Below are 57,168 nucleotides of genomic sequence, written 5' to 3' on the forward strand. Positions count from 1 at the left end.
TTGTTAAAGAGCTTCACTTGTTGAGCGTTCCTTTTAAGTAAGGAGCCTCTCGAAGTGGACGGCCATTCTAGCGTTTTAATTCTCAGTGTCAAACACTTATTGGGAATTAATTTCTACTTTTTAAAAGTAGGAGCGATTAAACGCTTTAAGCTAGTTGCCTTACCAATATTCTGCGCTGAAGCCTTGTGGCGTCTGCCGTGTCAGTGAGGCAGCATTATAGAGATGCAGCTCTTATTGGCAAGCATTAAATGCGTTTTTTTATTGAAAAACGAGGTTAAGCGAAGACATTTCAACCAAGGGCTTATTTATACCACTTTCAACCCAAGTTTCGAACAAATTACCCACAACACCCTGTGGATAACTACTCGCCATTATCAAAAAAGTAAGATAAACGAGCCCTAGGGTTTAGATATTCTCTAACTTGTTCCGGTAACTTACTTGGATGAACTGCATTGACAATTTTTATCTCTTTAGTAAAGAGGTCAATGATCGGGGCTTGGGTTCTTGGCACGCTAGGATCATAGATCAGTACATTCGGGTAAAGCATGTGTTTGGCATTAACTGAAATCACTATTCCAATTGATTCATTTGAAAGCTGCACGACAGTGCCCGGTGGGTACACTCCCATAAACTTGACTAACAGACTCAAGTTATCCTGACTATATAGGTGTTTGCAGTTCTTATATAAATGAGAGAGTGCTAAGTAAGGGATCTTTTGCTGGGATTGCGCTTTACTGTGGCAAAGGTTATCAAATGCATTTGCTACCGCGACTATTTTTGCAAACTCATCTATACCATCTTCAGTTAAGCCTTCTGGATAACCTGAGCCGTCATTCATTTCGTGATGCTGACCAATAACTCTCTTCGCACTATCAGGAAAACCCTCAATAGCCGTGACTATATCTACCCCATACTTAGTATGAAGTTTGAGATAATTCGCCTCTGGCACAGTCAAAGCTGCCTGCTTTCTTAGTATCGCTACGGGTATCTTTATTTTACCTATATCGTGAAACAACGCGGCAAATGAAAGGTCTTTCAACTGTTGCGTATTGTAGCCTTTTGCTTTACCAATCATTAACGCAACAACAGAGACATTTAATGTATGGAAGTAAATGTCTTCAAAGTCAGCTTTTGCATTCATGAGATGCAAGGTTACGTTATCGTCACTCACTAGCGTTTCAACAATATCATCAACAAGAGCTTTAACCTCCCCTACCGCATCTAATGGGCGATTACGGATTTTGGTCATCACAGAACGCATTCGGGCAAGCGAACGTTCGAACTCTTTCTCGCAATGACTTACCCTACGACGGTAAGAGCTTAGAGTTTCGATACGCTCATGCTTATCTTTCCACATTCTTTCCGCTTCAAGACTTACTTGTAAATCAGTATCAATGTCTTGTTCACTCACATGGTTTGCGGGTAAAGGTGATGTATCGCTTTGGTTCGGATTTATATAGACGTGCTTAATCCCAAGATGTCGAATTACTTGTACTTGAGCGTCATCTTTGATTTTAAAGCTGTTAAGTAGAAATGGGTGTTCATTCCATTTTACTGGGAGTCGTACATGTAGACCGGGCTGAATGCGATCTACGGTAATCTTTATGCTGCCCATTTTTATATATAATATTGATCAATAATCTCTATTTATAATTCTAATAAAACCGAGCAGCAATTTCACTATCCCATTTCACAGGTTCAACTTAAAGAATCACAGTGCACCATCCAACGTATGCCGAACTTATCTTCCACTTTGCCAAACCGAGCTCCCCAAAACGTATCCGCCAAAGGTGTCATTATTCGCCCACCTTGCTTCAGATTTTCAAAGATTTGCTCTTGAGTCGCGGTATCCTCAGTAACAAGCGAGAGTGCAAGGTTGTTACCTTCGAGCTCTTTCGCTTTAACACCATCAGACATCATCAGCTTCATACCAAACGCTTCAAACTCTGCATGCATAATCCAATCAGGTTGAGCTCCCTCTATTACTTGTGGCGCATCACTAAAAAGTTGTTTCGATAAAACTACACCGCCAAAACATTTATGATAAAAATCCAACGCTTCGTTACAACGGCCATCAAAAAACAAGTAAGGGGTTACTGTCAGCATATATCTCTCCTCTATTATTCCTTTAAACATAGACAATAGAAGAGAGAATGGTAGGTAACATCATGATTTAAGATGATTAATTTATTAAGGAATAGAATTGTGGAGGGAAACGGTGTGGTTTAGGAATGAAACAACAAGATCTGACTGATTAAAAAAGCGTTTCTTTCGTTAAAATAAAGGTCAGCTTTTCTGTTCTCCAGATACAACAAAGCCCCGACCATTTCTGATCAGGGCTTTATCTAAATATGGTACCGGTAGGCGGACTTGAACCGCCACGCCCGAAGGCAACGGATTTTGAATCCGTCGTGTATACCAATTTCACCATACCGGCATTATCTTGGGGCGTTGCCCTTTCGATGTCTGGCATTATACGTATGCGAACTGATGTGGCAAGTATAAAAACTTGAATTCATGTGTGTTTGCCGATAATTTCGCCACTAAGTCATAAGCTGTGCGTCATGTCTCTTTTCACGCCAAGCCTTAGACTATATTCTGACGCCTAAATTTTTGAAGAAGTAATAACACCATGACATCAACAAACACAATGCCACCAGCAGGAGTAATGCGCCGATTTGGTGCCTTGTTCTATGACGCCCTTATCGTAATCGCTATTGAGATGCTGGCGGCTGGCGTCATTGTCGCTCTGCTGCATGCGCTCATGGCACTTGGCGCTTTTAACCATAGCGGTTATGCCGATGTTAGTGACTTCTTGAGCAACCACCCTATTTGGAGCCCTGCATATACCTTTTACTTAGTTGTAGTTTGGGTGTACTTCTTTGTGTTCTTTTGGACAAGAGCAGGTCAAACGCTAGGAATGCGAGCTTGGAAATTGCGCATTCAAAACAAAGATGGCTCCGCTATTACGGTAACCCAAGCGCTGATTCGCTTAGGAACTTCAGGATTTGGATTAGCAAACTTATGTGTTCCATTCGATCCTCAGAAGCGTGGCTTTCACGACATCTGGGCGAAGACCGAAGTAGTAGTGCTACCACAAGCACGATAACGCGATTAAACTTGCTACAGTCAAGATCAAAAAAGGAAGGCGTTATGCCTTCCTTTTTCTATTTACAGTTTCCGCCTCAAGAGCATTATGGCTATTCCGAGGAATACCACGCTCGGGGCTAGCGCACCCAAGGCCGGTGGTATTTGATAAACCAAACTGACCGGACCAAAGAACTCACTGGATATATAGAAGGTAAAACCTGCAATAACCCCCGAAAGAATCCTAGCTCCCATAGTCACACTTCGTAATGGACCAAAGATAAACGACAATGCCATCAACATCATGACCGCTATCGAAATCGGCTGAGTTATCTTTCTCCATAAAGCGAGTTCATAGCGTGATGCATCTTGCTCCGAGGCTTTAAGGTAGGAAACATAATCGTACAACCCACTTAAAGACAGTTCTTCTGGTTTAACCGTTACGATCGCAAGCTTATCCGGAGCGAGTGATGTTTCCCAAGTATAAGTTGGTAAGCTTTCTTTGGTAATCTGAAGCTCATTTTCGAAAGACGTGATCTCTACATCGTTCATAGTCCAAACGTTGTTGCCAACGTAATCGACTTCTTTTGAGTATATAGCTGTTTTCAGAGCCTTATTCTCATCAAAGCGCCACATATTCATACCATATAACTTCTGATCATCGATTTTGACAATGAAAATGAAGTCATTGGCATCACGTGCCCATACCCCACTTTGGGTAGAGATAATATTACCACCAGCAATCGATATAGTTCTTAAGTCACGAGCCATCTTCTGTGCTTGAGGCGCACCCCATTGACCAAGAAGAGTCACCACGATCATTAATGGAATTGCGGTTTTGAGTACCGATAGGCCAATATCTAACTTAGAGAAACCCGCCGCCTGCATCACCACCAGCTCAGAACTCGCAGCAAGCATACCCAATCCAATCAATGCACCAAGTAATGCGGCCATTGGAAAGAACATTTCGATATCACGAGGGACACTCAATAAAACGAAATACAGTGCTTGTAGTAGATCATAGGTACCACGCCCCACTTTTCTCAGCTGCTCTACGTACTTGATGATCCCAGAGAGACCAACAAACGTCACCAATACCAGTGACGTCGTTGCGATGATGGTTCTGCCTATATATAAATCGAGAATCTTAAACACGGCTTAAGCTAACCTTTTATTCTTGAATTTTTCTTTCAAACGCCTTACTGGCACGCTGTCCATAAAGTTTGCACCAATTGCGACAAATAACAATAACGCATTAATTGGCCACATGCCGACTACCGCAGGGATACTCCCCTCTTCAATCGAAGATTTGGTTGCACTGATTGCTAAGAAATAGGTTAGGTAAATTAGAATAGCAGGCCCAATTTTAGCGAAACGACCCTGTCGAGGGTTCACCGCCGACAGTGGCACAACAAGCATGGTCAACAATGGAATACAAAGTACCAATGAAATTCGCCACTGTAATTCCGCTTTCGCACTGTTTTCTGGATTACCAATCAGTTCGAGTGTAGGAATCGCTTCCCAATCTCGACCTTTTTTCTCAACTTCACGCTGACCAATTAAGCCTTCGTACTCTTCAAAGTGCGTCACCATATAATCAAGACGTGTCGGAACCCCTTCATGACGAGTGCCGTCATACATAACGATGACTTGGCGACCATCGCTCAGTTCTTTGACATCACCCGACTTAGAGAACATCACACTAGGCAATACCGAGTCACGTGGGCGCATTTGAGCAACGAACACATTTTCTAACTTATTACCGTCGATATCATCAATGAAAACGACAGAAGAACCATCCGGCGTGCCTTCAAACTTACCTTTTGGCAGCAGATCAACACTGTTCTCTGCAGCCACTTCTTCATACATTTGCTCAACTTTGTCTTGCGACCAAGGAGATAACCAAAATGAGTTAAAAGCGGCAACTGATGCGGTTATCAAAGCCAAATAAAGCGCAGATTGGATAAGGAATTTATTACCAATACCCGTAGCGTTCATTACGACAATTTCACTTTCAGCGTAAAGACGGCCAAAAGTAAGCAAAATACCAATATAGATACTGAGTGGAAGCATCAATAAACCCATCGCTGGCATATTTAGGCCAACAATCGACAATATGAGGCTCGCAGGAATATCACCATCAGAGGCGTCCGCTAAAACACTGATGAATTTTTGGCTGAGAAACACGAGAAAGAGAACAAAAAAGATCGCAAATTGGCTCTTGATTGTCTCGCGGATCAAATATCTAACAATAATCACGCTCAAATTACCTATACAAAACTTGTTTTTTTGATTGAATCACTATAATTTCCCGTTGAACCTTTTATTTTTTTAAATTTTTAGCTAAGTGTTAGCGTTCTTCTTTAAGGTTAGTTCCATTATAGGATCCAACAAGTAAGAACCCATTATCTAACATTTAGTTCGATTTGTCTTCAGGATGTAGGAGTACGCATGGAGTTCAGTGTAAAAAGTGGCAGCCCAGAGAAACAGCGCAGCGCATGTATCGTTGTCGGTGTATTCGAACCGCGCCGCCTTTCTCCAGTAGCCGAGCAATTAGATAAGATTAGCGATGGCTACATTAGTTCACTGCTTCGTCGCGGTGATCTAGAGGGTAAACCTGGCCAGATGCTGCTACTGCATCAAGTACCTGGTGTACTTTCAGAACGCGTTCTACTGGTAGGCTGTGGTAAAGAACGTGAGCTAGGCGAACGTCAATACAAAGAAATTATCCAAAAAACCATCAGCACACTAAACGAAACAGGTTCTATGGAAGCAGTATGTTTCCTTACAGAACTTCACGTTAAAGGTCGCGACACTTACTGGAAAGTTCGTCAAGCGGTAGAAGCGACTAAAGATGGTCTTTACACATTCGACCAATTTAAGAGCAACAAACCAGAGACTCGTCGTCCATTGCGTAAATTGGTATTCAACGTACCAACTCGTCGCGAGCTAAGCCTTGGCGAAAAAGCGATTTCTCATGGTCTTGCTATTGCTTCAGGTGTGAAAGCATCTAAAGATCTTGGCAACATGCCACCAAACATCGCAAACCCTGCTTACCTAGCTTCTCAAGCTCGTCGTTTAGCTGACGATTATGAGACAGTAAAGACTAAGATCATCGGTGAAGAAGAGATGGAAAAGCTGGGTATGACTTCATACTTAGCTGTAGGCCGTGGCTCTAAGAACGAATCTATGATGTCTATCATGGAGTACAAAGGCGCTGCTGATCCAAATGCAAAACCTATCGTTCTAGTCGGTAAAGGTCTTACTTTCGATTCAGGCGGTATCTCGCTTAAGCCTGGTGAAGGCATGGATGAGATGAAGTACGACATGTGTGGTGCTGCATCTGTATTCGGCACAATGAAAGCACTGGCGAAACTTAACTTGCCAATCAACGTTGTAGGTATCCTTGCGGGTTGTGAAAACATGCCAGGTAGCAATGCGTACCGCCCAGGTGACATTCTAACAACCATGTCAGGCCAAACCGTTGAAGTATTAAATACTGATGCAGAAGGTCGCTTGGTTCTATGTGATGCCCTAACTTACGTTGAGCGCTTTGAACCAGATTGTGTTGTTGATGTTGCTACGCTAACTGGCGCATGTGTTATCGCTCTAGGTCACCACATCAGTGGCGTTCTATCTAACCACAACCCACTGTCTCATGAACTTGTTAATGCTTCAGAGCAAGCAAGTGATCGCGCATGGCGTCTACCTATGGCAGATGAGTACCATGAGCAGCTGAACAGTCCGTTTGCTGATATGGCAAACATCGGTGGCCGCCCTGGCGGTACTATCACCGCAGGTTGCTTCCTGTCTAAATTCACTAAGAAGTACCACTGGGCTCACATCGACAGTGCAGGTACTGCGTGGAAGTCAGGTGCAGCGAAAGGCTCGACAGGTCGTCCTGTCTCAATGCTAGTCCAATTCTTATTGAACCGCAGCGGCCAAGAGACTGAAGAGCAATCTTCAAAATAATGAAAAGGGCCTACGGGCCCTTTTTTAATAAGCGCTATTTGTTAGACCCTGTTAACCAAGTAATATCGATATCCACGATTTTCAGTTCAAGTTTCGAGTGTTAAGTATGCAGACTGCCACGTTTTACATTGTGCCTTCAGACAGCCCGCAAGCCTGCGAAGATGGTTTTGCTCACTATGTGCTGTTTCTTGCTCAGCACTTTGCTAAACAAGGCGCTAAACTTTATCTCAACTGCAATGACAAAGAACATGCCGAACGTATCGCTGAGGTTTTCTGGCAGGTCGAACCCAATGAATTTATTGCACATAACTTAGTTGGCGAAGGCCCAAAGTATTCAACCAACATCGAAATTGGCTATCAAGGCGTAAAACATAATTGGAATCGCCAACTGGTAATAAATCTGGCCGATAATAATACAACCTTTGCGAACGCCTTTGCTCAGGTGATAGACTTCGTTCCTTGCGAAGAAAAAGCTAAGCAACTCGCTCGAGAAAGGTATAAAATTTACCGTCAGGCTGGATATCAGCTACAAACTATCGAGATTCAACATCCATAGTCAAACCTCATAGTTAAAGCTATCTTTGGATTTAGATTCAAGAAGCTTCACTTATGAAGTTTGACCACGATTAACCATTCACAGTATCCGTTATAAGAGCACTATGGAAAAGACATACAACCCAACATCAATCGAACAAGCTCTGTATAAGACTTGGGAAGAGAAAGGCTACTTTAAGCCACACGGTGACACATCAAAAGAAGCTTACAGCATCATGATCCCGCCACCGAACGTCACTGGCAGCCTACACATGGGTCACGCGTTCCAAGATACGATCATGGATACGCTTATCCGTGCTCAACGTATGAAAGGCAAAAATACTCTTTGGCAAGTGGGTACTGACCACGCTGGTATCGCCACTCAAATGGTTGTTGAGCGTAAGATCGCCGCTGAAGAAGGCAAAACAAAACACGACTACGGCCGTGAAGCTTTCATCGACAAGATCTGGGAATGGAAAGGCGAATCAGGTGGCACGATCACTCAACAACTTCGTCGTCTTGGTGCTTCTGTAGATTGGGATCGTGAGCGATTCACTATGGATGACGGCCTATCGGCTGCGACTCAAGAAGTGTTTGTTCGTCTATACGAAGAAGACCTAATCTACCGTGGTAAGCGCCTAGTAAACTGGGATCCTAAACTGCACACTGCTATTTCTGATCTTGAAGTTGAAAACAAAGACAAAAAAGGTTTCATGTGGCACTTCCGCTATCCACTAGCGAACGGTGTTAAAACGGCTGACGGCAAAGACTACATCGTCGTTGCTACTACACGTCCAGAAACCATGCTTGGTGATACAGGCGTTGCGGTTAACCCTGAAGATCCTCGCTACAAAGATCTTATCGGTAAAGAAATCCTGCTTCCTATCGTTAATCGTCTTATCCCTATCGTAGGTGATGAGCACGCTGACATGGATAAAGGCACGGGTTGTGTGAAAATCACGCCAGCTCATGACTTTAACGATTACGAAGTGGGCAAGCGCCATAGCCTACCAATGATCAACATCCTAACGTTCAACGGTGATATCCGTGATGCGGCTGAAATCTTCACAACTAACGGTGAAGAAAGCGATGTGTACTCAACAGATCTTCCAGCTAAATACCAAGGTATGGAACGTTTTGCTGCTCGTCGTGCAACGGTTGCTGAATTTGAAGAGCTAGGTTTACTTGAAGAGATCAAAGATCACGATCTAACCGTTCCTTACGGTGACCGTGGTGGTGTAGTTATTGAACCAATGCTGACTGACCAATGGTACGTGCGTACAGCACCTCTTGCTGCGCCTGCTGTTAAAGCCGTTGAAGATGGTGAGATCCAATTCGTACCTAAGCAATATGAAAATATGTACTTCGCGTGGATGCGTGACGTGCAAGACTGGTGTATCTCTCGTCAACTTTGGTGGGGCCACCGTATCCCAGCATGGTACGACAACGATGGTAAAGTTTACGTAGGTCGCACTGAAGAAGAAGTTCGTGAAAAGAACAACCTTTCACCGGTAATTGTTCTTAAGCAAGACAACGACGTTCTTGATACTTGGTTCTCTTCTGCACTTTGGACGTTCGGCACACAAGGCTGGCCTGAAGATACTGAAGCAATGAAAACATTCCACCCATCAGAAGTACTAGTATCTGGTTTTGATATTATCTTCTTCTGGGTTGCTCGTATGATCATGATGACCATGCACTTCGTGAAAGATGAAGATGGCAAGGCTCAAGTACCTTTCAAAACCGTTTACATGACGGGTCTTATCCGTGATGAAAACGGCGACAAGATGTCTAAGTCGAAAGGTAACGTACTTGATCCAATCGATATGATTGACGGCATCGGCCTTGAAGAGCTAGTAGAGAAGCGTTGTGGCAACATGATGCAACCTAAACTGGCTGCTAAGATCGAAAAAGCAACACGTAAAACTTTCGAAGATGGTATCGAACCATACGGTACAGATGCACTGCGTTTCACTCTTGCTGCTATGGCTTCAACTGGCCGTGACATCAACTGGGACATGAAGCGTCTTGAAGGTTACCGTAACTTCTGTAACAAGCTATGGAACGCAAGCCGTTACGTACTGATGAATACAGAAGAGCACGATTGTGGCATGTCACTGTCTGTTGAAGACCGTGCAAACATGGAATTCTCTCTAGCAGATAAGTGGATTGAATCTCAGTTTGAAGTTGCAGCGAAAGAGTTTAACGCTCACCTAGACAACTACCGTCTAGACATGGCGGCAAACACGCTTTACGAATTCATCTGGAACCAATTCTGTGACTGGTACCTAGAGCTAACTAAACCTGTTCTTTGGAAGGGTACTGAAGCTCAACAGCAAGCGACTCGTTACACGCTTATCACGGTTCTAGAGAAGACTCTACGTCTTGCTCACCCTGTTCTTCCTTACATCACTGAATCTATCTGGCAAAGCGTTAAGCCGCTAGTAGACGGCGTGGAAGGCGAGACCATCATGACTCAAGCGCTTCCTCAGTTTAATGAAGCTAACTTCAATGCTGAGATCGTTGACGACATCGAATGGGTTAAAACTTTCATCACCGCTATCCGTAACCTACGTGCGGAATACGACATTGCCCCAAGCCAAGGCTTAGAAGTAATGATCAAAGTCGCTGATGAGAAAGATGCAGCACGTATCGAAGCAAATAAGATCGTTCTTACTTCTCTAGCTAAGCTAGACGATATTAAAGTTCTAGCCGACGGTGAAGCGACTCCAGCTTGTGCAACCAAACTGGTTGGCAAATCTGAGCTGATGATCCCAATGGCGGGTCTTATCGACAAAGATGCTGAGCTTGCTCGTCTAGATAAAGAAGTAGCGAAGACTCACGGTGAGATTAAGCGTATCGAAGGTAAGCTAGGTAACGAAGGTTTTGTTGCTAAAGCACCTGAAGCGGTTATCGCGAAAGAGCGTGAAAAGCTTGAAGGCTACCAAGAAACTCTTGTTAAGCTTGAAGAGCAAAAAGCGACAATCGCAGCTTTATAATCCATGCGATAGTTTTTAAGTAAGAAAAAGGGCAGATAATAATCTGCCCTTTTTATTGTCTAAAATTCGGTGGTAATTGTTTGATTAATATAAATTACAACTAGATAACAATGATTTAGGCATTAACACTAACCTTTTTCACTAAACAACTAATGTACGTCCCTCAATGATTCAATCCGTTCACCCAGTTCAGGATGAGAACTGAGCCATGTGGGTAGTTCAGCATGTCCATCAGAACCTTTTCCTAACAATTCAAACATCTCAATCATAGCTTGATTAGAACCATGCAGCTCGATCATCGAATAGGAAGCAAATGAATCAGCTTCTCGCTCTGCATCTTGTGATTGACCATTATTTGCAACAAACACACCAAGACCAGTAAGGTTATCAATGATCCCAGAGCTTTCACCAGTCAAAGCCGCCACAGTTACTGATAACAAACTTGATCGAACCAATACCTTCATTACATGCTGGTGCTGAACATGTCCTAATTCATGTAACAAGATACTGTCTAGTTGCTCTTCCGTTGTAGTCAATCTAACGAGATCATCTAATACGATGATTGTCCCAGCACTCAGCGCAAAAGCATTGGCGCCAAGCTCTGAAGAACGAAAAACCAACTGTACATCGCCTTCAATACTCATTTTTTGCAGCTGCCTTTCAAAGCGCTGTCGAATGTGGCGCTGTCGTTCTTCCGACAGAGTGGAGCTCTCAAAGAACTGTTCATCTAAAGACTCTAAAACCTGATTTTCAACCAGCCTAGGCACCGAATCAGGTAGATAAGTGACTATTTGATGAGTTAACCACGGGATCCCATGAGTGAACATAGAAATAGTAAGTAACACGAGAACAACACTACTAACTAAGATAGCCGTGATGTTCTTCTCTAATTTACCTAAGAAATTATGTTTACCTCTGTCTCTCAAATAGGCGTCCAGCTCATCACTTTCCTCCGAGATAAATTGCCATCCATCTGGGAATTTGAGCTTTGTTGGAGCGGAGCCAACGCCTCGCATAATTTCAACACGTTCAAAATATGCAGAAACAATAGAGCCATCCACACTCAGGAGTAGTTTATCAGGGTGAGAGATATCTAAAATGGCCTCGCAGCGTTCAGAACTACGAGGCGGGTGTGCAACACCAGAGATCATTTAGCCAATACCAAGATCAACATTAAACGCTTGAGCTATTTCATCAGAAATAGCCGATTCCACATCAGACGGTTGGTCGTTTGCTACTAGTAAATCTAAGTTACCTTGAACATACGTATTCTCCGACAAGTAGTTCATCGTTCTTACCATCACCCATGGTCTAGCTAACCCGAGGGTAATCACTTGAAGTAAGAAGTTAGTCAAGACTAAAAACATGTAGCTTTTTATCGTTAATGTCGAAGCAAAACTTAACGTTGAATCGGCCTCATTTTCTTTTCCTTCAAGCACTAATTCAGAGAAGGTGTAATTTCTAATTTTAACTTGAATGTAAGCAGCAATCGCAATACTCATAACAATGAAAGCAAAGTAATAAGCAACCATCATTGAAGTCAAACTTCCGTTGTTAGCGATTTCGGATAACGACTCAGGGTTGCTGATCATGTTGAAGCCAACGGCACTGAAGAGAGCCAAGACGGCAACAATAGAGACAACCAGCCATGCAATCATACTGGTTAAGTATACTTTGAAATAAAAGCCATCTTGGTAATCAGCTTTAAACTGACGATCGCCATAGCGATAACCATTAGAAAAATAATTGGCGATACCGGCAAGTAGCCAGGATTGTAAATAAACATAAGAAGGTATGGATATTAAAATGGCGATACCACCAGCAATCATGTTCATTTGCATCGTAAATATTATTGCCATGATTGCCGTAAATACGCCGACACCCACAACAAGACCACGCCCAAGAATTGCCCAGTAGGCTCCGGAAACAGTACCATGGAAAGAGAAGTGAACATTTCGAAAGCTTGTCATTGCAGAATCAAAACGAGCATTACTGCGAGATAACAATGGTAACAATGCAAAAAAAACCAGTAATAAAACCAATGCAACCTGAGGAGCAAATTGATTACTGACTCCCCAAGCGACTACACAAATCAACGCAATGATTCGCCCTTTCAATATTTGCATGGGCTTACCATGATATTCAAAGCTATCACTACCAATAAATGTATTCCCATAAAAGTAACGTTTATTTCGAACTTTCGCCCAAGCCGAATAAATACCGAGCGTGATCACTGATAGTAGAATGTTAACAATCCATATTCCAAAATACTCTTTCCCTTTTCCACTAAAGAGAACCTTAGTTTCCAACTCTTTGTTTTCCATTTTAACTCCATCTGACGTTTATCATTAAACCATGCGCATCTTGGTGCGCATTGAGAGATTGCACGCTATAGAAACACGCCGTGCTAATCAATAACCTGAATGGATAAATCAAAGGGAGTTATCATAGTTTTTACAAATAATAACAAGGAGCTAAATAAGTCTTACTAATACATTTATCACTATACAGTTACATTCAACCAGAAATTATTTTACCCCTAGAATCCTTTGATAGGTTTCATCTATCGAATTAATCTCTACTTCCCATTAGATTTAATGATAATAATTCTCAATAATAGACCTATCGAAACAACACAACGATTGAGTAATTATCATGAAAAAGACACTAACCTTTGCCGCATTACATTTTACTATCGCATTTAGTGTCGCTTACGTACTAACAGGCGACATCTTAATTGGCAGCTTAATTGCCATGATTGAGCCCTCTGTGAATACTGTGGCCTTCTATTTTCATGAAAAGGCTTGGGCTCAAGTTCCAGCGCTTAAAGCTCGTCAGTGGATGACCAAATTAAAAACAGCAAGCTTCGCTACTATCCACTTTAGTGTTGCCTTTACCGTTGTCTACTTATTGACTGGCGATGCCTTTGTTGGTGGTGTGATGGCAACGTTAGAACCCGCTTTGAATTCCGTGGCTTACTACTTCCATGAGAAAGTTTGGCTACGAAAAGCAGAAAGCCAAACAACACAGCCACAGTTTTGTTTGCACCAACACGCTTAACCTAGAGAGTTTATTGTTGACATAGTTGCGATGCGCAATTAAATTATAGTTGTACATCGCAACCATATTGAGAGGCAACATGACTTCAGCACAACTTAGAGAATTATCACGTCAGCTCGTTCGACAGCTTGGAATGCTCGACAAGGATTGTGGTGATATTGCCCTACCTCCGATTCAAGCGCATACGCTTATCGAACTAGAGCAGCAGCCATTAACCGTGAATCAATTAGCGGATAAGCTCAATATTGATAAGTCCAACGCCAGTAGAGCAGTCAATAATCTAGCGAAGAACTCGTTAATCCAAACCTCGCCACACCCCAACGATAAGCGCAGTGTTGTTGCTTCAGTAACAGAGCAAGGGATAAACACTCTTGCCAAACTTCACAATCAACAAAATCAATTTTATGACTCGGTACTTGAGCGTTTAACGGAAGCGGAAACTCAACAAGTTTCGGGGGGAATCGAGCACTACCTTAAAGCACTGCAACAAAGCCACGCTTCAAGTGATGTGGTGGTTCGTCCCCTACAACAGCAAGACAACACCGTAGTGGCCAATGTAATTCGCCAAGTCTCTTATGAGAACGGGCTAACCGAAGATAAAGGTTATGGTGTAGCAGATCCCACCTTAGAAGACATGTTTAGCGTTTATAACAATGAAAGATCTCAGTATTGGGTAATTGAACTTGATGGAAAGGTTGTCGGTGGTGGTGGATTTGCACCATTAGCAGGGATGCCAGAAGTCTGTGAACTGCAAAAGATGTACTTCTTGCCAGAAACAAGAGGCAAAGGCTTAGCTAAGAGGTTGGTTAATATGTCGATGGAGAAAGCTAAGGAACTGGGTTATCAACATATGTATCTAGAAACGACTGAATGCCTTAATGCCGCAGTAAAACTTTACGAAAAATTGGGCTTTGAACACCTTGATTCAGCTTGGGGAGAAACAGGCCATGACGCTTGTGAGGTTGTCATGGCCAAAACGCTATAATGTGTTTTGAAATAGGGTTAGCGTCGGCAGTTCATCAGATGACAAGCAAGTGAGCGAATTGATTCCTTACGTAACGGGCTAATTACATAACCGCTAACTACGCAAAAAATTACTAACGCAAGAAGCTGGATTCAAGGCGACAAAAGAGCTCTCTTCCTGCCCATCAAGTACCACTTCTAACGAGTATAAATGTTTAGGGTTAGGGTTCTCAATATCAAAAATGATCGGTGCCTCAACCTGGAAAACAACACCCGTATGTTCTGCTCGCACATCTATCGGCATCACCAATGTCATACCATTAAACTTGATTGATGCCGATATTAGCCCCGGCTTTAGCGTTTGATAGATAACATCCACTTTGAACTCACAACCACCACCGTAATGCCAGATCTGCTCTGTCACAACTTGCTCAAGCTTGACGTGACGAACGAACTGCAGATATGGCGCTTGCCAGATTCCGATACGAGAATCCGATTTAGCGACAGCCGGTGAAGAGACTGACTCATCCATATCCTCTTCAAGCAACAGGCTCTCCTCTTCTTCAAGGAAAAGGATCTCAAAACGGTTGCGACCAGACTGCATGTAAGGTCGAATATCTTTACGGTATTCGACTTGGCTGCCATCACAATCAAACACAGCCACACCATTGAGTCGAACTTCCGCAAAGTAATCAACACCTGCCATTACTAACTCAACAAACGGGCACGCCAACATCGCATCATCCACTTCGATGTCATGCATCAGGTGCCACTCTTGCTCTGCGATTTCACTTTCACTCAAGCTATCAGGAAGCTTTGAACTTAACGGAGCCGGAAAGGTAATGTCATCTTGTGGAATAGAGAGATCCGTTAGTGGCGATATTTGCCAAAGACCATCGAGAGGTAATCGCATAGCATTCCTTGAGCTAGATCAATTTTGACCGCATTATAATGAATGAATGCATATAAAGACATTTATTTTTCTGAGGATAAAAAAATGCCAGCTCAAGGCTGGCATTCTTTAAAACTGGGAAGAAATTACTCTTCGTCTTCATCATCTTCGTCAGGGTAGATAGCATCTTCACCTTCGTAGTAAGTGCCCCAACCGTCGTAGATAATGTCAAACTTCTCTGCAAGATTTACAAGCTTCTCAACTTGCTCATCAATCGCTTCTGCATTCAGAGTACACTGCATCGTTGCATCACAACAAAGTAGCTTATTGCCATCTTCGTCTTCTGTCTCTTCAGCTTCAAGCACTTCAAAGCCCATTTTGAATGCTTCAACAACGGCTTTCTCAAGTACTGCGAAATCTTCAGCAAAAAGGTGATGCTCGATATCGTATAGAGCTTCAGGATCGCTACCATCTTCGATTAGTGCTTCAATGATGTCGCGAGTCTCTCCTTTTTGAAATTCAATTAATTCCGCTACTGATAGATATTCATCTTCGTGAGACATGTGTCTGCTCCAGAGTGTTGACTATGAAAAGATCAAATTTGATTGCCACGAAATATGGCATGGATCGTCTAGAAAAGCCACCTAGATCAGGTATAGAAGAGTAAGTTTATCGCTAGATAACAAAGGGGATATCAATTAAAAAGTGAAATCAAAATCACAGAAACAAATTTTCAACATATTATTAACTATCGTGTGTTTTAGCATTTCATTTTTATTGTTACTTTTCGCCTTACTTATCTAAAACTGAGTGGTTAGTCATATCAAATGCATACTGACGATCACTTCATTGGTGCATAAGATCTCATTTAAAAGTAGATAATTGCATAAATTTTGAATGAAAAATCATGTTCACCAAGCAAAATGGATTATCGAATTACTGAAATTTGAGCATAGAACCGCAAAAAGTTTGTTCCAGCATTGAGTCTTTCAATTGGATTTTAATATCACTAATTTTTAATTAATTAGCATTAAAAACCAATAATTGAGAAATAACACAACCTTTACGCAAGTTTCAAAACTTGCATATTACGAACAAGCTTGTCATAAATAGACGCTGGATTAATAGTAAGGATGCAAAATGAGTAAGCTGTACGTTGGCTCCGAAGTCGGTCAATTAAGACGAGTTCTCCTAAATCGACCTGAAAGGGCACTCACCCACCTCACCCCTTCTAACTGTCATGAGTTACTCTTTGATGATGTACTTGCAGTAGAAGCCGCAGGTGAAGAACACGATGCCTTTGCGACGACACTTCGTAACCAAGACGTTGAAGTGTTATTACTGCATGACCTACTGGTTGAGACACTCGCCGTGGCTCAAGCTCGTGAGTGGCTACTGACGACTCAAATCTCAGACTTCCGTTACGGCCCTACATTCGCACGTGATTTAAGAGAATACCTTGCTCAAATGGACAACGAGCACTTAGCCACGATCCTACTGGGTGGTTTAGCCTACTCTGAACTTCCTATTAAATCTTCTTCAATGCTACCGAAGATGCACCGCCCGCTTGATTTCGTTATTGAGCCGCTACCCAACCATCTATTTACCCGCGATACTTCTTGTTGGGTTTATGGAGGTGTCTCTCTTAACCCGATGATGATGCCTGCTCGTCAACGAGAAACGAATCACTTGCGAGCAATTTACCGCTGGCACCCTGTATTCGCAGGCCAAGATTTCATTAAGCACTTTGGTGATGAAGATCTTCACTATGACAACGCGAATATTGAAGGTGGAGATGTTTTGGTTATCGGTAAAGGTGCCGTGCTTATCGGTATTTCAGAGCGTACTAAGCCACAAGGTGTTGAAAACCTAGCCGCTAGTTTATTCAAATCCGGTCAAGCAACCGAAGTGATTGCGATTGATTTACCAAAGCACCGCTCTTGTATGCACCTTGATACGGTAATGACACACATGGATATCGACACATTCTCAGTCTATCCAGAGATCGTTCGTAAAGACCTAGATACTTGGCGCTTAACGCCGAAAGAAAATGGCGAAATGCGAGTAGAGAAAGCTGAAAACTACCTAACAGCGATTGAAGGCGCACTGGATCTCGATCAACTGAAGATCATCACAACCGGTGGTGATAACTACGAAGCTGAACGTGAACAGTGGAATGACGCTAACAACGTACTGACGGTGAAACCGGGTACGGTTATCGGTTATGAGCGTAATGTTTACACCAATGAAAAATACGACAAAGCAGGTATCGAAGTTCTGACGATTCCGGGCAATGAGCTAGGTCGTGGCCGAGGTGGCGCTCGCTGTATGAGTTGTCCTATCGAAAGAGACGGTATCTAATCTAAGCCACAAAACTCAATAAAGCGAACACACTAACTTATCTAGGCCAGTACCATTGTACTGGCCTTTTTTATTAAATTAATAAAATAAATATTCACAAATATAGCATTTTTATGTTTAACTGAGTTCTTCATTGATTCTATATACGCAAGGAGCGAGAGATGGCCTTTAATCTTCGCAATCGTAACTTTCTAAAACTTCTCGACTTTACTCCTAAAGAGATTCAGTTTTTACTCGACCTGTCTGCCGACCTTAAAAAAGCTAAGTATGCAGGTACAGAGCAGAAAAAGCTTAACGGTAAAAACATCGCTTTGATCTTTGAAAAAGCATCCACTCGAACTCGATGTGCCTTTGAGGTAGCTGCTTTTGATCAAGGCGCTCAAGTCTCTTATTTAGGCCCTTCTGGTTCTCAGATTGGTCAGAAAGAATCAATGAAAGATACGGCGCGTGTATTAGGTCGCATGTACGATGGCATTGAATACCGAGGGTTTGGCCAAAGCATTGTCGAAGACCTAGGCGCTTATGCCGGTGTACCGGTTTGGAATGGCTTAACCGATGAGTTCCACCCTACTCAGATCTTGGCTGATTTCCTCACTATGCTTGAGCATGGTCGCGGTAAGCATCTTCACCAAATCAGCTTTGCTTACCTTGGTGATGCACGTAATAACATGGGTAACTCTCTGTTAGTGGGCGCCGCGAAAATGGGCATGGATATTCGCCTTGTCGCGCCAAAAGCATTTTGGCCAGAAGAGCACCTTGTCGAAGAGTGCCAAGCTATCGCGCAAAGTACAGGTGCAAAAATCACGCTGACAGAAGACGTTGCCGAAGGTGTGAAAGGCTGTGATTTCCTTTATACCGATGTTTGGGTTTCTATGGGTGAAGCGCCAGAAGCTTGGGACGAACGTGTTGCTGTAATGACACCTTACCAAGTGAATATGGATGTCATTAAGCTCACAGGTAACCCTCAAGTGAAATTCATGCATTGCCTACCCGCTTTCCACAACAATGAAACCGTGATCGGCCAGCAAGTTGCAGACAAATATGGAATGAACGGCTTAGAAGTCACTGACGAAGTCTTTGAATCGGATTACTCAATTGTATTTGATGAAGCAGAGAATCGCATGCATACCATCAAAGCGGTAATGGTTGCGACTCTGGGCCAATAGCGAATACTGAAAGTAAACAAAAGCTTGATGTAATCGCTTGCGCTCACAAATTGAAAGCGTATAATTCTCGGCAATTTGTCTGAGAGTAGTGAAAATGACGCCAAGCAATGTTGTGATAAAACATAATGATATTGTGAAAACACATAATAAAATTGTGAAAACACATAATAAAATTGTGAAAACACCAAATATTGCTCGCAAGCTAGCATGCTTGCCAGGCCGTCTATTCTGCTTTTCAGCACTTTTTTAAAGCCTCCCATTATGGGGGGCTTTTTTATGGCCAATACATTATTGTGGGGAAGAAGATCATGGCGAATTCGCTCTATCAAAAGCACATCATCTCAATTCCAGAGCTTTCTCGTGAAGAGCTAGAATTAATTGTTCAAACGGCAGGTCAGCTAAAGGCTGAACCAAACCCAGAACTCATCAAGAACAAAGTTGTTGCCAGCTGCTTCTTCGAACCTTCAACGCGAACTCGTCTCTCTTTTGAAACGGCTATTCAACGCATCGGTGGTGATGTGATTGGTTTCGACAGTGGTGGTAACACCTCACTGGCGAAGAAAGGCGAAACGCTAGCGGACTCGGTACAGGTTATCTCTTCATACGTTGATGCTTACGTAATGCGTCATCCTCAAGAAGGTGCTGCGCGTCTGGCTTCTGAGTTTTCTAACGGTGTACCGGTTATTAACGCAGGTGACGGCGCAAACCAACACCCAACACAAACGCTATTAGACCTATTCTCTATCGCTGAGACACAAGGCCGCCTAGACAACCTCAACGTTGCATTCGTTGGTGACCTTAAGTACGGCCGTACGGTTCACTCGTTGACTCAAGCGCTAGCGAAGTTCGATAACATCTGTTTCTACTTCGTAGCACCTGAAGCACTGGCGATGCCAGACTACATTTGCGAAGAACTTGATGAAGCGGGTATCAAGTATCAACTGCTGACAGACATGGAAGATGTCATTCCAGAACTTGATGTCTTGTACATGACTCGAGTTCAAAAAGAGCGCTTCGATGAATCGGAATACGCGCATATCAAATCAGCGTACATCCTGACTGCTCCGATGCTGGAAAATGCACGTGATAACCTAAAGGTTCTTCACCCTCTTCCTCGTGTTGATGAAATTACTGTCGATGTCGATAAAACACCTTACGCTTACTACTTCCAGCAAGCAGAGAACGGTGTTTACGCACGTGAAGCACTGCTAGCCCTTGTTCTTAACGAAACGCTGTAGAGGAGAGATATCATGTCTAAAGAGACTCAATTAAAAGTTGAAGCAATCAAGAACGGAACGGTTATCGACCATATCCCAGCCAACATCGGGATCAAGGTACTCAAACTGTTCGACATGCATAACTCAAATCAGCGAGTAACGATTGGCCTAAACCTGCCATCTTCTGCTCTAGGCGGCAAAGACTTACTCAAGATAGAGAATGTGTTTATCACTGAAGAGCAGGCGAGCAAGTTAGCACTTTACGCACCTCACGCAACGGTAAACCAAATCGAAGATTACGAAGTGGTTAAGAAGCTACCACTAGAACTTCCTGAGCAAATCAACGATGTGTTTGAGTGTCCAAACACCAACTGTATTACTCACAATGAGCCCGTAGAAAGCAGCTTTAAGATCTTTGAAAAGAAAGAAGATATTCGATTGAAGTGTAAGTACTGCGAAAAAGTATTCTCTCGTGAGATCGTGACAGAAAGATAACGTCATACGGCAACGCCGATCGAACGCAAAAACTATTCAATACCTCGCCTGTGCGGGGTATTTTGCTCTTTACCTATCCTGAGTTTGAAGGCACACTAAAAATTGCTTTTTATCCAATAACTGACGGAATAACCAATGACTAAAGTACTTCACACAGAATCTGCTCCAGCTGCAATCGGCCCATACGTACAAGGTGTTGACCTTGGCAATATGGTTCTGACTTCTGGTCAAATCCCAGTAAACCCAGCAACTGGTGAAGTATCTGCTGATATCGCAGAGCAAGCTCGCCAATCTCTAGACAACGTTCAAGCAGTTGTTGAAGCTTCTGGCCTGACTGTAAAAGACATCGTAAAATTAACGGTATTCGTTAAAGACCTAAACGACTTCGGCACAGTAAACGAAGTTTACGGTAAGTTCTTTGATGAGCACGGCGTTGCAAATTACCCTGCACGTTCATGTGTTGAAGTAGCTCGTCTACCAAAAGATGTAGGTATCGAGATCGAAGCTATTGCGGTTCGCAAATAGTTTTTTACCTATAGAATAAACGGTTTCTAGTAAACAAGTTGGCATAACGCTGAGCGTTTATCAGATACAAAAAAGGTTGCCAAATTGGCAACCTTTTTTATTGTTCATCATTTCACTTAGATGATTACTTCTTATTAAGCTCAATCACTTCTTTGTCTAACTCTTCAAGCTTAGCAGCCATCTGCTCACGGGCTAAGTTAGCCAGTTGACGAACATTAGACTTATCGTAATCTTCAGTGCTGATTGGTGGTAGCATTTCAACAATCACATGACCATTGTTCCAACGGTTCAGCTTCACGCCACCAGTTGAGCTACACACGATAGGGATAATAGGTAAGCCAGCGCCAATCGCAGCATGGAAAGCACCCGTTTTGAATGGCAACAAACCACGACCACGAGAACGAGTCCCCTCAGGGAACATCCAAACCGAAACATCACTCTCTTTTAGACTAGTAACCACTTGATCGATCGTACCTACCGCTTTGCTACGGTTAGCTCGGTCAATTAGGATATTACCCGTCAACCAGTATAGCTGACCAAAAAGAGGCATCCACGCTAGGCTTTTCTTGCCTACTGTCACAACTTTAGGTGTTACCGCTGATGAAATCGTGAATAGATCCCAGCTGTTTTGGTGGTTTGCAACGTAAACATGTTGGCCACGAGAGTAAGCATCTTCCGGGATGCGAAGCTCTAACTTCATACCAAAGATTTTTGACATGCGACCGAAATAACGGCCAAAGGTAAATACGTGTTTCGGGTTACGTGGGCTTAATAGACAATAGCCACAACCAAATACAAACATAAGAATCGCAAATATCGCCACTGCGAAAATACGTAATATTGCTATCATTTTGCTCCTCACAACCGCCAAGTTGATTCATCTATTCACACAAAATAGGCAATAGATTCACTTGCGGTAAATACAACTATAAAAAAGCCGAAACCAAGGTTCCGACTTTTATGTTTTCATCTTACTGATTCATGAATCCACTAACCTAAGTTAGTTCGACTCGCTAAATCGTGTAATGTTTGCGCCTAAAGCTGAAAGTTTATCTTCAATCTTATCGTAGCCACGATCGATGTGATAAATACGGTCAACGATAGTTTCGCCTTGGGCAATACAACCAGCAATAACTAGACTCGCAGATGCACGAAGATCCGTTGCCATTACTTGAGCGCCGCTTAACTTCTCAGTTTCACCACAGATAGCCGTGTTGCCTTCGATTTCCGCTTTTGCGCCCATTCGCTGTAATTCAGGAATGTGCATAAAGCGGTTTTCAAAGATAGTCTCAGTGATAACGCCACTGCCCTTCGCCATCATATTGAGCAGAGTAAACTGTGCTTGCATGTCGGTAGGGAAACCTGGGTGAGGTGCTGTTACGATTTTCACCGCTTTCAGCTCACGATCTGTCATATCAAGGCTGATCCAGTCTTCGCCCGTTTCAACCTTCGCACCCGCTTCTTCAAGCTTCGCTAATGCAGCTTCAAGAAGATGAGCGTTGGTGTTGCGACAAACCACTTTACCGCCAGAAACAGCAGCAGCAACAAGGAACGTACCCGTTTCGATACGGTCAGCAACCACAGAGTGATGACCACCACCAAGACGTTCAACGCCTTCGATAGTAATCGTGTCTGTACCTGCGCCAGAAATCTTAGCACCTAGTTTGTTTAGGAAATCAGCCGTATCAACAATCTCAGGCTCACGCGCTGAGTTATCTAATACAGTTGTACCTTCCGCTAGCGTTGCTGCACACATGATAGTAATGGTGGCACCCACACTTACTTTATCCATCACGATGTGCGCGCCTTTCAAACGGCCGTCAACACTTGCTTTTACATAACCATCTTCCAACTTAATGGTCGCACCTAGTTGCTCTAGGCCATGGATATGTAAATCAACAGGTCGAGCGCCAATTGCACAACCACCAGGAAGTGACACTTGGCCTTCACCAAAACGAGCGACTAGAGGACCTAAAGCCCAAATAGAAGCACGCATTGTTTTTACTAAATCATAAGGCGCACAAAATTCATTAATCTCGCTGCCATCAACATGAACACTACCGTTACGTGATACTTTTGCGCCTAAACGCTTAAGTAGTTCCATCGTAGTATCGATGTCACGTAGGTGAGGAACATTACTCACTTCAACCGGCTCTTCAGCAAGGATTGAGGCGAATAAAATAGGTAGCGCTGCATTTTTTGCGCCTGAGATCGTCACTTCACCGCTTAACGGCTTATCCGATCCAATAACTCGAAACTTTTCCATCATAAACCTTAAAGTGACATCAGTTTCTTATCACGTTCCCACTCTTCTGGCGTGAAAGCCTTAATAGAAAGAGCATGGATGTCATTGCGTTGAATGTATTCCATTAGTGGGCCGTAGATTAGTTGCTGCTTCTTAACTCGATTCATGCCGTCAAAACATGCATCAACCGCAACAACTTCATAATGACTGCCTTCACCCTTCACGAAAATTTCCTGAAGGTTCAGTGCCGCTGCTAATAATTCTTGTACTTTTGTGCTGTCCACAAATAGCTCCTGCCTAATTTTTTATGTGTTCTGCCATCATTGGCTGGATATTGCTCAATTGGAACAACGTTCGTAATTGTTCTGGCACGAAACTGAGCATTATATGACAGTTTTGATTTTTTGCATGCTCTAATAAGTGAATTAGCATCACCATTCCTGCTGAATCGACTCGATTTATATGGCTAAGGTCAATTTCAACGCTCGATTCCGTCGTTTGCCACTTTTCCAATATACGCCAGATTGCAGGGACACTGTCTCGGTCTATATCACCGAGCAGCTGATACTCTTTAGAGCTTAGTTCTTGCCATTGAGAGTGGCTCATTATTTATTACTCTCAAAACGAATCGGTTGTGCTGCAAGTTTCTCTAATTCATCGGCAACTTGTAAGATGCCTTCTTGACGAATTTTAGTATTCCACTCTGATTGCTTGCTCGATAATAGGCTAATACCTTCAGCAACCATATCAAACGCCTTCCACTCGCCCGACTTCTTGTCTTTGCGTAACTTAAATTCAAGCTTAATGTTTGGTCGCGGCGTATCTATGATACTAACCTTAATACTGGTAATACGGCTATCTGCTTTGATTTTTGGTTCTGGACCAAATTCAATCGTCTGATCTGTGTACTGAGTCAGTACTTGAGCGTAAGAAGAAACAAGGTATTTACGGAACGCATCGATAAACACGCCCACGTCTTTTCTATCCGCGCCTTTCAAGTTTGGACCTAGCAGTTTAAGAGCTGCATATTGAGCATTAACATAGGGCATCAACTCTTCTTCCACAATGACCTTCAATAACTCAGGATCTTGCTGGATATTCTCTTGCTCACTCTTCAAACGATCAAATGCCACTTCAGCAACTTGCGTCATCATCTGATAAGGCTGAGTGCGATCAATCGATTCTTCAGCAAGAACTTGAGTCGACATCAGCAAAGCAACCGCAGTTATAAACCATTTTTTCAATAGGCTATTCGTCTTTAACATGAGACTACTCCTTAGCTTCATTATCATCAGAACCGCCAACGCTATACAGCACCTGGCCTATCAAATCTTCGAGCACTAATGCTGATTTGGTGTCTTCAATCGAGTCACCATCAACCAACATCTCTTCATCTTCAAAAATGAAGCCAGGAACAAGACTGATGTATTGCTCACCAATTAAGCCAGACGTTAAGATTTGAGCACTAGAGGTATCTGGAAATTGTGAGTACTTCGCATCAATAGATAATTCAACGACAGGAAGGTAACTCTCGGTATCAAGCTCAATACTTTTAACTCGACCGACAACGACGCCACCCACCTTCACTGGAGAGCGAACTTTTAGGCTACCAATGTTGTCAAAAGTCGCTTTTAGATTGTAAGTATGGTTCGAACCTAAGCCTTTTACGTCAGCGACTTGAAAGATCATGATTAAGATTGCGCAAATTCCGACAATAACAAAGGTGCCGACCCATAATTCTAATTTTCGAGTTTGTTGCATGATTAATTCCCAAACATCAATGCGGTAAGAACAAAATCTAGCCCTAATACCGCTAGAGAAGAGTGCACTACAGTGCGTGTGGTTGCCTGACTAATACCTTCTGAGGTCGGTACCGCATCATAACCATTAAAAAGTGCGATCCAAGTTACTGTGATAGCAAAGACCATACATTTGATCGTGCTGTTACCAATATCTCGACCTAGCTCAACGGAAGACTGCATCGCTGACCAGAAACTGCCGTGGTCAATGCCCTTCCAATCAACACCAACTAACTGAGCCCCCCAAATCCCGACCGCCATAAAGATCATAGCGAGCAGTGGCATTGAGATAAGCCCGGCCCAAAGGCGTGGCGCAATAATGCGTTTGAGAGGATCGACGGCCATCATTTCAAGGCTAGAGATCTGTTCGGTTGCTTTCATTAAGCCGATCTCAGCCGTTAATGCTGAACCTGCGCGGCCTGCAAACAATAACGCAGTCACCACTGGGCCCAACTCACGTAACAGTGAAAGCGCGACCATTTGACCAAGGTTACCTTCAGCACCGTAGTCGATTAACACGACATAGCCTTGCAGGCTGAGCACCATGCCAATAAACAAACCCGAAACTAAAATGATAGCTAATGACTGAACACCAACGCTATAAAGTTGTTTAACGAATAAAGGGAAATTCTTTAGTCTCGGGATGCCAAACAAAGCCCCAAATAACATCAGGCTTGCTCGACCAAATGACTCACAGATCGCAAGTGTTCGCTTACCGACACCCGCAATAGCTTTAACAATCATATTAAAACAAATCCTCTTTTAAGCTCTTCGCAGGAAATCTAAACGGCACAGGGCCATCCGCGTCACCTTGCAAAAATTGCTGCACTCTCGGATCGCTGTTGTTGTACAACTCATCAGGCGCACCAGCAGCAATGATTTTTCCATCAGCCATCAGATAAACCCAATCGGCAATACTCATCACCTCAGGCACATCGTGAGAAACGACAATAGAGGTTAAGCCCAAAGCTTGATTGAGATTACGGATCAGCTCAACCAAGACGCCCATAGTGATCGGGTCTTGGCCAACAAATGGTTCATCGTACATGATGAGTTCTGGATCCAATGCGATCGCACGAGCCAACGCGGCACGTCTCGCCATCCCACCAGACAATTCACTCGGCATCAATTGCGCAGCACCTCGTAACCCTACCGCTTCAAGCTTAAGTAATACGATGGTACGAATGAATTTTTCATTAAGTTCAGTGTGCTCTCGCAGCGGAAACGCCACATTATCAAAGACATTAAGATCAGTAAAAAGTGCACCCGATTGGAAAAGCATGCTCATTTTCTTGCGGGCTTGATATAGCTTACGACGTGATAATGCAGGGATACTGTCGCCATCAAACCAAATTTCGCCCTCATCTGGCGGTAATTGTCCGCCAATCAAACGCAGCAAGGTCGTTTTACCGATCCCTGACGGGCCCATGATTGCGGTTATTTTGCCTTGAGGCACCTCTAAACTGATGTCATCAAAGATAACGCGCTCACCGCGTGAGAAGCTGAGGTTCTTAACTTTCACAAGCTCAGTGTTCAACATATTTTTGTTGTTTCCTTGCTTTAAAATACGCCAATTATGGCTGCAATAATAATGAGTCTACTTTAGAATTAAAAGCACTGTTCAATTAATTCATATTAAACTGGAATCTATGCAGGGATTTGAAAGCATTAGAAAATTATCTATTGAGCTCTCTTTCTTGCCTGCTAACTGGTAATTAATTTGCCGAGTGACTTCCCTTTTATCTAGCAACAGGTCAAAATTAGCGGTTAATTCTCCGTTTTTTATTAATTTTTTAGGAATCATCATGCTTGAAGCGATTGCGTTTCTTATTATCGGTCTAGGTTTTTTGGTGTGGAGTGCAGATAAGCTGGTTTACGGCGCCGCTGCTCTTGCTCGCAACTTTGGTATCTCACCATTAGTTATCGGTATGACGATTCTAGCAATGGGGTCTTCGGCTCCTGAAATGATGGTTTCAGCAACAGCTGCTCTTGATGGAAAAACAGATACGGCTGTAGGTAACGTTCTCGGTTCAAACATCGCCAACATCGCACTGATTTTGGGTATTACAGCGCTTATCAAACCGCTATCAATTAGCTCTGGTGTGATTCGCCGTGAACTACCATTGATGATTGGTGTCACTCTACTAGCGGGCGCTTTGCTGTGGGACAACCATTTAGGGTTCTACGAAGGCGTATTATTGTTTGTTCTTTTTGCCGCATTCTTATTCGCGATGCTGCAAATCAGCCGCAGTGAGAAAAAGAACGGCGATGCCTTCCTTGAAGAACAAGAATCTGAAGTTCCTGAAGGTGTGAGCAACCCTAAAGCCGCAATGTGGGTGGTAGTTGGTCTGATAATACTGCCTCTAGCTGCCAACATGTTGGTTGATAACGCCGTTGTTATCGCGAAGTTATTTGGCATGAGCGACCTTGTGATTGGTTTAACCATTATTGCCGTTGGTACAAGCCTGCCTGAGCTAGCAGCATCACTTGCTGGCGTAATGAAGGGGGAGGATGATATGGCCGTGGGTAATATCATTGGCTCGAACGTATTCAACATCCTTGCTGTTATGGGTATCCCTGGCATCCTAAACCCTTCAGTCTTGAGCGAGTTTGCGATGGGTCGTGATTTCTGGGTAATGCTAGGTGTATCGCTACTGCTTGTCGTCATGGCGCTAGGTAAATCACGTAGTGTGAATCGTATTGAAGGCGGTGTGTTAATAGTGACATTCGTGGCCTACCAAGCTTACCTACTTATGAACATGTCAGCTTAATTATTGATTTAACTTCCCGTACTTGGAGTATTTAATGTCTCAGTCATTCGATTATCGCAGTGTTGCAAAGCAAGTTTTGGAAACCGAAGTTGCAGGTCTTACTCAATTGGACCAATATTTTAATGATGACTTTTGCAAAGCTTGCGACCTTATCCTGAACAACAAAGGAAAAGTGGTTGTGATGGGCATGGGGAAATCTGGCCACATCGGAAAAAAAATAGCAGCAACACTAGCAAGTACTGGGACATCCGCTTTCTTCGTACACCCAGGGGAGGCTGCGCACGGTGACTTAGGAATGATCGGGGCTGGCGATGTTGTGATAGCAATATCCAACTCTGGCGAATCAGGTGAAATCCTAAGCTTATTCCCGGTATTGAAGCGTTTGAACATCAAGATTATCAGCATGACAGGTAAGCCAGCATCAAACATGGCGACTTTGTCTGATATTCATTTACAAATATCAGTGCCAGAAGAAGCGTGCCCATTAGGGCTTGCACCAACAACCAGCACCACGGCAACCTTGGTGATGGGTGATGCATTAGCCGTCGCACTGTTACAAGCCAGAGGCTTTACTGCGCAAGATTTTGCTTTGTCCCACCCTGGCGGCGCTTTGGGTCGACAACTATTATTGAAGCTTGAAGATATCATGCATACGGGCGATGCACTTCCAGTGGTAGCACCGGAAGCATTGGTACGAGACGCTCTTTTGGAGATATCTCAAAAAGGCTTGGGGATGACGGCAGTCGTGGGTGAAGACGGTCTAATGGCCGGTATTTTTACTGATGGTGATTTGCGCCGTATCCTAGACAAGCGCATCGATATCCATGATACGCAGATCGGCGACGTGATGACGCTAAATCCGACGGTAGCAGAACCAAACATGCTCGCGGTTGAGGGTTTGAACTTGATGCAAGCTAAGAGCATCAATGGCCTAATGCTGTGCCATGAAGGCAAACTAGTCGGAGCGTTAAACATGCATGACTTACTGAAAGCAGGAGTAATGTAATGACACAGACAGTCGAAACTCTATACGGCACGGTAGATTCAGAAGTGTTTGCCGTAGCAAAAGAGATCAAATTGCTTATTTGCGATGTCGATGGCGTATTCTCAGATGGTCGCATCTACATGGGCAACAACGGTGAAGAACTGAAAACCTTCCACACTCGTGATGGCTATGGCATTAAGTCACTGATGAACGCTGGTATCGAAATCGCGATCATCACTGGCCGTAAATCTCAAATTGTTGAGAATCGAATGACCGCTCTCGGTATTAAGCTTATTTACCAAGGTCAGGATGATAAAGTTAAGGCATACCAAGATATTTGCGATAAGCTTTCTGTAAATCCTGAAAATACGGGCTACATCGGAGACGATCTGATCGACTGGCCTGTGATGGAAAAAGTTGGCTTGAAAGTATGTGTTGCAGATGGTCATCCACTACTTGCAAAGCGTGCAAATTACGTGACAACCATTAACGGTGGTCACGGTGCGGTACGTGAAATTTGCGACCTTATTTTACAAGCAAGAAATGAACTCGACGTGCATAAAGGTTTAAGCATATGAGTTTTACTCGTATTATCTATTTAATACTCATATTTATTGCCTCTTGGTCGACCTATTACTTGTACGACAAAGAGCAAACATCAACGATACAAGTGGCTCCAAATTTGGAGCTGCCCGCGTTTAGTGGCAAAAGTCTAAACAACATTAGCTATGACGAAAGCGGTATTCGTAGCTATCAGGTTGAATCGACGTATTTAGAGCACTACTCAGTGGTTGGCGATACGCACTTTCAAAACCCGGTTCTTTCGGTATTCCGAGAAGGGCACACGATTGAATGGCAAGTCACCGCTGATCGCGCGATTATGGATGAGAATCAAGTTGTCACGTTTTATGACAACGTCGTGGCAAAGAACCTGTTGCCAGAAGCCAGCTTCGATACAATGACCACAGATAAAATGGTTGTTGAGCTGCCTAGCCGAGATTTTTATTCAGAGACTCCGGTCCATATGATCGGTACATTTTTTGAAACTGAGGGACAAGCAATGAAAGGTAACTTCGGTACCAACAATGCAACCCTCTTTAATTCTGTTCAAGGTAGATATGAAACTCTTACACCTTAGTTTATTCGCTTTGACCCTTGCGGCGCCTAATGTCTATGCCCTTTCTTCGGATAGCGAGCAACCTGTCTACATTGACTCAGACAGCCAGCAATTGGATATGAAAAGTAACCAAGTGACTTTCCTTGGTGATGTAAACCTTAAGCAAGGCAGCATCAATATCAATGCCGATAAGGTTATTGTTACCCGCAACGCCGTAAACGGTGAGATTGAAGAAATTCAAGGCTTCGGTAAGCCAGCGACCTTCTCTCAACTGACTGACGACGGGAAGACACTCTACGGTGAAGCTGATGACTTACATTACCAGCTTGTTGCCGACAAATTGATCATGACTAAGAATGCAATGCTATCTCAAGATGGCAGCATCATTCGTGGCTCTAAGATCACCTACCAGATCGGCTCTCAAAAATTAGTCGCTGACAGTGGTGAAAACAAACGAGTGTCAACGGTTTTACAACCAACGGAAGTGAATAAGTAACGATGGCTGTTCTTAAAGCAAAAAACCTAGCGAAAACCTACAGCAAGCGCAAAGTTGTTACCGATGTAAGCTTGCAGGTAGAGTCAGGCCAGATCGTTGGTCTGCTTGGCCCTAACGGTGCGGGGAAAACGACCTCTTTCTATATGATAGTAGGCCTGGTTGCGCGTGATGAAGGAACTATCAGCATTGACGACCGTGACATCAGTATCTTGCCAATGCACAGTCGTTCTCGTCTTGGTATCGGTTACCTACCGCAAGAAGCATCGATTTTCCGTAAATTGTCTGTTGAGAACAACATCATGGCCGTTTTACAAACCCGTGATGAGATGACTAACGAACAGCGCCAAGATAAGCTGGAAGACCTTCTAGAAGAGTTCCACATCCAACATATCCGCACCAGTAATGGTATGGCTCTGTCAGGTGGTGAGCGTCGTCGTGTGGAGATTGCTCGAGCTCTAGCAGCAAACCCGCAATTCATTCTGCTGGATGAACCGTTTGCCGGTGTTGACCCGATCTCAGTTATCGATATCAAGAAAATCATTGTTCACCTACGTGATCGCGGCTTGGGCGTTTTGATTACCGATCACAACGTTCGTGAAACATTAGATGTGTGTGAAAAAGCTTACATCGTAAGCCAAGGACACCTGATCGCTGAGGGTACTCCTGAAGATGTTCTCAATAACGAACAAGTTAAACAAGTTTATCTAGGCGAACAATTCCGTCTATGATTATATAGAGAGTATCGAGAGTTCTAAGAATAATAACTAGGTAAGTCACACTGAATGAAACCCTCATTACAACTTAAGCTAGGCCAACAGTTAGCAATGACTCCTCAATTGCAGCAAGCGATTCGTTTGTTGCAATTGTCTACTTTAGATTTGCAGCAAGAGATTCAAGAAGCACTTGAATCTAATCCACTACTCGATGTCGAAGAAGGCAATGAAGATACGCCTACATCGGAAGAGAAACCTAGCAGTGACGAGAAAGAAACAGTTGAAGCCACAGAGCAAGATTTACCTGATAGTTCAGACTTAATCGAAAAATCAGAAATTGGCAACGAACTAGAAATCGACACAACTTGGGAAGACGTCTACAGCGCCAACACAGGTAACACGGGTATTGCGATTGATGACGACATGCCTGTTTATCAAGGCGAAACGACTCAAAGCCTACACGATTACCTACTTTGGCAACTCGACCTAACACCATTCTCTGAAACTGACCGAAGCATTGCTTTCGCGCTGATTGATGCCATTGATGACTATGGCTACCTCACCGTATCTTGTGAAGATATCCTTGAAAACTTCGATAGCGAAGAAGTAGAGCTTGATGAGATTGAAGCCGTCCGCAAACGAGTTCAGCAGTTTGACCCGCTGGGTGTCGGTTCAGTGAACCTACAAGATTGCTTGTTACTGCAACTGGCAACCTTTCCCCAGGATACCCCTTGGCTTAACGAAGCTAAGTTAGTACTTACTAGCCACATCGACCAACTCGGTAACCGCGATTACAAATTAGTCATCAAAGAAACCAAGCTGAAAGAAGCGGAACTACGTGAGGTTCTGCAGCTGATTCAGCAACTGGATCCTCGACCTGGCAGTAAGATTACACCGGACGAAACTGAATATGTGGTTCCAGACGTAACGGTGTTCAAAGATCTTGGAAAGTGGTTAGTCACCATTAACCCTGATAGTGTCCCTAAGCTGAAAGTAAATCAGCAATATGCCGCTCTTGGTAGCAAGGGCAGCAGCGCAGACAACCAATTCATTCGCTCAAATTTGCAAGAAGCAAAATGGCTAATCAAAAGCTTGGAAAGCCGAAATGAGACGCTACTCAAAGTTGCGCGATGCATTGTTGAACATCAGCGTGATTTCTTCGAACATGGCGAAGAAGCGATGAAGCCAATGGTTCTGAATGATGTTGCGTTAGCCGTTGATATGCACGAATCCACGATCTCTCGTGTGACGACTCAAAAATTCATGCACACGCCACGTGGCATCTTCGAACTCAAATACTTTTTCTCAAGCCATGTCAGCACTGACAATGGCGGTGAATGTTCATCTACAGCAATTCGCGCACTGATTAAGAAGCTTGTCGCAGCGGAAAATACCGCGAAGCCTCTCAGTGACAGTAAGATTGCTGCTTTACTGGCTGACCAAGGAATTCAGGTAGCTAGACGTACCATAGCGAAATACCGTGAGTCTCTGGGCATTGCCCCATCGAGTCAGCGTAAACGCCTGCTATAAGCTAATTTAGTTAGCTATTAATTTAGTTATAACCTGGCAACCAACTGAAAAGGAAAGTCTATGCAAATCAATATTCAAGGCCATCACGTTGATCTTACCGATTCAATGCAAGACTATGTTCGCACTAAATTCGACAAACTTGAGCGCTTCTTTGATCATATCAATAGCGTTCAGGTTGTTTTAAAAGTTGAGAAAATCAATCAAATCGCGGAAGCTACCCTGCATATAAATCAGGGGGAAATCCATGCGACAGCAACTGATGAAAGCATGTATGCCGCGATTGATTCATTGGTTGATAAACTCGTCCGCCAACTCAACAAGCACAAAGAAAAGCTAAGTAGTCACTAACATGCAATTAAGCGAAGTACTTTCATTGGACTGCACCAAAAGTGCAGTCCAATGCACAAGCAAAAAAAGAGCCCTTGAGCTCATCAGTCAGATCGCTGCAGAAAGCTGTGGTCAAGATTCAACAGAACTGTTTGAGTGCATGTTGAGCCGTGAAAAAATGGGCAGTACTGGTATTGGTAATGGCATCGCTATTCCTCATGCTCGTATGAATGTCAGTGATAAAGCGATAGCTGTATTACTACAATGCCAAGACCCAATCGAATTTGATGCGATTGATAATCGTCCTGTCGACCTACTATTTGCTCTGCTTGTTCCTAGTGAACAATGTAAAGAACATCTAAAAACCCTTTCATGTATGGCAGAACGACTTAACGACAAGCAGACTCTTAAAAAGTTGCGTAATGCTCAAAGCGATCAAGAGCTTTACGACATCATGATCCAAGTGCCAACTTGCGAGCAATAACATGCGATTAATCGTTGTGAGTGGCCAATCTGGGGCCGGTAAAAGTGTTGCGTTACGAGTCCTTGAAGACTTGGGGTATTACTGTGTGGATAATCTTCCAGTAAACCTGCTAAGCGACTTCGTCGAATCGGTACGCGAGATCAATCAAAACGTCGCTGTTAGCATTGATATTCGCAATCTACCGAAAGAACCGCAGTTAGTTACAGAGACACTAGAACAACTAGAAGCCGCCACTGATATTGATGTGAACGTTTTGTTCCTAGACGCAAGTAAGCAAACGCTACTCAAACGCTACAGCGAAACACGCAGAATCCACCCTTTATCGATCGGTCAGGAAAAGTTATCTCTTGAGCAAGCGATTGATTTAGAAAAGACACTCCTAACACCTCTCGCAGAGCAAGCCAGCATTGTGATTGACAGCAGTGATTGCAACCTCTACGAATTGAGCGAAAAGGTTCGATTTAAAGTTGAAGGCAAAGAGAAGCAAGAGCTGATCATTGTCTTTCAATCTTTCGGTTTCAAATACGGCCTACCAAGTGATGCCGACTATGTGTTTGATGTTCGCTTTTTGCCGAATCCTCACTGGGAACCCGCACTACGACCATTAACGGGTCTTGATGCACCCATTCACTCTTTTCTTGAAAAACACTCAGAAGTTCTTGAACTCAAGCAGCAAATTCAAGGCTTTGTTGAGCAGTGGTTGCCAATGTTAGAGAAGAATAATCGCAGCTATCTAACGGTCGCGATTGGTTGTACTGGCGGTAAACACCGCTCGGTTTACCTAACTCAGAAAATTGGTGAATACTTCGAACAACTTGGCCATCAAGTTCAAATCAGACACGCCTCCCTAGAGAAGCACCAACAGGGCTAACCATGGAATTAACTCGAACTGTACTGATCCAAAATCGCTTGGGTCTTCACGCTAGAGCAGCCGTAAAATTGGTTGAGCTTGCACAAAGCTTTGATGCAACCATCACCATCCATAGTGAAGAAGATAAAACAGCAACAGCAGACAGTGTAATGGGGCTACTTATGCTGGAGTCGGCGCAAGGGCAACACATCACCATCCAAGCCGCAGGCACCGATTCACAGCAAGCGCTTGATGCCGTTTGTCACCTAATTGAAGACCGGTTTGATGAGGGCGAGTAGCAAAAAACGCTTCACTCACAACATCTAAAACTCAAACCACGCATCAACCAATATTAATTCTTAGTTCTACCTAAGTTAATGATTTAAATAAGCCCCAGAATTAAGTTACTATTCCAAGCATTGTTAGAATAATGAGATAGGAGGAAAATATGGCAGAGCAATTAGAATTCGACCAAGCTCACCAAACCCTCCAAGAAGTCAGCGAAGCCCTAGAAAACGGCCGATTTGTTCACGTACGCCGACAACTTCAGGATATGGAACCTGAGGATATTGCACACCTTTTAGAAGCCTCCCCTCGCAAAAGTCGTGACGTACTCTGGCAACTCACCGATCCTGAAGACTACGGTGAAATTCTTGATGAACTAAACGAAGACGTCAAAGATGCTCTTGTGTCGAAAATGGCACCAGAGACCTTGGCAGAAGCAACAGAAGGCATGGAAACCGATGACGTCGCGTACGTACTTCGAAGCCTACCTGACGATGTTTCTCGAGAAGTCCTTTCCCAAATGGACTCCGTTGATCGTGCATTAGTAGAAACAGCCCTTTCGTACCCTGAAGATTCAGCGGGTGCGTTAATGAACACCGACGTAATCACGATCCGTGGTGATGTCGATGTTGAGGTCGTACTGCGTTATTTACGTATGCGTGGTGAATTACCTGACGCTACCGATGCATTATATGTTATCGATGACGACGAACGCCTCATTGGTAACCTATCGCTCAGCACACTGATTACGACTCAGCCTGATGTGTCTGTTTCAGAAGTGATGGAAGATGCAGACGAAGCGATCGCAGTCGAAACTAGCGCCTCTGATATCGCTAGCCTATTCGAACGTCGTAATTGGGTGTCTGCTCCTGTTGTCGATGTAAATCAACACCTTGTCGGTCGTATCACGATCGATGATGTGGTTGATGTTATCCGTGAAGATGCCGAACACTCAATGATGAGTATGGCGGGTATGGACGATGACGAAGATACCTTCGCACCGGTCGTCAAATCTGCTCGTCGTCGTAGTGTATGGCTAGGCGCAAACGTTTTGGCAGCACTCGCGGCAGCGTCTGTGTCGAATATGTTTGAGGCCACACTGAATGAGATGGCCGCGATTGCTGTTTTGATGACCATCGTACCTTCCATGGGTGGTGTTGCAGGTAACCAAACCGTCGCTCTAGTGATTCGTGGTTTAGCGCTTGGTCACATTGGTGACAGTAACAAACGCGAACTGCTACTCAAAGAAGCTTCTATCGGCTTCCTTAACGGCATTCTATGGGCCGTTATCATTGGCGGCATAGTGGTTGCTTGGAAAGGCAATTGGATCTTGGGAGGCATCATCTCAGCAGCGATGATGACAAACTTGATTGTCGCGGGTATTGCCGGTGTAACCATTCCTGTGATGCTGAAGAAGATGAATATCGACCCTGCTCTTGCAGGCGGTATGGCTCTGACCACAGTGACTGATGTGATTGGCCTATCGGTGTTCTTAGGCTTAGCCACCATTCTTATCTAACTCATGCTTATCTAGTGTGAATAAACAGATAGCCTATTCTAAGACGAGATGCTGAATACAAAAAGGGAGCCAGAGGCTCCCTTTTTAATAGGTCAGATTTACGCTTCAGGTTTGAGCTGCAGATTTAAACTAAAGCAAATTAAGCAAATTACTCACCCGCGACTTTCATCGATTCAAGTAAGATAGAACCGGTTTGAATTTGTGAACGCGTTTCAACGTCGTTACCTACCGCTACAATCTGAGTGAACATATCTTTTAGATTGCCCGCGATCGTCACTTCCGATACTGGGTATTGGATCTCTCCGTTCTCAACCCAGAAACCTGCAGCACCACGAGAATAATCTCCTGTCACGGTATTAACGCCTTGACCCATCACTTCAGTCACAAGGAAGCCTGTGCCTAACTCTTTTAGCATTTGCTCAAAGTTTTGACCAGTCGATTTAACGAACCAGTTATGAATACCACCCGCATGACCTGTTGGCGTCATATCCATTTTACGTGCGGCGTAGCTCGTTAGCAGGTAAGTTGCTAACACACCGTCGGTGATGATTTCACGATCTTGAGTGAACACACCTTCGCTATCGAATGGGCTTGAAGCCAAACCACGTAAGATATGGGGACGCTCAGAGATATTGAACCAATCTGGCAAGATTTTCTGACCTAGATGATCCAGTAAGAACGAAGACTTACGGTAAAGGTTACCACCGCTAATTGCCATCACAAGGTGGCCAATTAGACCTGTAGCGACATCGTTCGCGAACATAATTGGATATTGGCCTGTTGGTAGCTTTTTAGCATCCAAACGGCTGATGGTTTTTTCTGCGGCTTCTTGACCAACACGCTCAGGCGCCCATAGCTCATCACGATGACGTGCAACGGTGTAGCTGTAGTCACGTTCCATTTCACCATTAGCGCCTTGTCCAATCACACAGCAGCTCGTGCTATGGCGACTTGAGGCGTAGCTTGCTAGTAAACCATGGCTGTTACCATAAACCTTAACACCATAGTGACTGTCGTAGCTTGCACCATCACTTTGCTTGATCTTGTCGCTATAAGCTAGCGCCTGCTTCTCAGCGGCAATCGCAATCTCAGCGGCATAGTCGGGGTTTGGTTCATCAGGGTGGAAAAGATCCAAATCTGGGATTTCTTTTACCATGTATTCTTTTGCGGCAGGACCTGCAAATGGGTCTTCAGAAGTGTACTGAGCGATATCAAGCGCAGCCGCTACTGTTTGAGCAATTGCCTTTTCACTCAGATCAGATGTAGATGCGCTGCCTTTTTTCTGGCCGCGGTAAACAGTAATACCTAGAGCACCATCACTATTAAATTCAACGTTTTCCACTTCACACATACGTGTTGAAACACTTAAACCCGTTGACTTAGTAATAGCGACCTCAGCTGCGTCTGCACTCACTGATGCCATATCCAACGCTTTAGCTACTGCGGCTTCTAGCTCAACTCTTTGCTGGGCGACTTGCTGTTTTACATCCATATCTATTCTAATTTTTTAGGTCAATATTACGTAGGATAACAAGAATTTCGCTTTCTCCCCAAGATTCTTGCTAAAATAGGCAATATATTCGTTTGAGATAGTGACATAGGCAGAAAAGATGGCTCGCAAAAACCAAAAAGCCCCATGGGAACCAGAAGAAGAAATCATCTGGGTAAGTAAGACAGAAATGAAAACGGACATGGATGCCCTGCAAAAGCTGGGAGAAGAGCTTGTTGAACTAAAGCCTTCTATTCTTGATAAGTTCCCTTTGTCTGAAGACCTGGCACAAGCGATTAAAGATGCACAACGCTTTAAAAATGAAGCAAAGCGCCGTCAGCTTCAATACATTGGTAAAGTAATGCGTAATGTAGATCCAGAGCCAATTCAAGCGGCTTTAGATAAAATTCGCAACAAACACTCTCAAGCAACAGTTGAACTGCACAAACTAGAACAACTGCGTGACCGCGTTGTTGCAGAAGGTGATGCTGCCATTTCTGACGTTATGGAAATGTACCCTGAAGCAGACCGTCAACGTCTTCGTCAGCTAGCTCGCCAAGCTAACAAAGAGAAATCAGCAAACAAGCCAGCGAAGTCTTCTCGCGAGATCTTCCAAATCTTAAAAGAGCTAAAGCAAGGCGAATAACCTTCGTCTCCTTTTACTCAGAAAGATAATAAAAGACCTAGCACATGCTAGGTCTTTTTGTTTTCGACTTGCTCAATATCAAAAGCCATCAAGACCAATACTCAGTCGTCACTCACCCGCTTTAACAAACGAGCTTAATTCTTGCTGTGGATGAGTAGCTGTCAGTACTTCTATCGAGTCTTCAACCAACACCTTACCTAGCGCCACAAAAATAAACTTATTCGCGATACTGCGTGCATCACCTAAATGGTGCGTCACCATCAATACCGTAATATTTCGTTCTGCCGCTAATCGCTTCACTAAGCTAAGCATCTCCTCGCGCAGCAAAGGATCAAGCGCAGAGAAAGGTTCATCAAGCAACCAGATATCATGAGGCTGAACAAAACAGCGGGCTAACGCGACACGCTGGCGCTGGCCACCCGATAAATGCTCAGGCAATCTATCTAAATACTCTGCAACACCTACTTGTGCGGCTGCTTGCTCAACTTTGAGCTTTTGGGTTGCGGTAAGCTTTAATCCTGGATGCAGCCCTAAACCAATATTTTCACGTACGGTGAGATGGGCAAAAAGATTGTGTTCTTGGAACAGCATAGCCAATGGGCGTTGATGTGCCTCTTTACCAATAAGCGATTGTCCTGCCACTGATATCTCACCCGATGTAGGCTCTATGAATCCCGCGACTAGCGCCAACAACGTTGATTTACCAGCGCCACTCGGCCCCATCAACGCGACAATGTCGCCCTGCTCAGCTTGGAAATCAAAGCGAAACAACTCTCGGTGATAGTGGTAGTCCACCTCTTTCATCACTAACATCATCGGTTCCTTAACTCTTTAGCATTAGGGTTTGAACTTCGAGTAAATAAAAATTCTATTAAGCTAAAACTGCCCACACTCAGCAGCAGTAAACTCACAGAAACCACCGCGGCAGCTTCCATTTGATAGCTGCCTAACAATTGGAATAGATACAAAGGCAGCGTTCTAAAATCTTGGCTACCAAACAAGGCAATGGCACTCAAGTCCCCCATCGCCAGCATAAAGCTAATAGAAAAGGCTTGCGCCATTGGTTTACGTAGTGCGCGCCACTCCACCAGCCTAAAACGTGTGAAACCTGTCATTCCCAAGCTTGCACACACGTATTGATACTGTTGAGATAAGTGCAACATAGGTTGGGCTAAGGTTTTAATCACATAAGGCAGTGCCATTAAGCTATTCACGGCAATCACAATAAAGAAAGCTAAGCTAAATACATCGGTAAATGAACGCAGTAACAAGAAGAGTCCCGTACTGATCACTAATCCTGGTGTCACTAAGATAATGGTACCAATCAGCTCGATTTTATCGGCTCTAAAGTTCTTGTTTTGCAAACGCCATGCACGACTGGTCAGCAGTATCGCAATACCAATACCGACAGCAATAACACTTGCTAAGGACGCAACTTTAACTGAGGTCATTAGTGCAGCCCAAAACGGTTCGCTGCTGAGTACCGTCAATGCTTGTGAATTAATACCACTAAAGATAACCATGGCTAATGGCGGCAATACCAGCATTGAGACTACTATGATCCAAAAGCTATCCCAAGCTTTTGACCACCAGCTGTCCTTAACCAAATATTTCTCTTCCGACAGCTGACTGGCTGTCACGGAGATAGGCTTAGACAAGCGCTGAATACTCACAGCTAATACACCACATAGCAGCATTTGCCATATCGCGAGTAACGCACCAGCCTGTAGGTCAAAATCGAACTTAATCGCTTGATAGATTGCCAACTCGATAGTGGTCGATTTAGGACCTCCACCTAGCGCCATCACGGTAGCAAAGCTGGTGAAGCACAGCATGAAGACTAGGCCACACACATGAGGCAGTTGCTGTCTCAATCGCGGCCATTCGACCCATTTAAATTTATTCCAATGACTCATACCCAAATGAGCACACAGCTTATGTTGCTCGGCAGGCACGGTATCTAAAGCTTGTAAAAGTAAACGACTGGCATAGGGCAGATTAAAGAAGACATGTGCGAGTAAAATGCCATTCAATCCATAGATGGAGAATGGTAATTCAATATCGAAGTTCGCCAGAAATTTAGCTAACCAACCACTGTTGCCATAAATAGCAAGCAAACCAAACACACCGACTAACACAGGCAGAACCAAGGTCGACGCGAACAGCCTTAACAACAGAGCTCGCCCAAAAAATTGCCTGCGACACAAAGCATGAGCAATAGGTATAGCAAAGCCAACACTCAGCACAGTTGAGAGTGTCGCTTGATAAAAACTGAATTTCGTTACATGCCAATAGTAAGGATCGGACCATACTTGGCTGATATCAAGAGAAGGGGCATTGCTAAGCAATGCCCCAACTGCTGAAACCACAAAGGCGGTAATGAGTATCGCAACCCAGATCCCGACCTTAGGTGTTTTCTTTATCATAAATTGATTTTTTACCGTAAGTGGTTCACTCAGTTAATATCGAACGAACCTTTAAATACAGAAAGTTAGAAAGCTGAATTTTAGGAAACTCATCGTTAGAAAGTTAAGCTAGAAAGCTAATCTTTTAAAAAGTAAGTGCACTCTGCCATTCGCGGATCCAAGGCTTACGCTTAGCTGCAATTTCTTCAGGCGTAAAGCTCAGAGCTTTCTGTGGTACCGTTAACTGCTCAAATCCTTTTGGTAGCTCGATATCCGTCACTGGGTACATCCAGTTGCCCGTTGGCATCGCCGATTGGAATTCATCACTTAAGATAAACGCCATAAACTCATCGGCAAGCTTTTCATTTTTGCTGCCTTTAACTTTCGCTGCCACTTCCACTTGAGTGTAATGACCTTCTTCAAAGCTTGCTGCTGCGTACTTAGAATCACTTTCTGCAATGATGTGGTAAGCCGGAGAAGTCGTGTAAGACAAGACTAAGTCCGACTCACCCTTTAAGAACATAGAGTAAGCTTCAGACCAACCTTTAGTCACAGTAACCGTTTTCTGAGCGAGCTTCTTCCAAGCTGCTGTCGCTTCATCACCGTATACTGACTTCACCCATAGCATCATGCCTTGACCCGGCGTTGATGTACGTGGGTCTTGGTAGATAACCTTGAGATCATCACGCTGCTCAACCAGTTCTTTCAAGCTCTTAGGTGGGTTTGCTAGTTTCTCTTTGTTATAGATAAACGCAAAGTAGCCAAAGTCATAAGGGACAAAAGTACTGTCACTCCAACCATTAGGAAGCGTTACTGATGACGTATCAACACTGTGCTTAGCTAATAAGCCCGTCGCTTTCGCTTCAGCCATCAGATTGTTATCTAGGCCTAACACGATATCAGCTTTGCTGTTCCCACCTTCAAGACGCAAGCGGTTCAGAATAGATACGCCATCTTCTAGCGCGACAAAGTTCACATCGCAGCCACACTTTTCTTCAAATGCTTTTTCAACGGCAGGACGAGGTCCCCAATCCGCAGCAAAAGAGTCATAGGTATAAACCGTTAGGGTATTATCTGCAGCAAAGGCAGAAAAAGAGATGGCTGTAGTAACAGCAAGAGTTGTTAATGTGAATTTCACTGGACGCTCTCCATGGTCTGAGCGGCACAGGTTTGAGGGAGGAGAACGGTAGAAGTTGTTCCTAACTCAATTCCTACGCCAGCATTATCTGGTTCAGGTTTACGGGTCCCAAGCACTTGCTTGATCTCAGCTCGCATTCATTATTTGAATGGTTCGCTCCCCGATGAGTGTTCAGAATTGTAATTCGAATTTTAACAATAAGCTATCAAGTTTGGATCAATTACGTTGATCGTAACCCCAACGTGGCACTAAACCTTGCTCGATGCCAAGATGATCCAAAATGCGCGCCACCATAAAATCGACCAGATCTTCAATCGACTGAGGTTGATGATAAAAACCCGGAGCGGCAGGCATGATCGTCACGCCCATAGTCGATAGCTTATGCATGTTCTCTAAGTGCAGCGTCGAGAATGGCGTCTCACGAACCACCAACAACAGTTGGCCTCGTTCTTTCATGACCACATCTGCAGCACGCTCAATCAGATTATCTGACAGGCCATGAGCAATTGAAGCCAAGCTTCCCGCTGAACATGGGCAAACGACCATCTGCTTCGGCGCTGCAGAACCAGAGGCAACCGGTGAGAACCAATCATCTTTGCCACACACCACTAGCTTTTCTGGGTCACAGCCTAAAAGCTTAACCAAAGCTTGTTTCGCGGCATCGGGCCCTGTAGGTAACTTAAGTTCATGCTCGGTCGCCAACACCACTCGCGCAGCCGACGATATCAGTAAATAGACCTGATAATCCGCCGCCAAAAGGCATTCAAGTAAACGCAGGCCATAAGGCGCACCTGATGCGCCAGTGAAAGCGAGGGTTATAGCTTTATCGTGTTTTGTCATGTTCTCAATTACTTCAAAATATAAGGTCGTGGATGCCGTTAGCCTTTGAGTGCCAACGCATCCAACAATTTCTGGTGAATACCACCAAAGCCACCATTACTCATTACTAAGATTTGGTCGCCCGCTTGTGCCTCTGAGACAATTCTAGCAACGAATGCATCCATGTCATCACTTACATGTGCGGGTTGATGGCACGCATCGGCAACATCTTGTACAGACCAATCAATGTTATCCGGTTGGAATAAGTAGGTAGAATCCGCCTGTTTGAGCGAATCAGCCAAGGTTTCTTTATGCACACCACGCTTCATGGTGGCAGAACGAGGCTCTAAAACAGCAATGATTTTTTTCGTATCGACCTTATTACGTAAGCCACCCAGAGTAAGTTCAATCGCTGTAGGATGATGAGCAAAATCGTCATAGACAGAAACACCTGCCACTTCGCCTTTAAACTCTAAGCGACGCTTGGTATTAATGAAAGTCGCCAGTGATTCACATCCTAAGTCGGGTGTCACACCGACATGTCTTGCCGCCGCAATCGCCATCAAGGCATTACTTACGTTATGATCGCCAACCAAATCCCAGTCTACGGTTCCAACACATTTGTCTTGGAAATAGACCTCAAATTTAGAGCCATCTTTAACCAGTTTCTTGGCATCCCAATCGCCAAGTTCGCCGCTCGATTCAGTCTCACTCCAACACCCACGAGATAGAACATCTTCAATAGCCGTATCTTGCTTCGGTGAGAAAATACGACCATTACTTGGCACAGTGCGAACCAAATGATGGAACTGTCGCTTGATCGCTTCAAGATCGTCAAAGATATCCGCATGATCGAACTCTAGGTTATTCATGACCAAGGTTCTTGGGTGGTAATGAACGAACTTAGATCGTTTATCGAAAAAAGCACTGTCGTATTCGTCGGCTTCTACAACGAAGAACATGCTTTCACCAAGGCGAGCAGATATACCAAAGTTACCCAACACACCGCCAACTAAGAAGCCCGGTGCATAGCCACAGTCTTCCAAGATCCAAGCCAACATGCTTGATGTAGTAGTCTTGCCATGCGTTCCCGAGACCGCAAGAACCCAACGGTCATGCAGTAGAAATTCTTGCAACCATTGCGGGCCTGATGTGTATCTAAGGTTATTATCCAATACATACTCAACACACGGGTTACCACGGCTCATCGCATTACCGATAACCACGAGATCAGGCCTTGGCTCTAATTGACTAGGGTCGAACCCTTCAATAATTTCAATCCCTTGTGATTCCAACAAAGTGCTCATTGGAGGGTAAACATTCGCGTCACTACCCGTAACCTTGTGACCTAATTGACGAGCCAATACCGCGGCACCACCCATGAAGGTGCCACAAATTCCTAAGATGTGAATATGCATATATTGCTTCCAAACGCTTGGCTAAATGAGCCATGTCTAAATCAAACTACTTGCACTCATTATCATTAAATGGCGATTAAAAGCGAGCAGCAATGCAAAACAAATTTAGTCGACATAGTAAGTGAGATCTGTGTCGCTTAGTTCATTACCATTAAAAAGATCTAACCTTTAGAATTTAGGTAAGCGTCTAGATGAATAAAGCCCACTCAAGAGGCCTAATCTACAGTGCTCAAATCCCCCCTAATATTGAGAGAAGTTTAAGGAAATAACATGTCTGAGATGCGCACCCTTGGTGAGTTCATTGTTGCAAAACAAAGTGACTTTCCCCATGCAAGTGGTGATCTATCATCCCTTTTGTCATCAATTCGTCTTGCTGCGAAAATTGTTAACCGTGAAATCAACAAAGCAGGTCTTGTCGACATTACTGGCGCTGTTGGTACAGACAACGTTCAAGGTGAAGAGCAACAAAAGCTAGACCTTTACGCGAACGACAAATTTAAAGCGGCTCTAGAAGCTCGTGACCAAGTTTGTGGCGTTGCAAGTGAAGAAGAAGACGAAGCTGTTGCCTTCAATAAAGAGCTCAACAAAAACGCAAAATACGTTGTTCTGATGGATCCACTTGATGGTTCTTCAAACATCGATGTGAATGTATCGGTTGGTACGATTTTCTCTATCTACCGCCGAGTGTCACCGATTGGTACCCCACCAACACAAGAAGATTTCCTACAACCTGGACACAAACAAGTTGCCGCGGGTTATGTAATTTACGGTTCTTCAACCATGCTTGTTTACACAACAGGCGCTGGCGTCAATGGTTTCACCTACGACCCATCACTGGGTACCTTCTGTCTATCTCATGAAAACATGATGATCCCTGATGAAGGTAAGATCTACTCGATCAACGAAGGTAACTACTTCCGCTTCCCTACGGGTGTTAAAAAGTACATCAAGTACTGCCAAGAAGATGAGCCAAGTGATAACCGCCCTTACACTTCTCGTTACATTGGTTCTCTAGTATCAGATTTCCACCGTAACCTGCTGAAAGGCGGCATCTACTTATACCCAAGCACACAAAGCCACCCTCAAGGTAAACTACGTTTGCTTTACGAGTGCAACCCAATTGCTTTCCTTATGGAACAAGCGGGTGGTATCGCTTCAGACGGTGCTCAACGTATCATGGACATCAAACCAACTGAGTTACACCAACGTGTACCTTTCTTTGTTGGCTCAACAGACATGGTTCGCAAAGTAGAAGAGTTTCTTGAGCTTAACCGAGACTAATTCTCTCGTTTATTTCTCAAAATAACGTCATTAAAAAAGCCAGCATTTGAACTGACCCCCAATAGTTGGACACCAATTATTGGGGGGTCTTTTTATGTCCAAATATAGCCGAGAGCTAAAATGTATCATTGCTAAGCAATACTTAGATGGCACGTCATCTCTCTACTTAGCAAAACAATATTCAATTTCTTCAAGGCAGATACGGTATTGGGCTCAAGTCTTTGCCATCCATGGTACTGATTCATTTTTATCAACTAAGCATGCCGAGACTGCTCAAACAAAACGAAAAGCATTGAATTTAATGTGGACGAATGAATGGTCTCTCACGCACACTAGCGCAGTATTAAACCTCTCATCCCCTGGGATACTCTCTGTCTGGCTCAAAAGATTTAATGAGCTCGGTATCAAAGGGCTCAAAATGCGCCAGAAAGGAAGACCCTCAATGAAACAGCAACCTCAACGTACCACTAAGCCTGATAATGAAATGACACTTGAGGAGCTAAAAGAGGAGTTGGTTTACTTACGAACCGAGAATGCCGTTCTAAAAAAGTTGGAAGAGTTGGAGCAGGAAAAAAACCGTCGAACAAAGAAAAAGCGGTCATAGCTCTAACTCTTAAAGGCAAGTACCCGTTAAAGCACTTACTGCACACTCTACAGCTGGCAAAAAGTGTCTTTTATTATCAGGCTCAAACGAGCAAGCGCCCAAATAGCTACGAACGTGAGCTGCGGTTGATAAAGTCAATTTATCATGAACATAAGGGGCGATACGGCTACCGCCGTATTCACTTGGAACTAAAAAATCAGGGGTTCGTGCTTAATCACAAAACGGTTCAAAGGCTTATGGCTCAACTCAACCTTAAATCGACGGTCAGGATTAAAAAGTATCGTTCATACCGAGGAGAGTCAGGAAAAGCTGCTCCCAACGTTCTTGAAAGAGATTTTAGTGCGACTCAACCCGATGAAAAGTGGGTAACTGATGTCACGGAGTTCAAAGTCAAAGAGCAGAAAGTATACTTGTCTCCCGTTGTCGACTTGTTTACTCAGGAGGTGGTTGCTTATAGAGTGGCCAAAAATGCCTGCTTGCCGCTTGTCACGGATATGCTGACGGAAGCTATATCAACGCTTAAACCCAACTCAAAGCCAATTATACATAGCGATCAAGGTTGGCAATATCGCCATCGACAGTATCAGAAAAAGGTAGCGGAGAGTGGGTTAACGCAAAGCATGTCGAGAAAAGGCAACTGCTTGGATAATGCTGTTGCTGAAAACTTATTTGCTTTACTCAAAACCGAGATGTATCACAACCAAAGCTTTGAAGATGCAGATGCTCTGATAGAGCAAATTAAAGAATACATCGAGTACTACAATACCAAACGTATAAAAGTGAAACTAAAAGGCCTGACTCCGATAGAATATCGAACTCAGGCCTTGAAAGCCGCTTAACAGAAATGTCCAACTTTACGGGGTCACTTCAATTTATATGCTGGCTTTTTGTTTGATAACTCAAGGATATATAGCGGCTAACAGTTGTCCCGCTTACACCAGTCACCCGAAAGTATTTCTTTATTAGCTTTTAGATCAAGCTGATACAAATATACCCATGCTAATCCAAATATAGTCTCTATTTGCTCGCGACGATACTCAACAGGAACATCTTCTAGCCGATCGAGCGACTCCAAAATTTCGTCGTTAATGATATAGACCTCGCCAGCGACACTTTTCTTTCCTAAAATCATCGCCGGATACGCAACTAAATCAAAAAGTGCGTATTCCTCAGGTGTGTCAAACCTTCCTAAACACTCACACTGTTTTAAATAGTGGTGGTTCGACTGGTCTTTTCTCAATGTCCCATAAACAAAAACGAGGTGCTGCATACTCACTCCCTAGCATTCGTCCTCCGCTAATCAATCACCGCTCAAAGTGTTACTCAAATTCAAATTGATAGAGAAGATCCACAGCACTGTCTAGACCCGATACTGCCTCAACGTAGAGATCCTGCATCAATCGATAACGAACGGTAAACTCGCCTAACGAGTTAAAGATACCCACACCATATTTCACCTGTAAACCTGGGAGAATATAGCCGCTTACCGTGACCTGAGAGTCATCCCCAGAGCCTGCTGTATCCAGTTGTAAATCTTGTACACCAAAGGCTTCGCCGATTTCGCCAACAACCTTACCACTCTTCGCTAAACTCAAACCGATCAAGGTTGTTGTCATCGAACCGCTCGACTCACCATCGATATCTTGGCCACGCAGAATATAAGACAGCGCGTTCGCTTGTGGCATCGCTGGATCAGAGTAAATCTCGATGGTCGGCTCGGTCGCAGGACCTGTAACTCGAATACCTGCGGTCACATCATCCTGAGTATTATCAGGGTTACGAATCGCATTGATGGCTACATATGGTTGATCCGGTGGACCATTCATTAGAATTTTACCCTCTTCGATCAAGAGGTCTTGCCCGAATGATTGGTAAGTACCATCGACGATATTCACTTCACCAGTGATGAATGGACCTTGGTCTTTTTGAGCTACATTAAGCTTACCAACCAACTCGCCTTCAAGACCGAAGGCAGACAATTTAAAGTCATCACCAATGGAGATATTAATATTGGTCATCACATTGAATGGGATCGTATCTTCACTTTCAGGCTCAAGATCTTTGTTCAATATCACCTGATCGGAAGACACACCAACCGCTGACGGTGGTAAGTCTTCTACCACAATTCGTCCCCATGGTAGTGCTATGTCACCGGTAATTTTTGCCAGCTCGGGCGTGACATCAATAGTCATATCAGGTACGACCTTAACCTTGACCATCGGCGGGATATCAACCATCAACTCATCGGCAAAAACTCTAACGTTAGAGTGCCATGCTTTAAGATCTTGCCAGTCCCCGGTTCCCTCAATATCAAGGTGACCGTCAGGCGTTTCTACATTCGCATCCAGTTTTGCACTATAACCATCAAAGTCGAGATCGACACGGCCATCTTTCACATCAACAGGCGTAACGTCGCCTTTGACTTGAATACCATCAACCGAGAACTGACCAAAAACTTGAGGGTGCATCAAAGATCCTTTAACTTGAAGATCACTCTCAAGGTCGGCTTTCAATAGGCTGTACTCACCTAGGATTGGTTGCAAGAAATCGAGGTGGAACGTGGTCAGCTTAATTGCAGCATCGACCATTTTGTCTTCGGCAAGAATATCCGGTAACGACACCGTACCAGACAGGTCACCATTGTCGGAAACATCCAGCTTAAAATCGGCATCCAGTTTGTTGTCTTTCAACTGGGCATTCAATGCAACGCTTTCCCAACCCAGTGTGATTGGCTCACCAACTTGTTGAACAACCTGACCTTTCGGCATATCAACGCTTACCGTAACCTCAGGCTCACCTTGTTCAGACCACTTAGCATGGGCAGTCGCATTGACTAAGCCCTGTAATTGCGTCTCTTTAGGTACAAAGGCTTTAATCTGCTCGAAATCAAATTGATTGATGGCCACCTTGGCCTCACCCGATTTTCCGACACGAACATCTTCATCCAAACACACACTCGAACCAGATTGTTTCCAACAGTGCGCTTGAACATCGGCAAACTGTTTATCGACATCCGCCTTTATCGCGACAGGTTGATCTAATTCCCAAGGACCTTGCTGAGTGGTTATTTTGACGCGATCTAACGACCCATCCCAAATAATAGAAGGCTTTTGAATCAACTCTCCAGAGATCGCCAAACTTGTCGACACGATGTCGGATATCACATCAAGTGTCACTGTGTGTTTCTTCTCACCACCACTCACCGTGAGATCAATACTTTCCACGTTTTGATCTTGATAGGCTAAGTTCTTAGCTTTGAGTACAAGATCGGCTTGGGCTTCAGGTAATGGCAGAGGAACCAAAGAGCCATTAAGCGACAAGGATTCGAGTGTTGCTTCGTTATTCCAATCGACCTTATCAACATTTAAAGCAAGATCGACTTCAGGCTCTTTCGTTGGGCCGCTAAGTTGGATGCTACCGATCACTCTACCTTTCAGCTCAGGACTACTTTTTGCAAGCTCAGGGAAGAAGATCTCAACGCCCATGTCCCATTGCTTATCAAGTTGCCCCTGTGCCTTAATCGAGTTAACACCATGAGCCAAGCTCAAACCGCTGGTTTTCAGCTTTGGTTCACCGCTCGCGCTGCGATCCGACGCTGACAACTGACCTTCGATATCGAGAGGATATTCTCGTAAGATCCCTTCAATATCCAGTTTAGGCAATTCAATCGCCCAGCCGCCCGCTTCCGTCAACTCACCCGAGGTGACGATGCTTCCGCTAATGTTACCCTCGGCTTCTGGCCATTGCAGGCCCGGTTGAATATCTTTGAGTGTCACGTCAGCTTGCCAGTTAACTAGACTCTTCCAGTTCGCTTTAACGACACCGTTAAGTTCACCGCCTAGAGTGTTCAGTTTTAGACGCTCGAGCTCAATCTGTTCCGTCGTGCCTTTACCCTGCAGATCGATGGCTAACTCAGGGATTTCCTTACCATCGGCCCCACCTTTAAGTAGAACATTGAAACCATCTAGTGAGCCATTAGCTTTGAATTTCTCAATTGTCGCTTGGTAATCGCTTTTTCCGGTAAGAGGCCACTGCGCTTGTCCGCCCTCTAAAAGAAGGTCAAATGGTAGAGTTGGCTCTAAGGGTTGAATATCCCCAGACAGCTTTGCCTCAATCAATTCAGAAAACTCGGAATCTAGGTTTAGTTTAGCTACGCTACCTTGCGCTTTCAGGGATAGCTTCTGCCCAGCAAGGTCGGTTTCTTTCACTAACGCATCCAAAGACAGCTCTAACGGGTAATCACCTTTAAGCTCAACCTTCGTCGTTAGGTTCGCGCTGGCTTGTGGCATATCGAGTTCGAGAGTTGAAACATCAACCGTGTGTTTACCCGCGCGTGCCTCTAGTCCAAGGTGATTAACAACGATTGGTGTTTCTTGTTCTAAGGTGAAACGGTTAAGATCAAAACGCTCCAACACAACCTGTAAAGGAATCCAGACTTCCGGCAATTCGATAGCAGTTTTAACGGCAACTTCTGGCTCAACCTTTTCTGCTTGCGGTTCTTCTGTCGACTCCGCGAGTTTAACCTTAAGATCATTGAATAAGGTTGGCGATACCGTCAGCTTTTCGCCCTGCATACTCAAAGCCGTAGAGAACAGACTCCATTCAATTTCATGACCCAAGATATTCAGCTTGATATCAGATAAAGCGATACGGTTGATCACGATTGGTAATGGTGTTTTCACTGATGTTAGGGGCGGAGTCGGTTCTACTTCTTCTGTAGAGGGAGGAGGCAGTTCAGTAAATGCGAAGTCCAACCCTTGAATCGCTAAACGATCAACACACAGCTTAGGATCAAGCAAACAACGAGGGTTAATAGCCAAGTTCAGCTTTTGAACCTTGGTGTCGATATGCAGGCTGTCATCTTTAAACTGAACATTATTAAGCATAAAGCTTGGGAACAGGGCTCCTTTAGTACTTTCCACTTTAAGTTGTGGCAATGCTTTTTCAGCGCCCCACAACACGGTGTTCAACCCTGCATTGGTGAACAAAACAAAACCGAGCAGGGCTATCAACAATAGCAAAATAGACGTCAATGAGATCGACGTCCACTTGATGCACTTGCCCATCACTTTGATCATAATTCAGGTCCTAAACTAAAGTGCAGTTGGAACTCATCGCCTTTCTTCGCATCGAGGCCCCAAGCAAAATCTAGACTCACTGGACCAACGGGGGACGCCCAACGCACCCCGACACCGGTGCCGTGCTTCCACTCTGGCTTGTCATTAAATGCATCACCAATATCGTAGAATGCAGCGCCCCACCAGTTTCCAACCAAGCGGTATTGGTATTCAAACGAACTGGTTGCGATAAATTTTGCACCCGTTAGAGCGCCACTTTCATCGCGCGGAGAGATCGACTCATAGCCATAACCACGAATACTGTTATCACCACCGGCAAAGAATCTTAGGGAAGGAGACAGCTTCTCAAACTCGTCGGCAAAGTTACCGCCAAATTGAAGCCGAGTTAGGCCTCGGTGGTTATCGCCAATGCTTCTAATCCAAGCGGTTTGGCCTTGAAAACGAACAACCTTAGTTTCGGATAACAAGGTATCATCGGCCGCTTCAAACATAATGGTTTGTTTATCGCCCCACATCGGCATCGAACCACCTCGCGTTCGAGTTCGTGAGAAAGAGAAACCCGGCAAAACAAACTGTGCCAAGTCATCTTGTAAACCTTGTTCATAGTTTTCGACCAAGTATCGAATGAACACCGTGCGTTGCCAGCCATTGTCCAGACGCCAATATCTTTCTAAGGCAAGGTTTGATTCCAAACTCTTGGTATCACGATTATCCAAATTTTTCATACCGTACTTAACTTGGTAGTAGTCATTAAGTACGTCATCCAATGGGATTTTATAAGCTGCCGTGATCGTCTGCTCAGGCTTGGAGATCGACAAGCTACTATTGAAGCTATGGCCTCTGTCATTAACCCAAGGTTTTTTCCATTTAAGAGTGCCTTTCACACCAAGGTCTGTTGATACACCGATACCCGTTTCGATTTGGTTACGAGCTTGGGGAGCAAGGCTGACCTTCATCGGGATTTCGCGACCTTCGCCTAATTGACTTAAATCTGGCTCAACAAATACGGAAGAGAACCAATCTGTATTCGACAAGTTTTGGTTGTACTCGCCGACTTTGGTAATTGAATAAGGTTCGCCATCTTCAAACGGCTTAAGAGATTGCACTTTGTCATCTTGAATTTGACTGCCCGTCACTGTAGTTGTGCCAAAGTGGTAGCGTATACCACTGTTATAATGAAGGCGGACATAAGCTCGGTTTAATTCAGGAGCGACTTCTAGCTTGCTAAGATCATAAGACCCATCGAAGTAGCCTTTCGCTAATCCAAGGTTGCGGATCGATGATTTCAAAGAATCATAATTGCCATGATTCAGAATCGAACCTTTAGACAGCTTACTCCTAGCTATCAAAGCCAAAAAGTCAGGATCATCTTTGGCTTCACCAGTCAGAACGATATCTGAGGTATAAATAACAACAGGCTCTCCCGGCTCAACCGTAACGGTCATTTCGGTATCATCTTCGGAGTGAGAAAATGTGATATTAGGGTGGTAGTAACCTAACGCATTCAGGGCTTCTTTTATCATAGACTCCAAGCGAGATTGGAACCTTAATGAAACCGAGTACTCTTCTTCAGGAATCGCGCTCAGATAAGCATCAACATTATCCTCAAGCGCTCCATTAAGCCCTTTAATTTCAAGGGAAACATCAGCGAAAGCGAGCGTCGATGACAATAGAGTGCCAATCAGAACTGGTAAAGTTTTTCTTATCATGCTTAATTGGTGAAGAAGTTATCAATACGTTAATAAATGAAAAGAAATAATACCGCTAAAAAGACATTGAGTCTGTAATAAATCTTGGAATAACACGGTCTAATTTAAAGACTTAATCAATATGAACCAGCCGTTAATATTAACCTGGATCTAATGTTAACTTACGCGGTAAACGTATGCGAAAAGGAATATAACATGCTAAGCAAACAACAACTGGTTTCCGCAGCAACCGCATTACCGGGAAATGCAGACCCAATCCGAATCACTGAGCGCCATTTTGTCAATCAAACTGACTTGCTCGATGCTCCTATGGGTTCCCAACAAGAAGTCCTACTTGGTATGGGATGCTTTTGGGGAGCTGAGCGTTTGTTTTGGCAACTTGATGGTGTTATTTCCACATCCGTTGGCTACGCTGGTGGATACACACTCAATCCCACTTATGAGCAGGTATGCAGCGGACAAACCGGTCATACCGAAGTCGTTCGTGTCATTTTTGATAGCGGACAAACATCTTTAGCTCGAATACTTGAGACCTTTTGGGAGCGCCATAATCCCACCCAAGGGATGCGCCAAGGCAACGACTTAGGGACTCAATACCGTTCCGCGATTTACACCTTCAGTGAAGAGCAACAGTCCATCGCTGAGCACTCTAAACGAGAATATCAACGAGCAATGACTGAATCTTTAGGCAACGAGATCACGACGGAAGTTCTGCCTGCTGGAAAATATTTTTTCGCAGAAACCTACCACCAACAATACCTAGCCAAAAATCCTAACGGTTACTGTGGGTTGGGCGGTACGGGTGTGTGCTTCCCTCCGCAATAATGTGTGTTAGGCATACAAACTAGAACAACACCCATTAAAAAAGGGCTTCCGCTAGGAAGCCCTTTTTCATTGGAAATCTATTTGACGCAATGCAAATCTATAACAGTCAGTTACACCGGCAGCGCAGCAATGGTGCCGTTAACTTCTTTAAAAATAGTGAGCTTTTGTTTGTCTGAAACTTCAGGAAGAAGCACTTTGCCTTGGTCGAAGCGAAACTCTCCGATACCCTCAATAGCAAACTGGCCTTTGAACAGGACTTTAACGAAACGCGCCACCTGATGTGGACGGTAAGTAGAAAATTTTCTTAACATAATACAACCTCAATTCCATTTGAGTACTACAGTCACGTACCTGAACACCACCGTATTCAAAGCACATTCAATCGCTAATTCCTTTAGCAAACAGCAAGATAATCTATTGTTCATCTCGATATTGATGCATTATACCTTTTGGTAACAAGCCTGCAACTTATTTCTACGTCGTACGATAAAAAAGTTAAAGAGGCATTTTTCAAATTTCATATTATACTTCCAGAGCAAACCAATAAGCGGAACAAAAATATAATGAAAAACAAAACTCTACTGGCTTTTTTAGCCGCAGCCTCTCCACTCTTCGCCAATGCTCACAACCTATCTGTAGGTACAACTCTGCCTGCTGTCGATGTTAGCAACTATGGTGAAATCGTACTAAACGACGGAAATACCGGATATCAAGCTTGGGCAACCAATGATCTTCTAGGTAAAGTTCGCGTCGTTCAAGCTATCGCTGGCCGTAGTAGCTCGAAAGAGCTCAACGCACCACTGATGGCAGCCATTACAGCATCGAAATTCGCAGAAGACAGCTACCAAACCACTACTATCATCAACCAAGATGATGCGATTTGGGGTACTGGGTCTTTTGTTAAATCATCAGCCGAAAGCAGCAAAGAAGAATTTCCATGGTCTTCTATGGTGCTAGATGAAGACGGCACGGTAGCGTCATCATGGGCTTTAAAAGAAGAAAGCTCTGCGATTATCGTTCAAGACAAGCAAGGTAAAATATTGTTTGTTAAAGAAGGGGCATTAAACGAATCAGAAGTCACTCAAGTCATTGAGTTGATTAAAGCGAGCCTTTAATAAGATATTCGCGTCTTTTTCGAGACCTGACCAAAGGATATTGTTATATTATAACAGTATCCTTTTTTAATTTCTGTGGTTAATCATACTCATGTGGCAAAACACACCTAACAATGTGAAACGTAAAACAGGCTTCTTGCTTGGGCTGATGCTTATGTTAAGCGTGTTAGCCGCGACACACATCGTGGATATCTCACCAGAACACCACACTTCGCATCACTGTGAGCTGTTTTCGATAAATCAGTTCATTACTGCGCACTCACTGCCACAAGTTCCAGAGTTCCATTCAGAATTTACAGCCACTATTACAGAGTCAGTAGTTTCGTTACAGCGCCTGTATTTCGCTTATTTAGCACGTTCACCTCCTGTAAATATCGCTTAATTACCACTACTTTTTAATTAACCTTTATTCAGGAAAAAAACATGAAACCTACTATTTTAGCCGTTGTTATCGGCATGACTGTCTCAACGAATGTTCTAGCTAACGAAGAATTCCGCTCTCACGAAGCACACGTGCACGGTAAAGTTGAAGTGAACATCGCTCAAGATGGGCAAGAGCTGCTTGTTGAAGTAACAGCTCCCGGCGCTGATGTGGTTGGCTTTGAACATGCTCCAGAAACTGCCGAGCAAAAGAAAGTGTTTGAACAAGCGATTGCGCAACTGAACAAGCCAGAAGAACTATTTGGTTTCAACAATGCAAGCTGTACTTTGAAGTTCAAGTCAGTGACGAACACCCTAGAAGACGATCATGATGACCATGAAGGCCATGACCATGCTGAAGGCGAACATGACGACCACGAAGGTCATTACCACGCTGAGCACGATCATGACGACCACAAAGGCCATGACCACGCGGAACACGATCATGACGACCACAAAGGCCATGACCATGCGGAACACGGTCACGATGACCACGAAGGCCATGACCATGCGGAACACGGTCATGATGACCACGAAGGCCATGACCACTCAGAAGGCGGCCACGGTGAGTTCACTGTCGAGTACCACTACCAATGTTCTGACATTGAAAAACTGGATACCGTGAATACTCAGTGGTTCTCTAAGTTCAGCAACACAAAATCAATGACTGTGAACCTGCTAACTGACAGTGCTCAAATTCAAGAAGTACTTAACGCAGATCGTATTAGTTTTCGATTCTAATTAGCATTAGATTGAATTAAACGTAGATAAGCAGCCAAGTAAGTATTCACTTACTTGGCTGTACAAATCGGTGTGATCTGGGAATTTATTATTCTAATAACTGTCCAGTAGAGACACCGCTTTAATTATTGGAGCTAATATGTCTTTTGACAGTTCATCACTTGTGGTCAAACTCGAAAATATCAGCTTTCGTTGGAAGCCTGAATTGCCCCCAACGCTAGAGATCCCCTCACTGCATATCCAAGCCCAAGAGCACCTTTTCATCAAAGGGCCTAGTGGTTGCGGGAAATCAACATTGTTAGGGTTACTGACCGGAATCAACCAAGCTGAACAAGGCGAAGTATCTATCCTTGGCCAAGATCTCACACAGCTAACACCTCGCCAGAGAGACAAATTCAGAGCCGATCATATTGGTTATATATTCCAACAATTTAACCTGCTTCCTTACTTGTCAGTCATCGACAACGTGACGCTTCCTTGTCAGTTTTCTAAGATTCGTAAGCAGCAAGTCACTGAAAGTCAGAACAGCCTGCAAGCAACCGCTCAAGAGTTGTTGCTCAGATTAAAGCTACCTCAAGCTCTAATGGACAAGCCCGTTACCGAGTTGAGTATTGGTCAACAGCAACGTGTTGCTGCCGCTCGTGCTTTGATCGGCCAACCCAAAATCATTATTGCCGACGAACCGACATCGGCTCTGGATCATGACAACCGAGAAGCCTTTATCGAACTGTTACTAGAACAAGCCAATCAGGCGGGTTCTACCCTGATCTTTGTCAGTCACGATCCAACATTAGAAAAACTGTTCACTCGAACCATAGATTTAAAAACCGTTAACCAAGCTAAGGTTGTCGTATGAAAGTAATTACTCACTTAGCCTTAAAAAGCGTACTCAACCGTAAAGCCACAGCCATTCTGACTATTCTCACCGTGGCGGTGTCAGTCATTCTATTACTCGGTGTGGAACGTGTAAGAACCGAAGCTAAGAGCAGCTTTGCGAATACGATTTCAGGTACTGACCTTATCGTCGGTGGCCGCTCTGGTCAGGTAAACCTGCTGCTTTATTCCGTATTTAGAATCGGTAATGCGAC

The 57,168-nt window shown here is 44.0% G+C and carries 59 protein-coding genes, 1 tRNA gene and 1 riboswitch (1 of these 61 only partly in view); of the genes, 33 read left to right on the forward strand and 27 right to left on the reverse strand.

The genetic code is table 11. The features are described 5' to 3' along the window. Positions 1-361 precede the first annotated feature (361 nt). The 3 genes from AACR09_RS09145 to AACR09_RS09155 form a co-directional block, all read right to left on the reverse strand. Positions 362-1,615 carry an HD-GYP domain-containing protein gene (locus AACR09_RS09145; protein ID WP_102453395.1) on the reverse strand — a complete coding sequence of 418 codons (1,254 nt, stop codon included), beginning with the start codon at positions 1,613-1,615 and terminating at the stop codon, positions 362-364. 83 nt (positions 1,616-1,698) lie between these two features. Next, positions 1,699-2,106: a VOC family protein gene (locus AACR09_RS09150; protein WP_004735357.1), complete on the reverse strand. Its 408-nt coding sequence runs from the start codon at positions 2,104-2,106 to the stop codon at positions 1,699-1,701. 246 nt (positions 2,107-2,352) lie between these two features. Next, positions 2,353-2,437: transfer RNA gene (locus AACR09_RS09155), tRNA-Leu, on the reverse strand. Between the two features lie 195 nt (positions 2,438-2,632). Here AACR09_RS09155 and AACR09_RS09160 point away from each other — a divergent pair. After that, the gene (locus tag AACR09_RS09160; protein WP_193834375.1) at positions 2,633-3,109 is read left to right on the forward strand and encodes an RDD family protein; all 477 of its coding nucleotides are present in this window, start codon (positions 2,633-2,635) and stop codon (positions 3,107-3,109) included. A gap of 62 nt (positions 3,110-3,171) precedes the next feature. On the opposite strand, the gene lptG is transcribed toward AACR09_RS09160, so the two are convergent. Next, positions 3,172-4,242, reverse strand: coding sequence for an LPS export ABC transporter permease LptG (gene lptG / locus AACR09_RS09165; RefSeq protein WP_076646292.1), 1,071 nt, complete (start codon positions 4,240-4,242; stop codon positions 3,172-3,174). 3 nt (positions 4,243-4,245) lie between these two features. Beyond that, entirely contained in the window at positions 4,246-5,346 is a 1,101-nt protein-coding gene (lptF, locus tag AACR09_RS09170) for an LPS export ABC transporter permease LptF (RefSeq protein WP_004735336.1), read from the reverse strand. A gap of 192 nt (positions 5,347-5,538) precedes the next feature. Between lptF and pepA the strand changes: the two genes are divergently transcribed. The 3 genes from pepA (at position 5,539) to AACR09_RS09185 (ending at position 10,592) form a co-directional block, all read left to right on the forward strand. Next, complete coding sequence (pepA, locus tag AACR09_RS09175; protein ID WP_004735335.1) at positions 5,539-7,059, forward strand: leucyl aminopeptidase; 1,521 nt, start codon at positions 5,539-5,541, stop codon at positions 7,057-7,059. 106 nt (positions 7,060-7,165) lie between these two features. Further along, a complete protein-coding gene (locus AACR09_RS09180; RefSeq protein ID WP_017078776.1) occupies positions 7,166-7,615 on the forward strand; it encodes a DNA polymerase III subunit chi in 450 nt (149 codons plus the stop codon). A 103-nt stretch (positions 7,616-7,718) separates the two neighbouring features. Continuing rightward, positions 7,719-10,592 carry a valine--tRNA ligase gene (locus AACR09_RS09185; protein WP_012604855.1) on the forward strand — a complete coding sequence of 958 codons (2,874 nt, stop codon included), beginning with the start codon at positions 7,719-7,721 and terminating at the stop codon, positions 10,590-10,592. A 149-nt stretch (positions 10,593-10,741) separates the two neighbouring features. Here AACR09_RS09185 and AACR09_RS09190 read toward each other — a convergent pair whose 3' ends face one another. Then, a complete protein-coding gene (locus AACR09_RS09190; protein ID WP_102444458.1) occupies positions 10,742-11,743 on the reverse strand; it encodes a M48 family metallopeptidase in 1,002 nt (333 codons plus the stop codon). Then, positions 11,744-12,916 carry a YjgN family protein gene (locus AACR09_RS09195; RefSeq protein WP_017083742.1) on the reverse strand — a complete coding sequence of 391 codons (1,173 nt, stop codon included), beginning with the start codon at positions 12,914-12,916 and terminating at the stop codon, positions 11,744-11,746. 331 nt (positions 12,917-13,247) lie between these two features. Here AACR09_RS09195 and AACR09_RS09200 point away from each other — a divergent pair, with 331 nt between their 5' ends. Both AACR09_RS09200 and AACR09_RS09205 read left to right on the forward strand, forming a co-directional pair. After that, on the forward strand, positions 13,248-13,652 hold the full coding sequence (locus AACR09_RS09200) for a DUF2061 domain-containing protein (RefSeq protein WP_017089966.1): 405 nt from the start codon (positions 13,248-13,250) through the stop codon (positions 13,650-13,652). A gap of 79 nt (positions 13,653-13,731) precedes the next feature. Beyond that, positions 13,732-14,637: a bifunctional helix-turn-helix transcriptional regulator/GNAT family N-acetyltransferase gene (locus tag AACR09_RS09205; RefSeq protein ID WP_017078781.1), complete on the forward strand. Its 906-nt coding sequence runs from the start codon at positions 13,732-13,734 to the stop codon at positions 14,635-14,637. Positions 14,638-14,730: 93 nt separating this feature from the next. On the opposite strand, the gene AACR09_RS09210 is transcribed toward AACR09_RS09205, so the two are convergent. Continuing rightward, positions 14,731-15,528, reverse strand: a complete 798-nt coding sequence (locus AACR09_RS09210) for a glycosyl hydrolase 2 galactose-binding domain-containing protein (RefSeq protein WP_017078782.1) — start codon at positions 15,526-15,528, stop codon at positions 14,731-14,733. A 125-nt stretch (positions 15,529-15,653) separates the two neighbouring features. Continuing rightward, positions 15,654-16,070: a ribonuclease E inhibitor RraB gene (gene rraB, locus AACR09_RS09215; RefSeq protein ID WP_004735324.1), complete on the reverse strand. Its 417-nt coding sequence runs from the start codon at positions 16,068-16,070 to the stop codon at positions 15,654-15,656. A gap of 577 nt (positions 16,071-16,647) precedes the next feature. Here rraB and arcA point away from each other — a divergent pair. The 5 genes from arcA to AACR09_RS09240 all read left to right on the forward strand — a co-directional run bounded on the left by arcA (position 16,648) and on the right by AACR09_RS09240 (position 21,271). Beyond that, entirely contained in the window at positions 16,648-17,868 is a 1,221-nt protein-coding gene (gene arcA / locus AACR09_RS09220) for an arginine deiminase (RefSeq protein WP_017110564.1), read from the forward strand. A 161-nt stretch (positions 17,869-18,029) separates the two neighbouring features. Then, on the forward strand, positions 18,030-19,034 hold the full coding sequence (locus AACR09_RS09225) for an ornithine carbamoyltransferase (protein WP_004735322.1): 1,005 nt from the start codon (positions 18,030-18,032) through the stop codon (positions 19,032-19,034). A gap of 308 nt (positions 19,035-19,342) precedes the next feature. Then, on the forward strand, positions 19,343-20,272 hold the full coding sequence (gene pyrB / locus AACR09_RS09230) for an aspartate carbamoyltransferase (protein WP_004735321.1): 930 nt from the start codon (positions 19,343-19,345) through the stop codon (positions 20,270-20,272). Between the two features lie 12 nt (positions 20,273-20,284). Continuing rightward, positions 20,285-20,746, forward strand: a complete 462-nt coding sequence (gene pyrI, locus AACR09_RS09235) for an aspartate carbamoyltransferase regulatory subunit (protein WP_004735320.1) — start codon at positions 20,285-20,287, stop codon at positions 20,744-20,746. 135 nt (positions 20,747-20,881) lie between these two features. Next, complete coding sequence (locus AACR09_RS09240) at positions 20,882-21,271, forward strand: RidA family protein (protein WP_004735319.1); 390 nt, start codon at positions 20,882-20,884, stop codon at positions 21,269-21,271. Positions 21,272-21,395: 124 nt separating this feature from the next. Here AACR09_RS09240 and AACR09_RS09245 read toward each other — a convergent pair whose 3' ends face one another. The 8 genes from AACR09_RS09245 to mlaF all read right to left on the reverse strand — a co-directional run bounded on the left by AACR09_RS09245 (position 21,396) and on the right by mlaF (position 26,855). Next, positions 21,396-22,121, reverse strand: a complete 726-nt coding sequence (locus AACR09_RS09245; protein ID WP_029222177.1) for a 1-acylglycerol-3-phosphate O-acyltransferase — start codon at positions 22,119-22,121, stop codon at positions 21,396-21,398. 150 nt (positions 22,122-22,271) lie between these two features. Then, positions 22,272-23,537 (reverse strand): UDP-N-acetylglucosamine 1-carboxyvinyltransferase, encoded by a 1,266-nt coding sequence (murA, locus tag AACR09_RS09250; protein ID WP_004735317.1) that lies wholly within the window; start codon positions 23,535-23,537, stop codon positions 22,272-22,274. A gap of 8 nt (positions 23,538-23,545) precedes the next feature. After that, on the reverse strand, positions 23,546-23,800 hold the full coding sequence (gene ibaG, locus AACR09_RS09255; RefSeq protein ID WP_004735316.1) for a BolA family iron metabolism protein IbaG: 255 nt from the start codon (positions 23,798-23,800) through the stop codon (positions 23,546-23,548). Positions 23,801-23,813: 13 nt separating this feature from the next. Continuing rightward, entirely contained in the window at positions 23,814-24,122 is a 309-nt protein-coding gene (locus tag AACR09_RS09260; RefSeq protein WP_193834376.1) for an STAS domain-containing protein, read from the reverse strand. Next, positions 24,122-24,724 (reverse strand): MlaC/ttg2D family ABC transporter substrate-binding protein, encoded by a 603-nt coding sequence (locus AACR09_RS09265; RefSeq protein WP_133146420.1) that lies wholly within the window; start codon positions 24,722-24,724, stop codon positions 24,122-24,124. The genes AACR09_RS09260 and AACR09_RS09265 overlap by 1 nt, the downstream gene beginning before the upstream one ends. Positions 24,725-24,785: 61 nt before the next feature. Beyond that, positions 24,786-25,277: an outer membrane lipid asymmetry maintenance protein MlaD gene (gene mlaD / locus AACR09_RS09270; RefSeq protein ID WP_017096060.1), complete on the reverse strand. Its 492-nt coding sequence runs from the start codon at positions 25,275-25,277 to the stop codon at positions 24,786-24,788. 2 nt (positions 25,278-25,279) lie between these two features. Further along, entirely contained in the window at positions 25,280-26,059 is a 780-nt protein-coding gene (gene mlaE, locus AACR09_RS09275) for a lipid asymmetry maintenance ABC transporter permease subunit MlaE (RefSeq protein WP_004735312.1), read from the reverse strand. 1 nt (position 26,060) lies between these two features. Further along, positions 26,061-26,855 carry a phospholipid ABC transporter ATP-binding protein MlaF gene (gene mlaF / locus AACR09_RS09280; protein WP_193834377.1) on the reverse strand — a complete coding sequence of 265 codons (795 nt, stop codon included), beginning with the start codon at positions 26,853-26,855 and terminating at the stop codon, positions 26,061-26,063. A gap of 265 nt (positions 26,856-27,120) precedes the next feature. On the opposite strand from mlaF, the gene AACR09_RS09285 reads away from it, so the two are divergent. The 12 genes from AACR09_RS09285 to mgtE all read left to right on the forward strand — a co-directional run bounded on the left by AACR09_RS09285 (position 27,121) and on the right by mgtE (position 36,392). Continuing rightward, a complete protein-coding gene (locus AACR09_RS09285; protein ID WP_193834378.1) occupies positions 27,121-28,086 on the forward strand; it encodes a calcium/sodium antiporter in 966 nt (321 codons plus the stop codon). Positions 28,087-28,120: 34 nt separating this feature from the next. Next, the gene (locus tag AACR09_RS09290; RefSeq protein WP_017080888.1) at positions 28,121-29,092 is read left to right on the forward strand and encodes a KpsF/GutQ family sugar-phosphate isomerase; all 972 of its coding nucleotides are present in this window, start codon (positions 28,121-28,123) and stop codon (positions 29,090-29,092) included. Next, a complete protein-coding gene (gene kdsC, locus AACR09_RS09295; RefSeq protein ID WP_193834379.1) occupies positions 29,092-29,649 on the forward strand; it encodes a 3-deoxy-manno-octulosonate-8-phosphatase KdsC in 558 nt (185 codons plus the stop codon). The genes AACR09_RS09290 and kdsC overlap by 1 nt, the downstream gene beginning before the upstream one ends. Next, complete coding sequence (gene lptC, locus AACR09_RS09300; RefSeq protein ID WP_004735306.1) at positions 29,646-30,209, forward strand: LPS export ABC transporter periplasmic protein LptC; 564 nt, start codon at positions 29,646-29,648, stop codon at positions 30,207-30,209. Before kdsC ends, lptC begins: the two co-directional genes overlap by 4 nt. After that, complete coding sequence (gene lptA, locus AACR09_RS09305) at positions 30,190-30,684, forward strand: lipopolysaccharide transport periplasmic protein LptA (RefSeq protein WP_004735305.1); 495 nt, start codon at positions 30,190-30,192, stop codon at positions 30,682-30,684. Before lptC ends, lptA begins: the two co-directional genes overlap by 20 nt. A gap of 2 nt (positions 30,685-30,686) precedes the next feature. Continuing rightward, positions 30,687-31,412: an LPS export ABC transporter ATP-binding protein gene (lptB, locus tag AACR09_RS09310; RefSeq protein ID WP_004735304.1), complete on the forward strand. Its 726-nt coding sequence runs from the start codon at positions 30,687-30,689 to the stop codon at positions 31,410-31,412. Positions 31,413-31,466: 54 nt separating this feature from the next. Next, positions 31,467-32,927 carry an RNA polymerase factor sigma-54 gene (locus AACR09_RS09315; protein WP_004735303.1) on the forward strand — a complete coding sequence of 487 codons (1,461 nt, stop codon included), beginning with the start codon at positions 31,467-31,469 and terminating at the stop codon, positions 32,925-32,927. 60 nt (positions 32,928-32,987) lie between these two features. After that, positions 32,988-33,275, forward strand: a complete 288-nt coding sequence (gene hpf, locus AACR09_RS09320; protein ID WP_004735302.1) for a ribosome hibernation promoting factor — start codon at positions 32,988-32,990, stop codon at positions 33,273-33,275. A 1-nt stretch (position 33,276) separates the two neighbouring features. Further along, positions 33,277-33,738, forward strand: coding sequence for a PTS IIA-like nitrogen regulatory protein PtsN (gene ptsN / locus AACR09_RS09325; RefSeq protein WP_004735301.1), 462 nt, complete (start codon positions 33,277-33,279; stop codon positions 33,736-33,738). A gap of 1 nt (position 33,739) precedes the next feature. Further along, on the forward strand, positions 33,740-34,609 hold the full coding sequence (gene rapZ, locus AACR09_RS09330) for an RNase adapter RapZ (protein ID WP_004735300.1): 870 nt from the start codon (positions 33,740-33,742) through the stop codon (positions 34,607-34,609). Between the two features lie 2 nt (positions 34,610-34,611). Beyond that, positions 34,612-34,887 carry an HPr family phosphocarrier protein gene (locus AACR09_RS09335; protein WP_004735299.1) on the forward strand — a complete coding sequence of 92 codons (276 nt, stop codon included), beginning with the start codon at positions 34,612-34,614 and terminating at the stop codon, positions 34,885-34,887. Between the two features lie 149 nt (positions 34,888-35,036). Next, on the forward strand, positions 35,037-36,392 hold the full coding sequence (mgtE, locus tag AACR09_RS09340; protein ID WP_004735298.1) for a magnesium transporter: 1,356 nt from the start codon (positions 35,037-35,039) through the stop codon (positions 36,390-36,392). 148 nt (positions 36,393-36,540) lie between these two features. Here the strand turns inward: mgtE and pmbA are convergent, their stop codons facing one another. Then, complete coding sequence (gene pmbA, locus AACR09_RS09345) at positions 36,541-37,884, reverse strand: metalloprotease PmbA (RefSeq protein ID WP_017086694.1); 1,344 nt, start codon at positions 37,882-37,884, stop codon at positions 36,541-36,543. Between the two features lie 118 nt (positions 37,885-38,002). Between pmbA and yjgA the strand changes: the two genes are divergently transcribed. Beyond that, a complete protein-coding gene (yjgA, locus tag AACR09_RS09350; RefSeq protein WP_004735296.1) occupies positions 38,003-38,527 on the forward strand; it encodes a ribosome biogenesis factor YjgA in 525 nt (174 codons plus the stop codon). A gap of 108 nt (positions 38,528-38,635) precedes the next feature. Here the strand turns inward: yjgA and thiQ are convergent, their stop codons facing one another. The 5 genes from thiQ to mpl form a co-directional block, all read right to left on the reverse strand. Then, positions 38,636-39,340 carry a thiamine ABC transporter ATP-binding protein gene (gene thiQ, locus AACR09_RS09355; protein ID WP_020477151.1) on the reverse strand — a complete coding sequence of 235 codons (705 nt, stop codon included), beginning with the start codon at positions 39,338-39,340 and terminating at the stop codon, positions 38,636-38,638. Beyond that, positions 39,340-40,953, reverse strand: a complete 1,614-nt coding sequence (thiP, locus tag AACR09_RS09360; protein WP_193834380.1) for a thiamine/thiamine pyrophosphate ABC transporter permease ThiP — start codon at positions 40,951-40,953, stop codon at positions 39,340-39,342. Before thiP ends, thiQ begins: the two co-directional genes overlap by 1 nt. 124 nt (positions 40,954-41,077) lie before the next feature. Continuing rightward, positions 41,078-42,070 carry a thiamine ABC transporter substrate binding subunit gene (gene thiB, locus AACR09_RS09365; protein ID WP_193834381.1) on the reverse strand — a complete coding sequence of 331 codons (993 nt, stop codon included), beginning with the start codon at positions 42,068-42,070 and terminating at the stop codon, positions 41,078-41,080. A gap of 53 nt (positions 42,071-42,123) precedes the next feature. Next, positions 42,124-42,243, reverse strand: a riboswitch (TPP riboswitch). Positions 42,244-42,286: 43 nt separating this feature from the next. Next, on the reverse strand, positions 42,287-42,910 hold the full coding sequence (locus AACR09_RS09370; protein WP_193834382.1) for a flavin prenyltransferase UbiX: 624 nt from the start codon (positions 42,908-42,910) through the stop codon (positions 42,287-42,289). 38 nt (positions 42,911-42,948) lie between these two features. Beyond that, the gene (gene mpl / locus AACR09_RS09375; protein WP_193834383.1) at positions 42,949-44,307 is read right to left on the reverse strand and encodes a UDP-N-acetylmuramate:L-alanyl-gamma-D-glutamyl-meso-diaminopimelate ligase; all 1,359 of its coding nucleotides are present in this window, start codon (positions 44,305-44,307) and stop codon (positions 42,949-42,951) included. A 270-nt stretch (positions 44,308-44,577) separates the two neighbouring features. On the opposite strand from mpl, the gene fbp reads away from it, so the two are divergent. The 3 genes from fbp to AACR09_RS09390 all read left to right on the forward strand — a co-directional run bounded on the left by fbp (position 44,578) and on the right by AACR09_RS09390 (position 47,031). Continuing rightward, positions 44,578-45,588, forward strand: coding sequence for a class 1 fructose-bisphosphatase (fbp, locus tag AACR09_RS09380; RefSeq protein ID WP_004735289.1), 1,011 nt, complete (start codon positions 44,578-44,580; stop codon positions 45,586-45,588). Positions 45,589-45,682: 94 nt separating this feature from the next. Continuing rightward, a complete protein-coding gene (locus AACR09_RS09385; RefSeq protein ID WP_102448114.1) occupies positions 45,683-46,192 on the forward strand; it encodes a helix-turn-helix domain-containing protein in 510 nt (169 codons plus the stop codon). Further along, entirely contained in the window at positions 46,189-47,031 is an 843-nt protein-coding gene (locus AACR09_RS09390; RefSeq protein WP_322621704.1) for an IS3 family transposase, read from the forward strand. Before AACR09_RS09385 ends, AACR09_RS09390 begins: the two co-directional genes overlap by 4 nt. A gap of 77 nt (positions 47,032-47,108) precedes the next feature. On the opposite strand, the gene AACR09_RS09395 is transcribed toward AACR09_RS09390, so the two are convergent. From AACR09_RS09395 to tamA, 3 genes are read right to left on the reverse strand one after another with little or no spacing between them, the layout of a single operon-like run. Continuing rightward, positions 47,109-47,462, reverse strand: coding sequence for a gamma-glutamylcyclotransferase family protein (locus AACR09_RS09395; RefSeq protein WP_193834384.1), 354 nt, complete (start codon positions 47,460-47,462; stop codon positions 47,109-47,111). Between the two features lie 49 nt (positions 47,463-47,511). Continuing rightward, positions 47,512-51,270 carry an autotransporter assembly complex protein TamB gene (gene tamB / locus AACR09_RS09400; RefSeq protein WP_193834385.1) on the reverse strand — a complete coding sequence of 1,253 codons (3,759 nt, stop codon included), beginning with the start codon at positions 51,268-51,270 and terminating at the stop codon, positions 47,512-47,514. Then, a complete protein-coding gene (gene tamA, locus AACR09_RS09405; RefSeq protein ID WP_108194743.1) occupies positions 51,267-52,979 on the reverse strand; it encodes an autotransporter assembly complex protein TamA in 1,713 nt (570 codons plus the stop codon). Before tamA ends, tamB begins: the two co-directional genes overlap by 4 nt. Before the next feature lie 195 nt (positions 52,980-53,174). Here tamA and msrA point away from each other — a divergent pair, with 195 nt between their 5' ends. Continuing rightward, positions 53,175-53,804, forward strand: coding sequence for a peptide-methionine (S)-S-oxide reductase MsrA (gene msrA, locus AACR09_RS09410; RefSeq protein ID WP_193834386.1), 630 nt, complete (start codon positions 53,175-53,177; stop codon positions 53,802-53,804). Positions 53,805-53,914: 110 nt separating this feature from the next. On the opposite strand, the gene AACR09_RS09415 is transcribed toward msrA, so the two are convergent. Continuing rightward, a complete protein-coding gene (locus AACR09_RS09415) occupies positions 53,915-54,115 on the reverse strand; it encodes a DUF1107 family protein (protein WP_004735283.1) in 201 nt (66 codons plus the stop codon). A 252-nt stretch (positions 54,116-54,367) separates the two neighbouring features. On the opposite strand from AACR09_RS09415, the gene AACR09_RS09420 reads away from it, so the two are divergent. From AACR09_RS09420 to AACR09_RS09440, 5 genes are all read left to right on the forward strand, one after another. Next, complete coding sequence (locus AACR09_RS09420; protein ID WP_017086687.1) at positions 54,368-54,919, forward strand: YtfJ family protein; 552 nt, start codon at positions 54,368-54,370, stop codon at positions 54,917-54,919. 91 nt (positions 54,920-55,010) lie between these two features. Further along, positions 55,011-55,301 carry a DUF2607 family protein gene (locus AACR09_RS09425; protein ID WP_193834387.1) on the forward strand — a complete coding sequence of 97 codons (291 nt, stop codon included), beginning with the start codon at positions 55,011-55,013 and terminating at the stop codon, positions 55,299-55,301. Between the two features lie 41 nt (positions 55,302-55,342). Continuing rightward, a complete protein-coding gene (gene zrgA, locus AACR09_RS09430; RefSeq protein WP_193834388.1) occupies positions 55,343-56,080 on the forward strand; it encodes a zinc uptake protein ZrgA in 738 nt (245 codons plus the stop codon). A gap of 139 nt (positions 56,081-56,219) precedes the next feature. Continuing rightward, complete coding sequence (locus AACR09_RS09435; protein ID WP_004735279.1) at positions 56,220-56,936, forward strand: ABC transporter ATP-binding protein; 717 nt, start codon at positions 56,220-56,222, stop codon at positions 56,934-56,936. Beyond that, positions 56,933-57,168 carry the 5' end (the start) of an ABC transporter permease gene (locus AACR09_RS09440; protein ID WP_004735278.1) on the forward strand. 1,024 nt of this gene lie beyond the right edge of the window, so 236 of the gene's 1,260 nt are visible here — the first part of the coding sequence; the start codon lies at positions 56,933-56,935; its stop codon lies beyond the right edge, outside the window. The genes AACR09_RS09435 and AACR09_RS09440 overlap by 4 nt, the downstream gene beginning before the upstream one ends.

The organism is Vibrio sp. OPT20, from assembly GCF_963889365.1.
GTDB lineage: Bacteria > Pseudomonadota > Gammaproteobacteria > Enterobacterales > Vibrionaceae > Vibrio > Vibrio splendidus.

Bases quoted from the DNA above. Each gene is read 5' to 3' on its own strand.
- mgtE (WP_004735298.1), top strand. From the start codon at position 35,037: ATGGCAGAGCAATTAGAATTCGACCAAGCTCACCAAACCCTCCAAGAA.
- AACR09_RS09245 (WP_029222177.1), bottom strand. From the start codon at position 22,121: ATGATAGCAATATTACGTATTTTCGCAGTGGCGATATTTGCGATTCTT.
- AACR09_RS09385 (WP_102448114.1), top strand. From the start codon at position 45,683: ATGTCCAAATATAGCCGAGAGCTAAAATGTATCATTGCTAAGCAATAC.
- AACR09_RS09190 (WP_102444458.1), bottom strand. From the start codon at position 11,743: ATGATCTCTGGTGTTGCACACCCGCCTCGTAGTTCTGAACGCTGCGAG.
- pyrB (WP_004735321.1), top strand. From the start codon at position 19,343: ATGGCGAATTCGCTCTATCAAAAGCACATCATCTCAATTCCAGAGCTT.
- zrgA (WP_193834388.1), top strand. From the start codon at position 55,343: ATGAAACCTACTATTTTAGCCGTTGTTATCGGCATGACTGTCTCAACG.
- AACR09_RS09240 (WP_004735319.1), top strand. From the start codon at position 20,882: ATGACTAAAGTACTTCACACAGAATCTGCTCCAGCTGCAATCGGCCCA.
- pyrI (WP_004735320.1), top strand. From the start codon at position 20,285: ATGTCTAAAGAGACTCAATTAAAAGTTGAAGCAATCAAGAACGGAACG.
- AACR09_RS09435 (WP_004735279.1), top strand. From the start codon at position 56,220: ATGTCTTTTGACAGTTCATCACTTGTGGTCAAACTCGAAAATATCAGC.
- AACR09_RS09335 (WP_004735299.1), top strand. From the start codon at position 34,612: ATGGAATTAACTCGAACTGTACTGATCCAAAATCGCTTGGGTCTTCAC.
- AACR09_RS09150 (WP_004735357.1), bottom strand. From the start codon at position 2,106: ATGCTGACAGTAACCCCTTACTTGTTTTTTGATGGCCGTTGTAACGAA.
- AACR09_RS09370 (WP_193834382.1), bottom strand. From the start codon at position 42,910: ATGACAAAACACGATAAAGCTATAACCCTCGCTTTCACTGGCGCATCA.
- murA (WP_004735317.1), bottom strand. From the start codon at position 23,537: ATGGAAAAGTTTCGAGTTATTGGATCGGATAAGCCGTTAAGCGGTGAA.
- AACR09_RS09290 (WP_017080888.1), top strand. From the start codon at position 28,121: ATGTCTCAGTCATTCGATTATCGCAGTGTTGCAAAGCAAGTTTTGGAA.
- mlaF (WP_193834377.1), bottom strand. From the start codon at position 26,855: ATGTTGAACACTGAGCTTGTGAAAGTTAAGAACCTCAGCTTCTCACGC.
- AACR09_RS09285 (WP_193834378.1), top strand. From the start codon at position 27,121: ATGCTTGAAGCGATTGCGTTTCTTATTATCGGTCTAGGTTTTTTGGTG.
- AACR09_RS09185 (WP_012604855.1), top strand. From the start codon at position 7,719: ATGGAAAAGACATACAACCCAACATCAATCGAACAAGCTCTGTATAAG.
- rraB (WP_004735324.1), bottom strand. From the start codon at position 16,070: ATGTCTCACGAAGATGAATATCTATCAGTAGCGGAATTAATTGAATTT.
- AACR09_RS09200 (WP_017089966.1), top strand. From the start codon at position 13,248: ATGAAAAAGACACTAACCTTTGCCGCATTACATTTTACTATCGCATTT.
- mlaE (WP_004735312.1), bottom strand. From the start codon at position 26,059: ATGATTGTTAAAGCTATTGCGGGTGTCGGTAAGCGAACACTTGCGATC.
- pepA (WP_004735335.1), top strand. From the start codon at position 5,539: ATGGAGTTCAGTGTAAAAAGTGGCAGCCCAGAGAAACAGCGCAGCGCA.
- yjgA (WP_004735296.1), top strand. From the start codon at position 38,003: ATGGCTCGCAAAAACCAAAAAGCCCCATGGGAACCAGAAGAAGAAATC.
- tamB (WP_193834385.1), bottom strand. From the start codon at position 51,270: ATGATCAAAGTGATGGGCAAGTGCATCAAGTGGACGTCGATCTCATTG.
- AACR09_RS09210 (WP_017078782.1), bottom strand. From the start codon at position 15,528: ATGCGATTACCTCTCGATGGTCTTTGGCAAATATCGCCACTAACGGAT.
- AACR09_RS09145 (WP_102453395.1), bottom strand. From the start codon at position 1,615: ATGGGCAGCATAAAGATTACCGTAGATCGCATTCAGCCCGGTCTACAT.
- kdsC (WP_193834379.1), top strand. From the start codon at position 29,092: ATGACACAGACAGTCGAAACTCTATACGGCACGGTAGATTCAGAAGTG.
- lptA (WP_004735305.1), top strand. From the start codon at position 30,190: ATGAAACTCTTACACCTTAGTTTATTCGCTTTGACCCTTGCGGCGCCT.
- msrA (WP_193834386.1), top strand. From the start codon at position 53,175: ATGCTAAGCAAACAACAACTGGTTTCCGCAGCAACCGCATTACCGGGA.
- AACR09_RS09395 (WP_193834384.1), bottom strand. From the start codon at position 47,462: ATGCAGCACCTCGTTTTTGTTTATGGGACATTGAGAAAAGACCAGTCG.
- AACR09_RS09260 (WP_193834376.1), bottom strand. From the start codon at position 24,122: ATGAGCCACTCTCAATGGCAAGAACTAAGCTCTAAAGAGTATCAGCTG.
- AACR09_RS09195 (WP_017083742.1), bottom strand. From the start codon at position 12,916: ATGGAAAACAAAGAGTTGGAAACTAAGGTTCTCTTTAGTGGAAAAGGG.
- lptB (WP_004735304.1), top strand. From the start codon at position 30,687: ATGGCTGTTCTTAAAGCAAAAAACCTAGCGAAAACCTACAGCAAGCGC.
- AACR09_RS09180 (WP_017078776.1), top strand. From the start codon at position 7,166: ATGCAGACTGCCACGTTTTACATTGTGCCTTCAGACAGCCCGCAAGCC.
- AACR09_RS09415 (WP_004735283.1), bottom strand. From the start codon at position 54,115: ATGTTAAGAAAATTTTCTACTTACCGTCCACATCAGGTGGCGCGTTTC.
- AACR09_RS09420 (WP_017086687.1), top strand. From the start codon at position 54,368: ATGAAAAACAAAACTCTACTGGCTTTTTTAGCCGCAGCCTCTCCACTC.
- AACR09_RS09425 (WP_193834387.1), top strand. From the start codon at position 55,011: ATGTGGCAAAACACACCTAACAATGTGAAACGTAAAACAGGCTTCTTG.
- mpl (WP_193834383.1), bottom strand. From the start codon at position 44,307: ATGCATATTCACATCTTAGGAATTTGTGGCACCTTCATGGGTGGTGCC.
- hpf (WP_004735302.1), top strand. From the start codon at position 32,988: ATGCAAATCAATATTCAAGGCCATCACGTTGATCTTACCGATTCAATG.
- tamA (WP_108194743.1), bottom strand. From the start codon at position 52,979: ATGATAAGAAAAACTTTACCAGTTCTGATTGGCACTCTATTGTCATCG.
- AACR09_RS09225 (WP_004735322.1), top strand. From the start codon at position 18,030: ATGGCCTTTAATCTTCGCAATCGTAACTTTCTAAAACTTCTCGACTTT.
- mlaD (WP_017096060.1), bottom strand. From the start codon at position 25,277: ATGCAACAAACTCGAAAATTAGAATTATGGGTCGGCACCTTTGTTATT.
- thiQ (WP_020477151.1), bottom strand. From the start codon at position 39,340: ATGTTAGTGATGAAAGAGGTGGACTACCACTATCACCGAGAGTTGTTT.
- arcA (WP_017110564.1), top strand. From the start codon at position 16,648: ATGAGTAAGCTGTACGTTGGCTCCGAAGTCGGTCAATTAAGACGAGTT.
- fbp (WP_004735289.1), top strand. From the start codon at position 44,578: ATGTCTGAGATGCGCACCCTTGGTGAGTTCATTGTTGCAAAACAAAGT.
- lptC (WP_004735306.1), top strand. From the start codon at position 29,646: ATGAGTTTTACTCGTATTATCTATTTAATACTCATATTTATTGCCTCT.
- ptsN (WP_004735301.1), top strand. From the start codon at position 33,277: ATGCAATTAAGCGAAGTACTTTCATTGGACTGCACCAAAAGTGCAGTC.
- AACR09_RS09205 (WP_017078781.1), top strand. From the start codon at position 13,732: ATGACTTCAGCACAACTTAGAGAATTATCACGTCAGCTCGTTCGACAG.
- thiP (WP_193834380.1), bottom strand. From the start codon at position 40,953: ATGATAAAGAAAACACCTAAGGTCGGGATCTGGGTTGCGATACTCATT.
- rapZ (WP_004735300.1), top strand. From the start codon at position 33,740: ATGCGATTAATCGTTGTGAGTGGCCAATCTGGGGCCGGTAAAAGTGTT.
- AACR09_RS09265 (WP_133146420.1), bottom strand. From the start codon at position 24,724: ATGTCGACTCAAGTTCTTGCTGAAGAATCGATTGATCGCACTCAGCCT.
- pmbA (WP_017086694.1), bottom strand. From the start codon at position 37,884: ATGGATGTAAAACAGCAAGTCGCCCAGCAAAGAGTTGAGCTAGAAGCC.
- AACR09_RS09315 (WP_004735303.1), top strand. From the start codon at position 31,467: ATGAAACCCTCATTACAACTTAAGCTAGGCCAACAGTTAGCAATGACT.
- AACR09_RS09160 (WP_193834375.1), top strand. From the start codon at position 2,633: ATGACATCAACAAACACAATGCCACCAGCAGGAGTAATGCGCCGATTT.